Source organism: Pseudophaeobacter sp. 1A16562 (assembly GCF_041008785.1).
GTDB lineage: Bacteria > Pseudomonadota > Alphaproteobacteria > Rhodobacterales > Rhodobacteraceae > Phycobacter > Phycobacter gallaeciensis_A.
In genome coordinates, this window is sequence record NZ_JAXGFT010000006.1 from 57672 (window position 1) to 115342 (window position 57671).

The following is a 57671-nucleotide window of genomic DNA, read 5'->3' on the forward strand; positions in this document are numbered from 1 at the left end:
TCGGGCGCTGGCACCGGGATGGAACCGGTTCCAGGCCATGCCACCTTGGTTCGCGCCAGTGCCGAAACCGCTGCGCGCCTTGGCCGGTTCGAACCGCAACCGGCGCCTCTTGCGGCCCTGTCCAAGGGGCTGCGCGACCAGTTCGATCCGCGCGGGATCCTGAACCCTGGCCTGATGGGATAAGACATGCAGACTGAATTTACCGAAGACCAGCTGAAGGATCCCGGCATTCAGCGCTCGAACGAGATCCTGCGTTCCTGCGTGCATTGCGGATTTTGCACCGCGACCTGTCCGACCTATCAGGTTCTGGGGGATGAGCTCGACAGCCCGCGTGGGCGGATCTACCTGATCAAGGACATGCTGGAAAACAACCGCGTGCCGGATGAAAAGACGGTCAAGCATATCGACCGCTGCCTTTCCTGCCTGGCTTGCATGACCACCTGCCCGTCGGGCGTGCATTACATGCACCTGATTGACCACGCGCGCGCTTATATCGACAAGAATTACAAACGCCCCTTTACCGACCGGGCGCTGCGCTGGGTTCTGGCGCAGATTCTGCCCTATCCGGGCCGATTCCGCCTCGCGCTGTTCGGTGCGAAACTGGCGCGTCCCTTCAAAGGGCTGGTGCCCGATGCGCGGCTTCGGGCGATGCTGGACATGGCGCCCAAGGACATCCCGCCGGTCAGCCGCAACGATGATCCGCAAAGCTTCACCCCCGCAGAGCCGCGCAAGAAGCGCGTGGCGCTGATGACGGGCTGCGCGCAAAAGGCGCTCAACACCGATATCAACGATGCCACCATCCGCCTGCTGACCCGGCTGGGCTGCGAAGTGGTCGTGGCCAAGGGCGCGGGCTGCTGCGGGGCATTGACCCATCACATGGGCCGTGAGGACGAAAGCCACGCCACCGCGGCCAAGAACATCCGCGCCTGGTGTGCCGAGATCGACGGGCAGGGGCTGGATGCCATCGTCATCAACACCTCGGGATGTGGCACCACGTTGAAGGACTACGGCCATATGTTCCGCAATGATGCGCTGGCGGCGGATGCGGCGCGGGTATCGGAACGGGCAATGGATATTTCCGAGCTGCTGATGCAACTCGACCTGCCCGAAGGTGGCGACAAGGGGCTGACCGTTGCCTATCACGCGGCCTGCTCTCTGCAGCATGGCCAGCAGATCAAGACGCATCCCAAGACCCTGCTGAAACGCGCTGGTTTCAAGGTGGTGGAGCCTGCCGACAGTCATCTGTGCTGCGGGTCGGCCGGGACCTATAACCTGATGCAGCCCGAGATCTCGGGGCAGTTGAAAGAGCGGAAGGTGAAAACGCTGGAGGCAAAGAACCCCGACCTGATCGCCGCTGGCAATATCGGCTGCATGATGCAGATTGGGTCAGGCACCAAGTTGCCCATCGTACATACGGTTGAGTTATTGGACTGGGCCACGGGTGGTCCGAAACCGCCGGCGATGACCGATGGGAACGGGCATGCCGCCACGGCTGAGGATCAGGTGCCGATCCTGCGCTGATCCCACAGTGGTAAATTTTTTGCGGGGCCGGGCTGTATCAGCGCGGCCCTTGCCGTATTTTCGCCCCAACAGATTCCTATCCTGAAAGCAGGGTGAGCAGGGAGACATGCGTGCGGCATTGGGTTTTCGGGATTTTGGCGGCGCTGCTGCCCGCGTTTGTGGCGGCTGGTGACAGCCGACTTCAGCGGCTCGACACCACGGATGCGGGCCGCGCCTGGGAGGCGGTTGGCCGTCTCGATGTCAATGGCGAAGGCTTCTGCACAGGCTCGCTCATCGCGCCGGATCTGGTCCTGACAGCAGCACATTGTCTGTTTGATGGGCGGACCGGTCAGCGGATCGCCCCAGAGACGATCGAGTTTCTGGCCGGCTGGCGCAATGGCCGCGCCTCGGCCTATCGCTCGGTGCGCCGGGCGGTGATCCACCCCGATTATGTCTATGATGGCGAGGTATCGACCGGGCGGGTGCGCAAGGATATCGCGCTGTTGCAGCTGCAGCGCCCCATCCGCAACACCACCGTTATCCCGTTCGAGACCGACCGGCGCCCGCGCAGGGGGAGTCGGATTGGCGTGGTGTCTTATGCGCATGATCGCTCCGAAGTGCCCTCGCTGCAGGAGGTCTGCGCCGTCACCGCACAGCAGCAGGGGGTTCTTGTGATGTCCTGCGATGTGGATTTCGGCTCCTCTGGAGCGCCGGTGTTTTCCTTTGACGGGAAAACACCACGCATCGTCTCGGTGGTCTCGGCCAAGGCAGAGGTGAACGGCCAGCGGGTGTCGCTCGGCGCGGCGCTGGGCGAGGGGCTGGATCTGTTGCAGGCGCAGCTGACCGGCACCCATATCGGCAGCCGCATGCCGCCCGGTGTGGGCCGGGTTCAGGTCGGCGATGGCCGCCGTACCAGTGGCGCCAAATTCATCCGCCAGTAGGCCTCAGGCGGGGGCATATTTCCGCGCCCTGCCAACCTCTTGAAACCCGCGATGCAGTCCTTATCTCGATTGTGTCGGGTCGCCGCCAAGCGGGGCCCGATGGAAATGAACGCCCTGCCCCAGACGTGGGAGGGCAATGTACATATCGCTCAATGATGAGGATGACACATATGCGTACCTTTGATTTTGCACCGCTGCACCGTGCGACCGTGGGATTTGACCAGATCGCGGACCTGATGGACCGGGTTCTCAGCAACGATGTAAGCCAGCCCAGCTATCCCCCTTACAATATTGAAAAGACCGATGCCGACAGCTATCGCATTTCGATTGCGGTCGCCGGTTTCTCCGAAGCCGATCTCAGTGTTGAGGTGAAGGAACATGCCCTGGTCGTGTCGGCCCGCAAGGCCGAAGCGGATGAGGACCGGACCTTCCTGCACCGCGGCATCGCCACCCGCGCGTTCGAGCGCCGTTTCACACTGGCCGACCATGTGCGCGTCACCGGCGCCAGCCATGCGGATGGCATGCTGCATATCGACCTGCAGCGCGAAGTGCCCGAGGCCCTGAAACCGCGCCGGATCGAGATCAGCTCTGCCACACCGCAGCGCGCCGAACTGGAAGCGCAGAAGGTCAACTGATCCTTCCCCGCACAGGGTTCTCCCTGCTTTGAAACTCCCCGAGGTCGCCGTCCTACCCGTGGCGGCCTTCCTTCCCCCGTGTCCGGATGCCGGGCGCGGGGGCTTTTGCGTTTGGCGCGTCTCATAGTTAGGGCTGACCGGATGGTAGGGAGGGTCCTTTTCTGCTATCAGAAGCTGGAAAGGAGCCGCCATGCCCCCTGCCTCTCGCCCTGCCTCACGATCCGCAAATCGTCCGGACGAATTCGTTCTGGCCGCAACGCAGCTTTTTGCCACGCGGGGCTATCATGGCGCCTCGATTGCCAATATCGCCGATGAACTGGGACTAACGAAACAGGCACTGTTGCACCACTTCGGCAGCAAGGACGCGCTGTATGAGCGGGTGCTGGAAGGGGTAGCGGATCGCATGATGCTGATGCTGATGGAGGCGCAGGACCCTGATGCCACGCCGGAGCAGCGGCTTGAGATGTTTTTCGAAACCTATCTGAGCGAGGGGCTGCTCAATCCTGCCGACAGCCGCCTGATCCTGCGGGAGCTGCTGGATGACCGACAGGAAGGCCAGCCCGCCGAACGCTGGTTCCTGCGGCCCGTTTTGCAGGAACTGGTGGCCATGGTGCAGGATGCACCGGCCTGGCGCGCCGCGCCGCCCGCGGCCGCATTGGCAGCGGTTTGCGATCTTCTGGGGGCGATCAGCTATTTCGCCATGTCGCAGCCGGTTCTGCCTCGCCTTCCGGGGCAGGCAGGGGCGGTCGAGGCTTTTCGTGTGCAGATACGAAGAAGGGTCCGCGACCTTGCCGGTCACGGACCCCAGTCCTGATGTTCTGAACCTCTGTGGGTCGGATCAGACCGACATGCAGATGTACTTCATCTCCAGATAATCTTCGATGCCGTGATGGCTGCCTTCGCGCCCGAGGCCCGACTGCTTGACGCCGCCAAAGGGCGCGACCTCGGTCGAGATGATCCCGGTGTTGACGCCGACGATGCCGTATTCCAGCGCCTCGGCCACTTTGTAGACCCGGCTCAGATCCTTGGCGTAGAAATAGGAGGCGAGACCAAAGATGGTGTCATTGGCCATGGCGATGACCTCGTCCTCGTCATCGAATTTGAACAGCGGCGCCAGCGGGCCGAATGTTTCCTCGGTCGAAAACTGCATATCCGTGGTGGCGCCGGTCACGATGGTCGGCTGGAAGAAAGAGCCGCCCAGCTCGGACGGGTTGCCGCCCAGGATGATCTCGGCGCCCTTGGCCGTGGCGTCTGCCAGATGGGCTTCTACCTTTTCAACGGCTTTGTTGTTGATCAGAGGGCCGAACTGCACACCGTCCTCAAGGCCGTCACCGACCTTCATCTTGGCAACCGCCTCTTTCAGCTTGGCTGCGAATTCATCATAGACACCGGCCTGCACATAGATCCGGTTGGCGCAGACGCAGGTCTGGCCGTTGTTGCGGAACTTGCACATGATCGCGCCTTCGACAGCAGCGTCGAGATCGGCATCGTCAAAGACGATGAAGGGCGCATTGCCACCCAGCTCCATCGAGCATTTCATCACCTGATCCGCCGCCTGACGCAGCAGCAGACGGCCAACCGGGGTCGAGCCGGTGAAGGTCAATTTGCGCACCGCCGGGTTTTCACAGAATTCGAGGCCTGTTTCCGGCGCGTCCGAGGTGGTGACCACGTTGAACACACCCGCCGGAATGCCTGCGCGTTCCGCTAGAACCGCCAGCGCGGTGGCCGACAGGGGCGTCAGCTCGGCCGGGCGGGCGACAAAGGCACAGCCTGCGGCCAGCGCCGGACCGGCCTTGCGGGTAATCATCGCGTTGGGAAAGTTCCACGGCGTGATCGAGGCGGCAACCCCGATGGGCTGTTTCAGGACGGTGATCCGTTTGTCACGCTGGTGGCCGGGAATGGTCTCGCCATAGATCCGCTTTGCCTCCTCAGCAAAGAACTCGATGAAAGATGCGCCATAGGCAATCTCGCCCTTGGCTTCGGCCAGGGGTTTGCCCATTTCCGCGGTTAGGATGGTGCCCAAGTCGTCCTGGTTTTCCATCATCAGGTCAAACCACTTGCGCAAGACATTCGCGCGTTCCTTGCCGGTCCATTTGGCCCAGTCTTTCTGTGCGGCTTCGGCCTGGGCGATGGCACCTGCAACCTGCGCGCGGCTGAGATCGGCAACTTCAGCAACCACATCGCCACGCGCGGGGTTGGTGACATCAAAGGTGCCCTTGTCTCCGTCAACAAACTGGCCGCCCACATAGGCGCGGGTTTCCAGCAGGGTCGGGTCCTTCAAAAGGGACTTCAGCTCGGTGTTCTTGGTCAGCATTGGTGTCTCCCCGGATTATTTGCAGGCATGCAAATCAGCTGGTCATTCATATGTCCAGAACCTTCGATGAGTCCAGAATTTGATCATAAATCTGCCGGACGCTGGGCATAGGCTAAGCAGAAGGGCCGGATGCCGCCGCTTCAGTTAGCTGTTTGACATTGTCCCGCGCAGCCCGTCACTTTGGCAAAAACAACAAACCGGGGAGACTGCCATGGAACTGGACGACGCCTATGCCAACGGAGCCTATATCGCGGGGGCCGATGATTATCCGCCGCGCTGGGATGCCTCGGCCGAGGATTTCCGAAACAGCCTGCACGAGCGTGCCCAGATCGACATCCCCTATGGTCCAGGCGATCGAAACAAGTTCGACCTCTTCCTGCCAGAAGGTACGCCCAAGGGTGTCTTCATCTTCGTGCACGGCGGCTACTGGCTGAGGTTTGACAAAAGCACATGGTCGCATCTGGCGGTAGGTCCGCTGGCGCATGGCTGGGCCGTGGCAATGCCGTCCTACGACCTGTGCCCCGATGTCTCCATTGCCGATATCACCCGGCAGGTGGCCTCGGCGGTGGTACATATCGCCGAAGAAGTGGACGGCCCCATCGCCCTGGCCGGGCATTCTGCCGGGGGGCATCTGGTCGCCCGCATGCTGGACCGGGCGCTGCTGCCCGAGGATGTAGGGGCGCGCCTAAAAACAGTGATCCCAATTTCGCCGCTGTCGGATCTGCTGCCGCTGTTGCGAACCTCGATGAACAAGCAATTCAAGATGGATGCCGAGGCCGCCAAGGCCGAAAGCCCGGTCGAGATGCAGGACCGCTATGACGTACCGGTCACCGTCTGGGTCGGCGCCGAGGAACGCCCGGCATTTCTGGATCAGGCGCAGTGGCTGACCGATGCCTGGGCGACCGATCATGTGATTGCCTTTGGCAAGCATCATTTCAACGTCATCGATCCATTGGCGGATCCCGACAGCGACTTGGTGGCGCTGATCGTCAATTAGGCAGCCCTGCCGATCTGCGCCGCACCGGGACCAGGACCATGACAGGGCGGCGCAGAAAACACTTGCCAGCGCTCCGATTCCGCAGCATGTCTGGGATCAGGGCCGGGCGATGGCGTCGCCGCGTGGAGCCGATTCCACGGGACCCTGATCACATATACAATCTGTCCTGTACGCCGGGACCTTTCTTGTAAGCAAAGGAAGGATCCAGCATGACTGCACGTCCTGACATGTACCGTTTTCACAATGGCGAAAAGGCGCCGCTGCAATTCCCCGTGGCCGAGTATGAGGCGCGCATTGCGGGCCTGCGCAAGATCATGGGGCAGGCTGGCGTCACCGCAGCCGTCTTCACGTCGATGCATAATATCTCGTATTATTCGGGGTTTACCTACTGCGCCTTTGGCCGTCCCTACGGTCTTGTGGTGACCGCCGATGCCGCCGTCACGATCAGCGCAGGCATCGACGCGGGCCAGCCCTGGCGCCGCTCTTTCTGCGATAATATCACCTATACCGACTGGCAGCGCGACAATTTCTGGCGTGCGATCCTGTCGGTTTCTGGCCCCTGCGCAACGGTGGGCTACGAGAGCGATCATCTGACCCTGCTGCAAAAGGGCAAGCTCGAAGCCTTTCTGCAACCGGCTGAGATGATTGATCTTTACGAGCCGACCATGCGCCAGCGCATGCATAAATCCGCTGCCGAGATCGAGATGATCCGCGCCGGTGCTGCCGTGGCCGATGTGGGCGGCTATGCCATCCGCGATATGATCCGCGAAGGGGTGCGGGAGATCGACGTGGCGATGGCGGGGCGCGATGCGATGGAGCTTGAGATCGCCAAACGCTTTCCCGATGCAGAATACCGCGACACCTGGGTCTGGTTCCAGTCGGGCATCAACACTGATGGCGCCCATAACCCGGTGACTGCGCGCAAGCTGCAGCGCGGCGATATCCTGTCGCTCAACACCTTTCCGATGATCTCGGGCTATTACACCGCGCTAGAGCGGACCCTGTTCGTCGGAGAGGTCGACCCTGACAGCCTGAAAGTCTGGGAGGCCAATGTCGCCGCCCATGAATACGGGATCTCGCTGCTGAAATCCGGCGCCAGTTGCGCCGAAATCACCCATAAGATCAACGCCTTCTTCGAAGAACGCGATCTCCTGCAATACCGCACCTTTGGCTACGGGCACTCCTTTGGCGTCCTGTCCCACTACTACGGGCGCGAGGCCGGGCTGGAGCTGCGCGAGGATATCGACACGGTGCTGGAGCCGGGAATGGTCATTTCGATGGAGCCCATGCTGACCATCGCGGAAGGCAACCCCGGCGCGGGCGGCTACCGCGAACATGACATCCTGGTGATCACCGAGGATGGCAACGAGAACATCACCGGATACCCCTACGGTCCGGAGTTCAACGTGGTCGCGTAACGGGGGCCGAAAGGCTCAAGAGTCGGGGGGTGACATCCGGACACCCCCCGTACACAGGCTGTGCATCCCTCAGGCAGAGCGAGTATTTCACCGGTTGAGACAATGATGGCCTCCGATCGCGGCAAGCCCCGTCCAGAGCCGTGGGGGGGCGCCTCAGACTTTCTTGTCCATTTTGAGGGTGCCGTTCTCACTATACTCGGCCATGTTGCCACCGGCAGAATGTGCAATGGTTTCGCCGCGGTAGGTCATGTCAAATGAACGGATCCCGACCTGCCCATCTTTGATTTCAAAGATCGGCTCGTCGATCCCGAATGTTGCAGAGAGAATCTCGGATTCCACGACGAGACGCATTCTGCTGGCTTCCAAGTTATCTTGCGTCCGTGCTTCCTGCATCTTCATATGCGCATTGAACTCATCATACCCTTCAACGGGCTCGAAGTTCGTACCGGTGTACTCTCCGCCAACGGTTGGAACTCCATTGCCATAGGTATTGATGGCCTCGGCAAAGCGCTGCAACGCAGACAAAGTCCTGCTCGCGTACTGCAGAGCTTCCTCTTTGCTGGAAAAGTTGACCGGATTTGCGCCATCCGCCTGCACTGACTTGTAGGTTGAGACTGAACGCGAGTTGACCTGAAGGTTGAACCCGTTTTCATCGGCAAAACGTGCCTCCTGGACGGATACCTCCTTACCCGCCTTGAGTTTCTCAACGTCAACCCCGCCTATGGATCCGCCCAGGGACACGGCGATTTTGATCATCCGATCATAGCCTTCCGCGATTTGAGACGCTTGGGATATCTCAGATGTCTTCGCCTCGGCTCTTGCTTCATACCTCTCTTTAAGTTGTAGCAACGCGTCCGACGGCGGTGGTTGCTGGGCTTTCATAGCCTCTACATCGAAGAACTTTACGTTAATCAAATATGATGCTGGAAATTGCATGGTTGGTCTCCTTTCCGTCACTAGGATACTCGAGCGAACGTAAAGAGTGCATTGCGGCCATAGGCTGTTTTGCGGTTTCCAGATCAGCCAGGTATTTTTGTGGTGCTACACAATTTCCAGCCAAGGAAATGAACATATCAGGGAGGCTGGGGCAGGCAGGCCGCAGTCCAGGGGTTATGCGGCGTTTTTCTCGCCGTCCACTGCCGCATTGCAGGCAATCCGGCGCATGTCGTCCCGGGTCATCGGCTGACCGAAGTAAAAGCCCTGAACCGAGGTGCAGCTTTCTGCGCGCAGGAAGCTGAGTTCGTCTTCGACCTCGACCCCTTCGGCAAGAACCGGAATGTCGAGGGCAGCCCCGAGCAGCAGCGTGGAGCGCACGATGGCGGCACGCTGTGCGTCTTTATGCACGTCCTGAACGAAACTGCGGTCGATCTTGATCTTGTCGAATGGGAAGGTCTGCAACATCGACAGCGACGAATACCCGGTGCCGAAATCATCCATGGCGATGCGAATGCTCAGCTCTTTCAGCTTGTGCATCACCTTCAGCGTATGCGCCTGATCGTCGATGATGCTGGCCTCGGTGATTTCCAGTTCAAGGCGTTGCGGGTCAAGACCGGTTTCGAACAGGTTGTCCATCACGTCTTCGACAAACGAGGGCTGGACCAGCTGTTGCGGCGCCACGTTGACGGCAATGCTGTAGGGGTGATCCCATTGCGCCGCCTCGCGGCAGGCCTCCCGCAGCACCCAGGCGCCGATATCGCGCACCAGACCGGTTTCTTCGGCCACCGGGATGAATTCATCCGGGGACACCCGACCACGCGTCGGATGGTTCCAGCGCAAGAGCACTTCGAACCCCACCGGCGCCAGCGTTTCCAATGTGTTCTGGAGTTGATACACCAGTTCGAATTCATTGTTCTGCAGCGCCAGACGCAGGTCATGCACCAGCTGCGTCTTGTCCCGGCTACGGCGGTCCATTTCCTCGTCGAATTGGCAGATCGGCGTGTCTGCTTCTGACTTGGCCCGATACATCGCCACATCCGATTTATGCAGCAACTGGTTCGGATCACGCCCGTCTTCCAGCGTCGATGCAATCCCGATCGACGCCCCGACCCGCAACGAGACTTCCTCCAGGTCGATGGGCTCTACTATGGCGGCGTGCAGACGCTCTGCAAAGCTCTGCACCTCCTCGATGCGGCGGAACCCCAGTTTGATGGCGACAAATTCGTCACCGCCAACCCGCGCGATGTATTCGCCTTCGCCTTTTTGTTCATTCAAGCTCTGCGAAACCCGGCGCAACACTGCATCTCCTATCGCATGGCCATGCAGATCATTCACCTCCTTGAACAGATTGAGGTCGATCGTCAGCACCGCCGCCTTTGCTGTCTCATTTTCAGTTAGCTGCGTCTGCAGGGCATCCAGTTTGCGGGTCAGCCACATCCGGTTGGGCATGCCGGTCAGCGGATCATGCAGGGCCGCATGAGTGAGTTGAGAACGGGATTCCCCTTCGAGATTGACCTCAATACTCGCAGAAGCGATGGCGATCAGCAGAATGATCCCTGTCACTCCGAAGATCAGCATGGCCATGGCGGTATCCGAAATTGTCTCGGTCGGCACCTCAATTGAGGAATCCAGCCGGATCTCGATGGCGCTCATCCCGGTGAAATGCATAAGACAGATCGCCAGGACCATGGCCCCCGCTGGCCATAGCCGCCCGGCCACCCCGCCCAGGCGTTGGACAATCAAACCATAGCTGAGTGCGCCAACACCCGCGCCCAGAAGGACAGAGGCCACCAGATGCGGAAGGCTCCAGACAATCGTTCCGGGGAGCAAATAGGCGTTCATGCCAGTGTAATGCATCGCCGTCACGGTCAGCCCGAACACTGCCCCCGCTGCACAGGCCGCAATCCGGCTGCGGGCATAGGCCAGCCCAGCGTTTGCAGCCAGTGAACCGATGACGCCGACCAGAAGCGATACGCCAGTCAGCACCGGTTCATACCCATGCGCATAGCCCGGGTCATAGGACAGCATCGCGATAAAGTGGGTCGACCAGATCGTGGCCCCGGTGATCAAACCGGCAAGGGGCAGCTGAACCAGGCGGCGCATGCCCGTCCACTGGGTCAAACGGGTGGACATATGTGTGGAGAGAACCGAACCGATGACGCAAATAAAAGCAGCCACGGCAACCAGGCCATAAATATGCTCCTGGGTGATACAGTCCAACAGACGATACATGAACCAAGTCCTCGGGTCGTATATGAGATTCAGTCTCTTGTCCCGTTGAACGGTTAACAAAACAACCGTGATTCAGCTCGCCCCAGAGATAACATGAGTATCATTGTAATATTTAAAAAGTGATCATCCGCCATCCTGCCTTGGCGGGCTATGGTGGAAACGGCTCTCCGACCCCTCCCATTGCACGCTCCCTCGCAATCGGGCATAGGAGGGGGAACCCTCCTGTATTGTGCAGGCTGGGGCGGGCAGGGGGCTATGCAGTCCTGTGCCGCCCCAAGGATCCCTAACCGAGCCTTATAGACTGACCTCCGCCCCATGGACGATCTGCCCAAGAAGACCAAGAATGAATTCGCTCTGATCCAGCTTCTCCCCAACATCATGACGGTGGGGGCGATCTGTGCGGGGTTGTCGGCGATCCGGTTCGGGGTGCAGGGAAATTACGTGCTGGCGGTGCAGCTGATCCTGCTGGCAGCGCTGCTGGATGGTCTTGACGGGCGGTTGGCGCGGGCCTTGGGCAGCGACAGCAAGATGGGGGCCGAGCTGGATTCGCTCGCGGATTTCCTGAACTTCGGCGTCGCGGCGCCGCTGGTGATCTATTTCTGGGCCTTGCAGGATATGCGCAGCGCCGGGTGGATTTCGGTGCTGGTGTTCTCGGTCTGCTGCGTGGTGCGGCTGGCGCGGTTCAACGTGGCGGCGAAATCGGATGAGCCGGTCGTGGGCGAACGCCTTGGCTACTTCACCGGCATCCCTTCGCCTGCCGGGGCACTACTGGCGATGCTGCCGATGTTCGTCTCCTTCTCCTTCTCCGGCGGGCTGGTCGTTCCGGATCTGCTGATCTGCTTTCACATGGTTGTCATAGGTTTCCTTATGATCAGTCGCATCCCGACTTGGTCGCCCAAGGCGGTGAAGATCAGCCGGGAGAATGTGAAATATTTCCTGGTGGGCTGTGCCTTTGCCGGGGCGGCGGTTCTGACCTATGCTTGGACGACGCTGGTTGTGTTGTGCCTTGTTTACGTGGTTTTGGTGGTCTGGGGGCTGATCCGAAAGGTACCGGATTGAGCGGGTAACAAGAAAACGGGGAGGCACGGGATTGGAACTGAAGGCGGTTCAATCATCCTACGCGCGCTGGGCGCCAATTTATGACAGGACATTCGGGGCGGTTACCAATGCCGGGCGGCGCCGGGTCGTGAACTATATCAACCGGCGCGGCGGCAGCGTGCTGGAGGTTGGCGTTGGCACCGGGCTGTCGCTGCCACATTACGGCGCGGATCTGTGCGTCACTGGCATCGATTTCAGCAACGAAATGTTGGCAAAGGCGGAAACCCGCGTGGCCGAGATGGGGCTGGCCAATGTCGCCGGGTTGCGGCAGATGGATGCGCGCGATCTGGATTTTCCCGATGCCTCCTTTGACACGGTGGCGGCGATGCATGTGCTGTCGGTGGTGCCCGAGCCGCAAAAGGTGATGGCTGAAATCGCCCGGGTGCTGAAACCCGGCGGCGAGGTGGTGATCAGCAACCATTTCAAAAGCACCCAGGGCGTTCTCGCCTCGCTTGAGAAGATATCGGCCCCGTTTGCCAATGTGCTGGGCTGGCATTCCGATTTCGAGATCGGGACCATCCTTGGCGAAGAGACGCTCAGCCTCAAGGAGCAGGAAAGTCTGCCCCCCTTTGGGATGATGACCTTTCTGGTGCTGAAGAAAGCCCGCCAAAACTAAGCCAGTGCCCGAACTGCCTGCTTCGGATGGGCGGCGGGCGCCCCTGCGCCCTTGTGCGGTCGGCGGGATTGGCATCGCGGCAAAAACGCTTATGTTCGAAGGGGTAAGCCAGCGCATTGGCCGGGCTCTGCCGCAGGGCAGCGCCGCAGGGTTGGGCCGCGTTGGGGCTGGGGGCGGTGATGTTAGGCTTTTTGCGGCTGTTTTTCTTTCTGATGATCGGGCTCACGGTGGTTTACGGCGCCGTGTCGCTCTACTCGCGGGAAATGCGCCGGGCTAAACTGAAACGCCGCTGGGCCGAGAAGGGCTTGACCGGAGATCGCGCGACCTTCATCCAGCGGGGGTTGCGGCAGTATGACCATTCGTTCCGGCGTCGGCTGATCCTGCTTGTCTATGTGGTGCCGCTGGGATTGATTGCGACACTGATCTATATGGTCAATTTCAGATAGGAGGCCTTTATGGGCTACATCAAATGGGGATTTCTGATCACCGTCTGGCTGCTGTTCGGGGCCTTCCTGCACTATACGTTGCCGCAGTATGACGTGGTGCGGATCGTCAACACCTACGAGGAACGTCAGGAACTGAATGACTGGACGCGGATGTTCTGGTCGACGCCCGACACCCAGTCGACCGAGCAGAGCAACCGGGATGTGCAGTTCATTCAGGCGGTGCGTCCCGATGGCAGCGCGATCGTTTACCGGAACGAGGACACCGGTTGGAACTGGCCGCCCTATTTCAAATTCGACACCGCCAATCTGTATACCGAGGCCAATGACGCGATCTCAAACAAGGCCGCGCCGGAATGGGTGGCGGTGCTGCACTATGGTTGGCGCAACGAATTCCTGTCGGCCTTTCCCAATGCAGTGGGGATCAAGCCTGTTTCTGGGCCGGATGACAAACCTCTGAACTGGGTCAGCATCCTGATCCTAGTACTGATTGCGGCGCTATTCTGGGCCATCTACGTGCGCTGGCGCCGCTTCCGCCGCAACCGGCTCGACCCGATGATCGATGATGTGGAAGACAGCCTTTATGCCGCTGGCGACGCCATATCGGAGCGCCGCAGCAGGCTGCGCCGCTGGCTTGGTGGCGGCAACAAGTGACCCTGTCCGCCGCGCCGGGGGTGCGGGGTGGCCCTTCCGGTTGAGGTCGATTAATCGCTGAACAGATCTGGGTTCTGGCTGATCGCTTGAGCCTGCTCCGCCGTAATGCCAAACACCCTGGCCAGTTTGGCGACCTTGTCTTCTGCAGTGTCCGCCTCGTGCAGGGTAACGAAGGGATCAAACCCGGCATCCCGGATCCGGTCGGTTTCATGCAGGATATCATTGCGGATGGTCGGCAGGATCCGGTCTAGGGTCTGTTTCGGTGTCTGCACTCCGACAAGGCCAGATCGCTGGGCATGGGCAATCAGATATTCATCGGTGAAATCACAATCGAGGTGAAGCACCTGCGTCACTGAGCGGTCAGAGGCGAAGTCATTCATCAGCTCCAGCCCCGAGGGATCTATGCAGACGATCAGCCGGTTGCTGTCGTAATATTCAAACAGCATGCGCATCAGGGCGCGGCGGTGGCGAGTGCGTTTCCACAGCGAGGCTTCGATCCCGCCAAGATCGGGTAAGGGCGTGTCTTCCTCGTGGAAGAGATAGGCGATGGCCGGAACCTCGGTGCGCTCGTTGACTTGCCGGATCAGCCTCTTGGCCACGTGCCATTTCTTGCACACGACCATGGTCAATTCCCGCTCCCGCCCCAGGCTGCTCTCGGTTTCCCAGAACCGCGGTGCAAAGCGGCGTCCGTTGCGACCGCGCTGGGTAAGAAACTGGAACAGGCTGCGCCCCTCGTTCGAGATCTGGAACTCCACGCCCTCGGCCGCGTAGAGCCGCCCGAGACGGCGTTTCAGATCCTTGGCATCCGGGCTGATCTTGCGGGCAAAGAGGAAATCCTGGCTCAGCAGCAGATCGTAGTGATCGTTGTAGAAATTCACCGGCATTCCGTAATCGGTGAACATCAGAAATGTGAGCGTGCGGCACTGGATCTCATCGCCCGGGATCAGGTGGCGGACCAGCGTCTGGAAAAAGGTCTCATCCGGGATCCATGTGGTGCGGAAGAAGCGGACCACATCGCGCCGCTCCCGCACGAATTGCAGGATCGCCTCAACAGTGCGGCGGCGCAGGCACCACCACTGGCTGCCAATCTGGACCTGAATGTCCGAAGGCACCGCGCGGTGCAGACGGAGTTTCTTCTGAAGGTTATGACTCCATTCGAACAGAGCCTTGTTCTTGCGTTCGTTGAAGACATGCCGGTAGATCAACCGGTCTTCCTTCATGCCGGTCTTAATCCAGTCGCTTTCGAAGAAATCAAAGCTTTCGATGAAGTCGAAATCGTTCTGGTCCAGATAGTCATGCGCGTACTGGGCGGTCTTGATCGCCATGCAATCGCCCGAGAGCATGTAGAAATGGGTGGCCCGGGGGAAGTTGTCGGCGGCGGTGCGCATTGCCGCAAGGGTGGCACGGACCAGCGACCATTCCCCCCAGCCGCATTTGATGCGTCGCCGCGGAAAGCAGACGTTGGGATTGTCGTCGAGGGCCGCGCGGATCTCGGCGTAGTCCTGATCGCTGGCGCGGCCGTCGAAATGGATCACCATGTAATCGCCGACCGCCGTCAGCCGTTCAGCCTGCTGGATGATCGCCTCAGGGTCCTTATGGCAGAGCAGTATATATGCAATTTTTGCCATTCTGACGACGGTATGCCCCTGTTTTGCTGGATTGTCTTCTTGATAAAGCTCGGAGCTGTTTGAAGAAACAAGATTATTTGTCTTTTGGCCGCGATGTGGTCATTGTTGCCTCGAGTGGACAGGAACGGAGTTGGTTGCGGATGGGATTCCCAGGAACCTGGATGACCGAGAGCGAAAGCGTGATTTACCGGGTGGTGCCGAAATGCGCCTGTTCGACCATCGGTCAGATACTCTATTATTCCGATCACGGCAGGTTCTTTGATGGCGATATTCACGATTCAAAGGAAGGCCTGCACAAATGGGCGCAGGAGGCCAGTCAGGAGCCGATCAGCCGCAATGTGCTGGGCCAGCGCACCTATGCCTTCACCTGCGTGCGCAACCCCTATACCCGGGTGCTCAGCTCCTTCTTTGACAAGATCTGCGGCATCCAGCGCAACGGCAAGCGCTATCGTGGCAATCTGGTGCCACGGCTGGTCTATGATTACGGGATCGAGGTCGGCGGCGAGGATGGCCAGCAGGAGTTCGACCAGATCAAGAGCTTCCGGCGGTTCCTTTTATTCGTGCGCGATACCATCCGGTTCCGGCGGCCGATGGAGCCGGATATCCACTGGTCGGCGGCCTCGGGGCATGTGTCGACCTTTATCGTGAATGGCGGACGCTACAACAAGATCATCTGGACCGAGGCCTTCAACGACGGCATGAGCCAGGTTCTGGACGCCATCGAGACGCCGCATCCCGTGGACCTTGCGGCAATCCCGCGCTTCAACGAAAGCGAAGGCCATGGCCCCAAACGCGCGCATCCGGTCGAGGATTACTTCGACGATCTGTCGATGCATCTGATCTATGAGATCTACAAGCGCGATTTCGACTTGTTTAAATACGATTTTGAAAACCCCGCCAAAAAGATGCCCATCGGAGAGATCGATCTGGACGAGGTGCACGCCAAGCTGGGCGACTGATCGCGCTGCTTTTTACGCTGCGAAAGGGAAGGCTCCCGCCCATCGTCGGGCATTGAAAATGCCCATCCGCTGGTTGGGCGTGGCGCCGCTGGCGCGGCGCGAAGGGGTTTGCTGAGAAGCGGTTGAGGGGCAGGTCTGCCCTCAACGCGCCCTATCGATTTTCTTTGGGCTGGGCGCGTCAAGGGTGAACCGCGCGTGCCGCGCGGCGGCCGGGCCGCCCTTGACCCGGGCCGCAGATGCTGCGGTCGAAGGCCGGATAAGAAAAAGGCCCCTCAGCCGGGTTGGCGAGGGGCCTTCGTCATTCATTCAGAGGCGGTCACTCGTCGTCTGGCAGCGCGCGCACGGCGCCCTTGGCGGCGCTGGTGGTCAGCATCGCGTAAGCCTTGAGTGCAGTCGAGACCTTGCGCTTGCGCGGTTTCGCTGGTTTCCAGCCAGCGGCCTCTTGCGCGGCGCGGCGGCTGGCGAGTTCCTCGTCCGAGACGGCCAGATGGATCGAGCGGTTGGGGATGTCGATCTCGATGGTGTCGCCCATCTGCACGAGGCCGATGGCGCCGCCTTCGGCCGCTTCGGGGGAGACGTGACCGATGGAGAGACCCGAGGTGCCACCGGAGAAACGCCCGTCGGTCAGGAGGGCGCAGGCTTTGCCGAGACCCTTGGATTTGAGGTAGGAGGTCGGGTAGAGCATTTCCTGCATGCCCGGACCGCCGCGCGGGCCCTCATAGCGGATCACCACCACATCGCCTTCCTTGACCTTGCCGGTCAGGATGTCGCTGACGGCCTGATCCTGGCTTTCGCAGACATAGGCCGAGCCGGTGAATTTCAGGATGCTTTCATCGACGCCCGCGGTTTTCACGATGCAGCCATCGAGCGCGATATTGCCGAACAGCACCGCTAGGCCGCCGTCCTTGGAAAAGGCATGTTCGGCCGAGCGGATGACGCCGCCCACGCGGTCGGTGTCCAGTTCCTTGTAACGGTTGGACTGGCTGAACGCCTCGGTCGTGCGCACGCCGCCGGGGGCAGCCTTGAACAATTCCTCGGCCTCGGGGTTGTTGGCGACCTTGACGTCCCATTTGGCGATGGCTTCGCCCATGGTGCTGGAGTGTACGGTGGAACAGTCATCGTGCAACAGACCGGCGCGGCTGAGTTCTCCGAGGATCGAGAAGATGCCGCCAGCGCGGTGCACGTCTTCCATATGGACGTTCTCGATGTTGGGGGCCACCTTGCACAGGCACGGCACCTTGCGGCTGAGCCGGTCCATGTCGGACATGTCGAAATCCACCTTGCCTTCATTGGCAATGGCCAGGAGGTGCAGCACGGTGTTGGTGGAACCGCCCATGGCGATGTCGAGGCTCATGGCGTTTTCAAAGGCCTCGAAGGTGGCGATTTCGCGCGGCAGCAGGCCTTTTTCCTCGCCCACGTAGTGGCGTTTGGTGATGTCGACGATCTTGCGGCCCGCCTCCAGGAACAGGTTCTTGCGGTCGGCGTGGGTGGCAAGCGTGGAGCCGTTGCCGGGCAGGGCAAGACCCAGCGCCTCGGCCAGGCAGTTCATCGAGTTGGCGGTGAACATGCCCGAGCAGGAGCCGCAGGTGGGGCAGGCGTTTTCCTCGATATGCTGGACCTGTTCGTCGCTCAGTGTGTCGCTGGCGGCGGCAACCATGGCATCGACGAGGTCGATCTTCTTGGCATCCAGATCGGCGATGTCGATCTTGCCCGCTTCCATCGGGCCGCCGGAGACGAAGATCACCGGGATATTGAGACGCATGGCGGCCATCAGCATGCCCGGAGTGATCTTGTCGCAGTTGGAGATGCAGACCATGGCATCAGCGCAATGGGCGTTGACCATATATTCCACGCTATCCGCGATCACCTCGCGCGAAGGCAGCGAGTAGAGCATGCCATCATGGCCCATGGCGATACCGTCATCCACCGCGATGGTGTTGAATTCCTTGGCAACGCCGCCTGCGGCCTCGACCTCGCGGGCGACCATCTGGCCGAGATCCTTGAGGTGGACGTGACCGGGCACGAACTGGGTGAAGGAGTTGACGATGGCGATGATCGGCTTGCCGAAATCATCGTCTTTCATACCGGTTGCGCGCCAAAGGCCACGCGCGCCGGCCATGTTGCGTCCATGGGTGGAGGTTCTGGATCGGTACATTGGCATGTGGCTATTTCCCCTTTTTACCCTCAGGGACATGATTCGCGAAACAAACGCAATAACTGAGGGGCGATTTTGGTTATTTTGCTCCGATTTCCGGGGCGGTTGCGGAATGGGTTATGCGGGTTTTCTGAATGTCACCGACGGGCGGCTCAGCGTGAGGTGACAGACCAGGCCGATCAGCAGGGCCCAGAAGGGCGCGCCGATCCCGAGAAAGCTGATGCCCGATACCGTGCCCATAAAACACAGCAGTGCCGCCTCGCGCCCTTCGGTCGGGGTCAGCGCATGGGACAGCCCGTTGCCGATGGTCGACAAGAGCGCAAGGCCTGCAATGGTGGCGACCAGCGCGTGCGGCGCGATCAGGAACAGGGAAATCACGGCGGCGCCGCCCAGCCCCACGAAGCAATAGATCACCCCGGCGGCCACCACGGCGAGGTAGCGGGTGTCCGGATCCTCATCCGCTTCGGGTCCGGCGCAGATGGCAGCGGTGATGGCGGCAAGGTTGAAGGCATAGCCGCCAAAGGGCGCCAGGATCAGCGAGGCGATCCCGGTCACCGTCAGCGCGGCCGAAACCGGCGGAACGTAACCTGCGCTGCGCAGGGTCACCACGCCGGGCATGTTCTGGGAACACATGGTCACGATATAGAGCGGTAGTCCAAGGCCGATTAGCGCCGAAAGGGTGAATTCGGGCATCACCGCCTCGGGGGTGGCGAGGGTCAGGTTCAGCTGCTGCAGGTCTCCGAAGCTGCCGGTTGCGGCGGCCCAGATGACACCCGCCAGCAGAACCAGCGGGATCGTGTAGCGCGGTGCATAGACCTTGCCGATCAGAAAGACCGCGCCCATCACCGCGACCAGCCAGACGTCTTCTTCAAGCGAAGTGAACGCCTCCAGCCCAAAGCGGAACAGGATCCCGGCCAAAAGCGCATTGGCCAGCGTATCGGGGATCAGCCGCGCCAGCCTCTCGAACCAGCCAGTGAGGCCGGTGAGCGTCAGCAAGGCGGCGCAGAACAGAAAGGCGCCCGTGGCCTCGGGCAGGGTGGTCGCGCCACCGCCCACCGCCAGAAGGGCGGCGCCCGGAGTGGACCAGGCGGTCAGAACCGGCAGGCGGAACCACAGCGACAGGATCAGGCTGGTGATCCCCATGCCAAGCCCGAGCGCCAGAAGCCAGCTGTTGGCCTGCGCCTGGTTTGCCTCCAACGCCGCGATGGCCTGAAAGATGATCGCCACCGAACTGGTGTATCCGACCAGAACGGCGACGGCGCCTGCCGTGATATGAGAGAGTTTCAGCTGCGGCATCATGGGGATCCTGAATGGGGTTTTCCCGGGCGTCGGGCTCTTGTAGGGTCAGTTTGTGCGTTATAGCGCACATTATCTTCTGTGCGCTATAACGCACAAGGCTTTTTTGAAGAGATCGACAGACCGATGCCAACGCAGCCCGCGTCCCCGCCTGTAAGCCCCGCGTTCCCGCCGGTAAGTGAAGACAAGATTTCGCAGAATCTGAAGCAGATCCGGGCCGAGGCCGGTTTCAGCCTGTCGCGGGCAGCCGAGGTGACGGGAGTCTCCAAGGCGATGCTGGGGCAGATCGAACGAGGCGAATCCAGCCCGACCATCGCCACGCTCTGGAAGATCGCCAAGGGGTTTCACCTGCCGTTGACCGCCCTGATCGAGGATAGCAGTCAGCCCAAGGTTCTGGGCGAGAGCGTGTTCCGCACGGTGCAGTTTCCCGGCAGTATTGCGGTCAAGATCGTCTTTCCCTTTGATCCCAACCTCGGGGCCGAGACCTTTCACGTGCGCCTGCGGCCGGATCAGTGCCACCAGTCCCAGGCGCATGACGCGGGCGTGACCGAAGAGGTCTTTGTGCTCGAAGGGCCTGTGGAGGTGCTGAGCGATGGGGCTTGGGTGCGGCTCGACGTCGGGGAGGGGCTGCGTTTTGCGGCCGATCAGCCCCATGGGTACCGTGCCGGGCCGGACGGGGCGGCCTTTCTCAACATGCACCATTATCGCAGACCGGATCCGACTGGCTGACCAGGTCCTGCGCCCGCAAAGGTCACAATTCCGTAAGAGGGGACACGGCAGTGCTTGCCGAAGTCTCACCTTGCGACTAGGGCTGTGGCAGGGACTTAAAAGCCGATTGGGGGAGGCACCGATGGAAACGCTGCGCGGCAGCCTGTTGATGGTGCTGGCCATGGGGGCCTTTGGGCTGGAGGACATGTTCATCAAATCGGCAGCGCAGGCGCTGCCGGTCGGGCTGATTCTGGTTTTCTTCGGTCTTGGCGGTATGGTGCTGTTTGCACTGGTGGCGCGTGCGCAGGGACAGGCCTTGTGGCACCCGGCCTTTTGCACGCGCGTGATGCTGCTGCGTTCTCTGTCAGAGGTCGTTGGTCGTCTGTGTTTTACCCTGGCCCTTGCGCTGACGCCGCTGTCCTCGGCCTCGGCCATCCTGCAGGCGACGCCGCTGGTGGTCGCGGCGGGCGCGGTGGTGTTCTTTGGCGAAACGGTGGGCTGGCGGCGTTGGCTGGCGATTCTGGTCGGTTTCGCCGGGGTGCTGATCATCCTGCGCCCCGGGGTCAGCGGCTTTGAACCGGCCTCGCTGTTCGCGGTGGCCGGAACGCTGGGCTTTGCCGGGCGCGATCTGGCAACGCGGGCGGCGCATGTGTCGATGCACAACAGCCAGCTCGGTATGCTGGGTTTTGCCATGCTGGCAGTGGCCGGGGTCATCGCGCTGGGTTGGACCGGGCTTGATGGGCTGGGTGACGGGGCGCTGACCGATCCGGGCGTCTGGCTGGATGTGGCCTGCGCCACGGTGATCGGGGTGATCGCCTATGGGGCGCTGACCGGCGCCATGCGGCTGGGCGAAATCTCGGTCGTGGCGCCCTTCCGTTATACACGGCTGGTCTTTGCCATGGTGCTGGGCATCCTGGTCTTTGGCGAGCGGCCCGATACGCTGACGCTGATTGGCAGTGCGGTGATCGTGGCCAGTGGTGTCTTTACCCTGATCCGCAGCCGCAAGGCCTGAGTCATCTTGCGTCCGGTCCCGGGCGCGCTTACATCTGCCTGCCATGGCCAAGCAGAAATCAGACCCGAACTACAAAGTGATTGCCGAGAACCGCCGGGCGCGGTTCGATTACGCGATCGAGGAAGATCTCGAATGCGGGATCGTTCTTCAGGGGTCGGAGGTGAAATCTCTGCGCGCCGGGGGGGCCAATATCGCTGAATCCTATGCGACCGTCGACGACGGGGAGCTGTGGCTGGTGAACTCCTATATCGCGCCCTATGCGCAGGCCAAGGTGTTCAAGCACGAGGAGCGCCGCCGCCGTAAGCTGCTGGTGTCGCGCAAGGAGCTGGCACGCCTGTGGAATGCGACGCAGCGCAAGGGCATGACCCTGGTTCCGCTGGTGCTCTATTTCAACCATCGGGGCATGGCGAAGATGAAGATCGGCATCGCCAAGGGCAAGAAGAACCACGACAAGCGCGAGTCCCAGGCCAAACGCGACTGGTCGCGCCAGAAACAGCGGCTGCTGAAGGACGCGCGCTGACGCCAATAGCCTGAGCTGCCGGAACCATCCTTCGGGACGGGGACGAGGCAGGCCCGGCGGGCCGTTTGTCGCCACGGCACCACGTTTGGTGCATGTATCAGGGAAATATTGTACCGGAACAGCCGCTTCTCTTGCGACTCCGCGCGGTGGGCTGTACCCATGCGCCAGCGAACCTGAGGGGAGGCGTTTTTGATGGATGATCCGAAAACTCTTGTGTCAACCGACTGGCTGGCAGCCCATCTGAAGGATCCCGATCTCAGGATTCTGGACGGGTCATGGTATCTGCCCAATGAGAACCGCGATCCCAAGGCGGAATATGACGCGGCCCATATCCCCGGCGCGCGCTTCTTTGACATCGATGATATTTCGGACCACCGGTCGGAACTGCCCCATATGGTGCCACCGGTCGAGAAGTTCATGTCGCGCCTGCGCGCGATGGGCGTGGGCGACGGTCATCAGGTGGTGGTCTATGACGGCGCCGGTCTGAAATCGGCGGCCCGTGTCTGGTGGCTGTTCCGGTTGATGGGGCAGATGAATGTCGCGGTGCTGGATGGCGGTCTGCCGAAATGGCAGGCCGAAGGGCATCCGGTCGAAGACCTGCCGCCGATGATCCGCGACCGCCACATGACCGTGCGGGTGCAGAACCAGCTGGTTCGCGATGTGACGCAGGTCTCTGCGGCCGCCAAGCTGGGCGATCATGAAATCATCGACGCCCGCGCGGCCGAACGGTTCCGCGGCGAGGTGCCGGAACCGCGCGAGGGGCTGCGCTCGGGCCATATCCCCGGCTCGAAGAACGTGCCCTATGTGACCCTTTTGAACCCCGATGGCACCCTGAAAGACGCAAACGGCATTCGCGCCACCTTTGAAGGCGCGGGTGTCGACCTTGCGAAACCTGCCATCACCACCTGCGGCTCGGGTGTGACCGCCGCCGTTCTCAGCCTGGCACTGGAGCGCATCGGCAAGACCGATCATGCGCTTTATGATGGATCCTGGGCAGAATGGGGCGCCTTCCCGACCCTACCCGTTGCAACCGGAGAGAACTGATGTTCGAGACCCTGAAACCCCAGCCAGCGGACAAGATCCTGGCGCTGATGCAGATGTACCGCGAGGACCCGCGCGCGGATAAGATCGACCTTGGTGTCGGTGTCTACAAGAACGCTGAGGGCGTCACCCCGGTGATGCGCGCGATCAAGGCCGCCGAGCACAAGCTGTGGGAAGAAGAAACCACCAAGGCCTATACTGGCCTCGCGGGTGATCCCGGTTATGCCGATGTCATGATCAAACTGATCCTGGGTGATAGCGTGGCGCGTGGAAACATTGCCGCCGCCGCCACCCCCGGCGGTACCGGTGCCGTGCGCCAGGCGTTCGAGCTGATCAAGATGGCCAACCCCAAGGCACGCGTTTTTGTGTCGGACCCGACCTGGCCGAACCACATCTCGATCCTGAAATACGTTGGCATCGAGACCGTCACCTACCGCTATTTTGACCGCGAAACCCGCGGCGTGAACTTTGACGGGATGATCGAGGATCTGAAGGGGGCCGAGAAGGGCGACGTGGTGCTGCTGCACGGCTGCTGTCACAACCCCACCGGGGCCAACCTGAACACCACCCAGTGGCAGGAGGTGATCGACCTTCTGAACGCGCGCGGTCTGATCCCGATGATCGACATTGCCTATCAGGGCTTTGGCGACGGTCTGGAAGAAGACGCAGCGGGTGTGCGCATGGTGGCTGCCCAGGCGCCCGAATGCCTGATCGCGGCAAGCTGCTCCAAGAATTTCGGCATCTACCGCGAACGCACCGGTCTTCTGATGGCGGTTAGCCAGGACGGCAGCGCACAGGCGCTGAACCAGGGCACGCTGGCCTTCCTCAACCGGCAGAACTTCTCTTTCCCGCCGGATCACGGCGCGCGCCTGGTGACGATGATCCTGAACGACGACGCCCTGCGCGCCGATTGGGCATCCGAGCTGGAAGAGGTGCGCCTGGGCATGCTGGGTCTGCGTCAACAGCTGGCGGATGAGCTGCAGCGCCTGAGCGGCTCGGACCGCTTCGGCTTTATCGCGCAGCACCGGGGCATGTTCTCGCTGCTCGGGACCACGCCCGAGCTGGTCGAGAAGATGCGGGTCGACAATGGCATTTACATGGTCGGCGACAGCCGCATGAATATCGCGGGTCTCAACAAGACTACGGTGCCGCTGCTGGCCAAGGCGATCATCGACGCGGGCGTCTGAGCGCCCCGACAAACAATGATGAGAAGAGTCAAGCGCGCTCCCGAGTGGGGCGCGTTTTTTGTGTTACTGTCATGGGGCAGGGGCTCCCGCGCCCGCAGGTGCCTTGCCTTTGGCAAGCCTCCTTGGCGGCCTTGGGCGTGGCGCCGCTATCGCGGCGCAAGGGATTTCGCTGAGAAGCGGTTTAAGGGCAGGTCTGCCCTCAAACGCGCCCTGACCATTATGAACAGCAGCGCACCGCGCCTCAAGGGAACCTCGCGCCTTGCGCGAGGCCGCTGGTGCGGCCCTTGACCCGCGGTGCGCTTTGATGGGCGGGGCTTTGGTGACAGATGAGAGCAGCAGGCGCCGCGTCAGCGGCGCCGGGCCCAACCGCAAAGGGACAGTCTATGACTGTGCCGGAGCGGGCGGGAGTGTTCACTCGATGCTGGGGAAAGGGGACTAGGCAAAGAAAAACGCGGCCCCGAGAGGCCGCGTTCCTAGATCTGTGTCAGGAGGCTGGGTTTAGCCTGCCTTGAACTCCGGATAGGCTTCCATGCCCAGTTCCGCCATGTCGAGACCGTTGATCTCGTCTTCTTCGGTGACGCGGATGCCCATGGTGGCCTTCAGGATCAGCCAGACAATGCCGGAGACGATGAAGGTGAAGGCGCCGATGGCAACGAAGCCGGTGATCTGGGTCACGAAGGAGGTACCTTCGGTGTAGAAGGGAACCGCGAAGGTGCCCCAGAAGCCTGCGACCAGGTGCACCGGGATGGCGCCGACGACGTCGTCGATCTTCAGCTTGTCCAGCATCGGCACAACGAAGACCACGATCACACCACCGACGGCACCGATCCAGAGCGCGCCGAACAGCGAGGGATCAAGCGGACCCGCGGTGATCGACACCAGACCGGCCAGGGCGCCGTTCAGGGTCATGGTGAGGTCGGGCTTCTTGAACATGACCTGGGTCAGCAGCAGGGCAGCGACAGCACCAGCGGCGGCAGCCATGTTGGTGTTGGCGAAGATGCGCGACACGTCGGTCACATCACCCACGGTGCCCATCGCCAGCTGCGAGCCGCCGTTGAAACCGAACCAGCCGAGCCACAGGATGAAGGTGCCCAGGGTCGCCAGGGCCAGGTTGGAGCCGGGCATCGGGATGGTTTTGCCGTCTTTGTACTTGCCGATACGCGGGCCGAGGATCAGCGCGCCTGCGAGGGCTGCGAAACCACCTGCTGCGTGCACCAGGGTCGAGCCGGCGAAGTCGGAGAAGCCCATTTCGGACAGGAAGCCGCCGCCCCACTGCCAAGAGGCTTCGATCGGGTAGATCACGCCGGTCAGGATTGCGACGAAGATCAGGAAGGGCCACAGCTTGATACGCTCGGCCAGGGTGCCGGAGACGATCGAGGCGGTGGTGGCACAGAACATCAGCTGGAAGAAGAAGTCGGAGCCAACCGATGCATAGTCGAGCGAGGCATCCGCTGCCGCCAGACCAACCGGTTCAAGCGAGGTGATGGAGAACCAGGGGCCCATCACGCCCGAGATCACCCAGTCGCCGGGGTACATTAGGTTGAAACCGATCAGCCAGTACATGATGGCCGCGATCGAGAACAGCGCGATGTTCTTGGTCAGCTGCATGGTCACGTTCTTGGAACGCACCAGGCCTGCTTCGAGCATGGCAAAGCCTGCAGCCATCCAGAACACCAGGAAGCCGCCGATCAGGAACAGCAGGGTGGTAAAGATATAGGGGTTGATGTCGGGGGTTTCTGCTGCCGCGTCCTGCGCCAGTGCCAGGCCCGGAAGGGCGGCAAAGGCCGTGGCGGCAAGAGAGAGTTTCAGTTTACGCATCTGTATTTTCCTCCGAAATGGACGCTTAAAGCGCCTCGAGGTTGGTTTCGCCGGTGCGCACCCGCACGGCCTGTGCCACATCCAGGACAAAGATCTTCCCATCGCCGATCTTGCCGGTGCGGGCGGTGGACGAAATGGTGTCGACCACCTGATCCGCCAGCTCCCCTGGCACCACGATTTCCAGTTTGACCTTAGGGACGAAGTTCACTTCGTATTCCGCACCACGGTAGATTTCCGTGTGGCCCGCCTGGGCTCCAAAGCCTTTGATTTCCGTCACCATCAGACCTGAAACGCCGATTCCGGTCAGCGCTTCGCGGACCTCCTCGAGTTTGAAGGGTTTGATGGCTGCTATGATCATTTTCATCTCGACACCCTATTTCTGGACCACTTAGGCCGCTCCATTCGCACCTGCAGCAAAGCGGCCACCCCGAGTCGGGGGAACCGGAAGAGCCTGTTTGCAGGGCGGAATGGCGGCCTCGGGCCTAATTATTTTGCTTAAAAAGTGGTCAATGCCTGCATTTTGAGCGTTTTGAGGAGGGAGTTTCCGGCAAAACTGCCCCTCTACAAAGCAGTGGGATCGGTTTATTGTCGCCAAAACGGGCAAACCGGGCAGGACACTGGCAGGATACTGACATGGCACAAGGATCAGGGCGCAAGCCGCTGGTGGCGGATAAACGCTATCCCAAAAGCAGATCCGGCAAAGGGGCAAAGCCCGCGCGCCGGGGCGCACGAAAAGGCAGCTCTGGTGGTGGGATCTTTGGGTTTCTCTTCGGGCGCCGAAAACCTGCCGCAGCGCCCAAGAAGGCTGCGCCGCGGAAAAAGGCAGCAGCGACGCGCAAACCAGCCCCCAAACGCAAACGCGGGCTGATCGGGACCCTGCTGGCACCGTTTCGATGGCTGCTGCGTCTGGTCTGGGGCTTTACCTGGCGCGTTGGGCTGATCTGCACTGGCATCGTCGCCCTGGCGGTCGGCTATCAATACATGAAGCTGCCCGAGGTGACGCAGCTGCTGGATGGGCGGGCGCGTGGCTCGGTCACCCTGCTGGATGCCAAGGGAGAGGTCTTTGCCTGGCGCGGGGATCAGTTTGGCGGCGTCGTCACCACACAGACCGTGTCGAAACACCTGAAGAACGCGGTGGTCGCCACCGAGGACAAGCGGTTCTACCGTCATTTCGGCGTCTCGCCGCGCGGGATTGCCAGCGCGGTGCGCATCAACCTGAGCGAAGGGCGCGGTCCACTGTCCGGACATGGCGGCTCGACCATCACCCAGCAGACGGCGAAGCTGCTATGCCTTGGCGAGGTCTATGACCCCGAGGTCTGGGAAAGCGAACGCGCCTATGAGGCCGATTGCCGTCAGGGCTCCCTTTGGCGCAAGGCGACCGAGGCGGTCTACGCCATGGCGATGGAGGCCAAATACACCAAGGACGAGATTCTCTCGATCTATATGAACCGGGCCTATATGGGCGGCGGCGCCTATGGCGCCGAGGCGGCGGCGCAGCGCTATTTCGGAAAATCCGCGAACCAGCTGAACGCGGCCGAGGGTGCGATGATCGCCGGTCTTCTGACCGCGCCGTCTTCGCTGGCGCCGACCAATAATCTCAAACGCTCGCAGGACCGCGCCGCCACCGTGCTGCGCCTGATGAACGAACAGGGCTATCTGACAGCCAAGGAAACCCAATACGCGCAAAGCCACCCCGCAGAGCTCAGTGAAGCTGCCGAGGCGCGGGCCGGGGGATATTTCGCCGATTGGGTGATGGATACGATCCCCAGCTATTTCGGCGATCAGACCACCGAGGACGTCGTGATCCGCACCACATTGGACCAGCGCCTGCAGAAAGCCGTGGAAGGCGCGGTGGATCATGTTTTTGAGAACAAGGTGCGCGAAGGGTCAAAGGCTCAGGCCGCCATTGTGGTGATGAGCGCCGATGGCGCCGTGCGCGCCATGGTGGGCGGGCGCAAGACGCGGGTGTCCGGCGTCTTCAACCGCGCCACCCAGGCGAAACGGCAGACCGGCTCCGCTTTCAAACCCTTTGTCTATGCCACGGCGCTGGAGCTGGGATACTCGCCGCTCGACCGAGTGCTGGATGCGCCTTATTGCATGGATATTCCGGGATCGGGCGAATGGTGCCCACAGAATTATACCCGCAAATACTACGGCGAAATCACCCTGACTCAGGCGCTGCGGGATTCGCTGAATATTCCTGCGGTGAAGATTTCCGAAGCGGTGGGCCGCGATCTGGTGCGCCGGGTGGCTGGCGATTTTGGCATCGACAACGAGATGGCTGAAGGTCCGGCGCTGGCGCTTGGCGCTTCGGAAAGCACGCTTCTGGACATGACCGGCGCCTATGCCGGGATCCTCAACGGCGGCTCTTCGGTGACGCCCTATGGGGTGACCTCGCTGAGCCTTGTGGAAGACAGTGAACCGCTGATGGGCTCCAGCGGTGGTATGGGAGAGCGGGTGATCCGCACCAAGGCGGCGCAGCAACTGGTCTGGATGATGGAAAAGGTGATCGCCGAAGGCACCGGACGGCGGGCGCAGATCCCCGGCTGGCAGGCGGCTGGCAAATCCGGCACCACCCAGGCGGCGCGGGATGCCTGGTTCATCGGCTTCACGGCGGATTACGTCGCCGGGGTCTGGATGGGCTATGACGACAACACGCCGCTGACCGGTGTGACCGGAGGCGGGCTACCGGCCGAGATCTGGCACGAGGCGATGGTGCGGGTGCACGAGGGCCTGGAGCCGAAACCGCTGCCGATGCAGGCGCCGGATCCATTGCCCACGCCGCAACCCTCAGACAGGGATCAGCGTCGCGGCCCCCGGATTGGTCAGGAGTTAGGCCGCGCGGTGGATGGCATCCTGAGGGATATCTTCGGCAACTGAGTTGGCGCCCCTGGCAGGCTGGCGGGAAGAGGTCGCGGCGACTCGTGCAGCCGCAATGCGCGACCACAGGCAAGGCAAAACAGTGGATCATAGTGAAAAGGGGCAGGGAGCGGCTTCCGCCCGCTGTTGCTGCCCTGCCGGGCCGCCACAGCCGTTGGGCCGTGCGCCGCGCTTTGCGCGGCGCGGGCAGGGATCAGCTGAGGCGTTTCAGCTCTGAAATCATCTTGTCGATATCGCCGCGGTTGCGGTCGAGAATGGCGCCGATCTCGGTCCGTTCGGTCAGCAGAAGGTTTACGCCCTCAATATACATATTGAAGAACAGATCCTTGCCGGAGCGGTTGGAGACCAGGAAGGTCACTTCGAACGGCGCCTGCCCCTTGAGATAGGCGGTGGTGCTTACCTCGAACCATTTCTTGACGCGCTTCACACCGGTCACCTCGAGACGACCGCCGATGAATTCACGGAACCGCTGCCCATACTTGCGCGAGATATAGCCCTGAAAGGCGTCAGAGAAGGCCCGTTTCTGCGCTGCCGAGGCGCGGCGAGCGTCGACGCCCATCGCATAGGCGGCAATATAAGAGGTGTCGCTGTACTGGCCAAAGATCCGCTCGAAATCGCGGTACATGGCATTTTCGGACTTGCCCGAGGCAATGACGCGATTGATGTCAGTGACAAGATTGTCGATCAACCGGCTGGCCGAGTTTTCGTTCAAAGCCCAGAGCGCACTGGGCGCGGTGATGGTTGCAGCGCCAGCTGCGGCGAGAAACATACGGCGGTTCATCGTTCAAAACCCTTCGGTATCCAGTTCAAACGGATCGATCTCTGTGATCTCACTGCTTTCGCCCAGCTCAAAACGGCGGTTCTGAAGGTAGATCAGACGGGCCTGCGCATAGCTGTCGGCGCTTTCGTAGAGAATCGAATCCACGGTATCAGAATATCTTCCACGGTCTCCAAGCCGACGCACGATCTCTGCGTAGACACCGATGTTGTCGGCTGGATTATGCTCAGCAAAGGAAATGGGATTGGTGAAAAAATCAACGGCGATGCCCACCGCGTCACGGGTTGTTGAAGGACCGTAAACCGGCAGTTCCACATAGGCGCCTTCGCCAACGCCCCAGACGTGCAGCGTTTCACCGAAATTGGTGTCGACCGGCGGAATGTCAAAGGCACTGGCCGGATCGCCGAGGCCGCCGACGCCGACGATGGTGTTGATGGCAAACCGCGCCAGTGCGATGCCGGATTCCTTCAGGTTACCCTGAAGCAGTGCGTTGACCGCTTGGCCCGGCATCGAGAGGTTCTCAGCAAAATGTGAAAAGCTCGTGACCATGGGGTCAGGGACGATCGCGACATAGCCTTTGGAGGCCGGACGGAAGGCCACGCGGTCAAGGCCAAGGTTGAACCGATGCACCGCCCGGTTCGTATTTTCATAGGGATCGAAGATTTCGCCCGCAGCTTTTGCCGCCGGATCCTGTGTCGCGCAGCCAGCCAAAAGCAGAGCTGATACAAGCAGGGCAGAGAGCGTTGCAAATGATCGCGTAAAAAAAGTCATCGGGTCTGGGTTTCCCTTGGTCCAAATTTGGAGCACACCGTGCGCACTTATTGGGAATCCTTCTGCTTCCCACCCTTTGAAGGCCTTGATTGTGAAACTGTGGCAGAATTGGAACAGGTTTTCTGCGGGCAGCTCGCTGCCCTGCTTTAGTATGAACAGGCGCGCTTGAACAGGTATTGGAACCAGAGATGAAGGAAAAAAATATAAAACCGGGATTTGATGAGCTTCGGTATGTGCGTCGCCGCAACCGTGGGCTTTTCTGGTCTACCGGAGTCTTCAGCTTTTTCGTGAACATGCTGATGCTGACCGGCCCGCTTTATATGATGCAGGTCTATGACCGGGTCCTGGGCAGCCGCTCAGAAGCAACCCTGGTGGCCCTGTCGCTCCTGGTGGTGTTCCTTTACGGCATGATGGGGCTTTTGGATTACGCCCGTGGCCGGATCCTGGCCCGGGCCGGAGCCCGGTTCCAGGCGGCGCTGGACCAGCGGGTGTTCGATGCCATGATCCGCCGCTCGGCGGTTGCACGCGATCCGGTGGCGCAGACCGGGCTCGGTGATCTGGAATCCATCCAGCGGCTGATTTCCTCGCCGGTTCTGGGCGCCGCTTTCGACCTGCCGTGGACGCCGGTGTTTCTGGCCGGGATTGCCCTCTTTCACCCCTATCTGGGGCTGCTGGCCCTGACCGGTGGCGCGGTGCTGATCGGGATTGCTCTTCTCAACCAGCTGCTGAGCCGTACGCCGCTGCAAAAAGCCAATATGTCCGGCCACAAGGCCAACCTGATGTCCGAGGAAATCCGCACCGAGGCGGAGATGATCCAGTCCATGGGGATGCGCGGCGCCGCCTTCCAGCGCTGGCAGAAGGCGCGCACGTCGGCGCTGAAGGACAATATCGCGGCCAATGACACCGGCGGCGGCTTCACCACCCTCACCAAGACGCTGCGGCTGTTTCTGCAATCGGCCATGCTGGGGCTGGGCGCCTATCTGGTGCTGCAGGGCGAGATGACCCCCGGGGCGATGATCGCCGGGTCGATCCTGATGGGCCGGGCGCTGGCCCCGATCGAGCTGGGTCTCGGTCAGTGGCCCATGGTGCAGCGCGCGATGAAAGGTTGGAGCAACCTCGGCGAACTTCTGGCCAAGGTACCGCCGGAACAGGAGCGCACCGCTCTGCCGCAACCCAAGGCGCTGCTCGAGGTGCAGGGGCTGGCGGTGGTGCCGCCCGGTGACAACAAAGCGCAGCTGCGCAACGTGTCGTTCCGGGTGCAACCGGGACAGGCCATCGGCGTGATCGGCCCGTCGGGATCGGGTAAATCCACCCTGGCCAAGGCGCTGACCGGCGCTTGGCGCCCGGCAGCGGGCACGGTGCGGCTGGACGGGGCCTCCATCGATCAATATGCGCCGGACGTTCTGGGCCGCCACATCGGGTATCTGCCGCAGCGGGTACAGCTGTTTGACGGCACCATCGCCCAGAACATTGCCCGGCTGTCTCAGGAGCCGGATGCCGAAAAGGTTGTCGCTGCGGCCAAGAAGGCTGCCGCGCATGATATGATCGTCAAGCTACCTGACGGCTATGACACAGCGGTTTCTTCCGGTGGGGGGCGTCTGTCCGGCGGTCAGATGCAGCGGGTTGCCCTGGCTCGTGCACTTTATGATGATCCGGTTTTCGTCATTCTGGACGAGCCCAATTCGAACCTCGACAATGACGGATCGGTGGCGCTCAATCAGGCGATCAAACAGCTCAAGGCCGAAGGAAAATCGGTGATGATCATGGCCCACCGTCCAGCGGCCATTCAGGAATGCGATCTGCTGCTGGTGATCGACCAGGGCGTACAGACCGCCTTTGGTCCCAAGGACAAGGTACTGCAGGAAATGGTCGCAAACCATCAGACGATCCGCAAGGCACGGGCCCCCGGAGGTGTACAATGAGCGTAGAAAAAGACTGGTCCGCCCGGCGTCCGCTGGCCATCGGGCTTCTTGGACTACTGATCCTGGTCGGTGGGTTTGGAACCTGGGCGGTGATGTCCTCGATTGCGGGCGCAGTTGTGGCGACCGGCCGGATTGAGGTGGATCGTAACCGTCAGGTGGTTCAGCATCTGGATGGAGGCATCGTTTCGGAAATCCTGGTTGACGAAGGCGATACCGTTGCCGCCGGTGAAACGCTGCTGCGTCTTGATGCGGCCGAACTGCACTCGCGGCTGGTGATCACCGAAGGCCAGCTGTTCGAGATGATGGCCCGCCGTGGGCGGCTTGAGGCCGAGCGCGACGAGGCGGAGGAAATCACGTTTGACGCCGAACTGGTGGCTCTGGCCCCCGAGCGGCCCGAGGTGCGCGACCTTATGGAGGGGCAGCAGCGTCTGTTTCTGGCCCGCCGGGATTCCACTGCCCGCGAGATTGAGCAACTGGAGAAACGTCGCGCCCAGATCAACGATCAGATCGTCGGCATCAAGGCGCAGCAGGATTCCATGCGGGTTCAGCTGGAGCTGATCGGCGAGGAACTGAAGAACCAGCAGACCCTTCTGGAGCGCGGGCTGGCGCAGGCTGGCACGGTTCTGAACCTGCGCCGCACCGAGGCGAACCTCAGCGGCTCTCTGGGGGAGCTCCTGGCCAATCAGGCCCAGGCCGAAGGCCGTATCACCGAAATCGATATCCAGATCCTGACGCTTGGCTCGCGCCAGCGCGAAGAGGCGATCACCCGGCTACGTGATCTGCGCTATCAGGAACTTGAGCTGGCCGAAACCCGCCGCTCGGTTCTGGAGCGGCTGAATCGGCTCGATATCACCGCGCCGGTCTCGGGCGTTGTCTATGGTATGCAGGTCCACACGCCGCGTTCGGTGATCCGCCCGGCAGAACCGGTGCTGTATCTGGTGCCGCAAGACCGGCCGCTGGTGATCGCGGTGCAGGTGGTACCGACGGATATCGATCAGATCTTTGTCGGTCAGTCGGTGACGCTGCGCTTCTCGGCGCTGGATCAGCGCCAGACTCCGGAACTCTTTGGCAAGGTGACGCAGGTCTCTGCTGACGCTTTTGAGGACGAAGGTACGCGGGTCTCTTACTACCGCGCCGAGATCGAGTTGAACGAAGGCGAGCTGGAAAGACTGCCTGCGGATACCGCCCTGATCCCAGGCATGCCGGTGGAAAGCTATATCCGCACCAAGGATCATTCGCCCATGGCCTATCTGCTGAAGCCGCTGAGCGATTATTTCGTCAAGGCCTTCCGCGAAACCTGATCACGCGGGCCGCCGACAGGGCGTTTTGCTCTTTTCGGCGGCCTGCTTCGGCGCTAGCGTCGCCTCCAAACAGTGATCTGGAGGACAGCCGTCATGAGCATCGAAGCCAAACTTGCAGAACTGGGCGTTACCTTGCCCGAAGCCCCGGCACCGGCGGCAAACTACGTGCCCTACGTGGTGTCTGGGGACATGGTTTATGTCTCCGGTCAGATTTCGGCGGATGAAAGCGGGCTGATTACCGGCACCCTTGGCGATGACATGGAGGTCGAGGCCGGTCAGGCGGCGGCAAAACGCTGCGCCATCGCGCTTCTGGCACAGTTGAAGGCGGCTTGCGGCGGTGATCTGGAGCGTCTGGTGCGGGTCGTGAAACTGGGCGCTTTTGTCAATTCCACCGCCGATTTCACCCAGCAGCCGCAGGTGGTGAACGGTGCCTCCGATTTCCTGGTGGCGGCGCTTGGCGATGCCGGTCGGCACGCGCGCTCCGCCGTCAGCAGCCCCTCTCTGCCGCTGGGCGTTGCTGTTGAAATCGACGCGGTGTTCCAGATCAAATGAGGCCCGCGCTGCCCGCCCCGTTCCTGAAGCTGCCGGTGGCGCATCGCGCGCTGCACAATCTGGCGGCGGGGCGACCTGAAAACAGCCGCGCGGCGATCCGCGCGGCCATCGCGGCGGGCTATGCGATCGAGATCGATCTGCAACTCTCTGCCGACGGCCAGCCGATGGTGTTTCACGATGACACGCTTGAGCGCCTGACCGAAGAGACCGGCCCGGTCCGGGCCCGCACGGCAGAGGCGCTGCGCCAGATCCCACTCAGCGGCGGCGATGGCGAATGCATACCAGATTTCGCCGAAGTGCTGCAGCTGGTGGCCGGGCAGGCGCCGCTGCTGATCGAGATCAAGGATCAGGACGGTCATATGGGCGCGAACGTGGGCGCGCTGGAGCAGGCCGCCGTGGCGGCCTTGCAGGGCTATGAGGGGCCGGTGGCACTGATGTCTTTCAACCCGCATTCCGTGGCCGAACTGGCGCGTCTGGCGCCTCATATCGCGCGCGGCATCGTCACCAGCGCCTATGTGCCCGAAGAATGGCCTGAACTGCCCCGCGCGGTCTGCAACGATCTGCGCAATATCCCGGATTTTGACCGGGCAGAGGCCTGTTTCATCAGCCACGAAGCCAGCGATCTGGCCCGGCCCCGGGTGCAGGCGCTGCGCGATGCTGGGGTTCCGGTGCTGTGCTGGACCATAACCTCGCTTGCCGAAGAGGCGGAGGCGCGCAGCTATGCTGACAATGTGACCTTTGAGAATTATCTTTCCCCGCTGCCGTCTTGATCCGCCCCGGACAGGGGCCAGATACTGATGAGCAAAGGAGGCCGCATGGATCAGGCACGGATCGAAATTCAGGTTCTGGAGTCCCTGTCGCAGATCGCTGCCGGGGACTGGGACGCCTGCGCCTGCCCCGAGGCCGCGGATGGTGGGCGCCCGCTCGATCCCTTTACCACCCATAGGTTTCTGCTGGCCTTGGAGCAAAGCGGATCGGTCGGGCGCGGCACTGGCTGGCAGCCGCAGTATCTGACCGCCTATCAGGACGGGCAGCTGATCGCCTGCGCGCCGCTTTATGCCAAATCGCACAGCCAGGGCGAATATATCTTCGATCACAACTGGGCCCATGCCTATGCGCAGGCGGGCGGGCGTTATTATCCCAAGCTGCAGATCGCGGCGCCCTTTACCCCCGCAACCGGTCGCCGCCTGCTGGTGCGCCCAGGCGCCGAGGGGATCGGCCATTCGGCGCTGGTGCAGGGCGCGGTGCAGCTGGCGGCGGACAATCACGTCTCTTCGCTGCATGTGACCTTTTGCACCGAGGAGGAAGCGCAGATCGGTTCCGAGATCGGATTGATGAGCCGCGCCACTCAGCAATACCACTGGCTGAACGACGACTATGCCGATTTCGACGATTTCCTTGCGGCGCTGTCGTCGCGCAAGCGCAAGACACTGCGCAAGGAACGGCGGCAGGCGCAGGCGTTTGGCGGTGAGATCGCCTGTTACACTGGCGCTGATCTGCGCCCCGAGCACTGGGATGCCTTCTGGGAGTTCTATCAGGACACCGGCAGCCGTAAATGGGGCTCTCCCTACCTCAGCCGCGCCTTCTTCGATATCGCGCATGAGGTCATGGCGGATGACATGCTGCTGGTGCTGGCCGAACGGGACGGGCGCCCGGTTGCCGGGGCGCTGAACTTCATCGGTCGCGAGACGCTCTATGGCCGCTACTGGGGCTGCATCGAGCATCACCCGTTCCTGCATTTCGAACTGTGCTATTATCAGGCGATTGAACAGGCCATCGCGATGGGGCTGAAGCGGGTCGAGGCCGGCGCGCAGGGTGAGCACAAGCTGGCGCGCGGTTATTTGCCGACGCAGACGCACAGCCTGCATTGGATTGGTGATCCCGGGTTCGCAGATGCGGTACAACGCTATCTGGAGGCCGAGCGGGCCGCGGTCGAGGAAGAGATCGAGATCCTCACCGATTATGGTCCGTTCCGAAAGGCACAAGTGGAGGAACAGGAATGACCGAGAAACTCTCCGAGGCCACCCGTGGCCCGCTGCTGGATCCGCTGTTCGCTGCGGGCTGGAGCATGGTGGAAGGGCGCGATGCCATCACCAAGGTCTATCTGTTCGCAGGTTTTGACGAGGCCTTTGGCTGGATGACCCGCGCGGCGATCTGGGCCGAGAAATGGAACCATCACCCGGAGTGGCGCAATATCTACAATCGGGTCTGGGTGGTGCTGACCACCCATGACGTGGGCGGCCTCAGCGCGCAGGATGCCAAACTGGCACGCAAGATGGATGCTCTGTTTGGCCGGGTTGAGTAGGCGCGCGGCCAACCCAGCCTGCAGGTAAAAAGCTCGCAAAAGAAAGGCATACCCCCGGCTGCCTGGCAGCCGGGGGGTACTTCTAGGTCTGGAAACAGGTTGGAAAAGGGCGGGCGCGCTTAGTGGGCTTCGGCCCAGTTGTCGCCGGTCCCGGCATCGACGGTCAGTTTCACATCCAGATGCACCGCCGGATCTGCGGCGCTTTCCATCACCCGGCGGGCGGTTTCGGTGGTTTCCTCCACCGCCGACTCGGGCACCTCGAAGATCAATTCGTCGTGCACCTGCAACAGCATCTTGGCGGGCAGGTGGGCGATGGCATCCGGCATCCGGACCATGGCGCGGCGGATCACGTCGGCGGCGGTGCCCTGAATGGGCGCGTTGATCGCGGCCCGTTTGGCAAAACCGGCGCGCGGTCCCTTGGCGTTGATCTCGGGCGTGTGGATCTTGCGCCCGAACAGGGTCTGCACGTGGCCGTGCTCCTTGGCGAACTCCACGGTGCTGTCCATGTATTTTCGGATACCGGGGAAACGTTCGAAATAGCGGTCGATGAAGCCCTGCGCCTCTGCCCGTGGGATGCGCAGGTTGCGCGCCAGGCCAAATCCCGAGATGCCGTAGATGACGCCAAAGTTGATCGCCTTGGCCTTACGGCGGATGTCGGGCGTCATCTCGTCTAGCGGCACGTCAAAGACCTCGGAGGCGGTCATGGCGTGAATGTCCAGCCCATCGGCAAAGGCCTGTTTCAGCGTGCCGATATCGGCCACATGGGCGAGGATACGAAGCTCGATCTGGCTGTAGTCGAGGGATAGGAGCTTGTTGCCGGTCTCCGCCACGAATGCCTCGCGGATACGGCGGCCTTCCTCGGAGCGGACGGGGATGTTCTGCAGGTTCGGATCGGCCGAGGCGAGGCGTCCGGTGTTGGCGCCGGTCTGCACGTAGGATGTATGCACGCGGCCCGTTTCCGGGTTGATGTGATCCTGCAGCGCATCGGTGTAGGTCGATTTCAGTTTCGACAATTGCCGCCAGTCCAGCACCCGCGCGGGCAGTTCATGTTCGGTGGCGAGTTCTTCCAGGATATCGGCGCCGGTGGCATAGGCGCCGGTCTTGCCTTTCTTGCCGCCTTCGATGCCCATCTTGTCGAACAGGATCTCGCCCAGCTGTTTCGGGCTGCCGACGTTGAAGCTTTCACCGGCGAGGGTGTGGATCTCATCCTCCAGCGCCGCCATTTTCTGGGCAAAGGCGTTGGACATGCGGCTCAGCGTGTCGCGGTCCACCTTGATGCCGTGACGTTCCATCCGGGCCAGCACCGGCGACAGGGGGCGTTCCAGCGTTTCATAAACGGTGGTGACCTTTTCGCGGTGTAGCTGCGGCTTGAACGTCTTCCACAGGCGCAGGGTGATATCGGCGTCCTCGGCTGCGTAAGGCACGGCATCGGCAATCGGCACCCGGTCGAATGTGATCGCGGATTTGCCGGTGCCCAAGAGAGGCTTGATCGGGATCGGCGTGTGATCGAGGTACCGTTCCGAAAGCGTGTCCATTCCATGGCCATGCTCGCCCCCGTGCAGGGAGTATGACAGCAGCATGGTGTCATCATAGGGCGCCACGGTGATGCCATCCGCAAAGCCCGCTCCGCGTTGGCGGGCCATGATCTTGGCATCGTATTTCATGTTCTGGCCGATCTTGATGATCGCGGGATCCTCAAGCACCGGTTTCAGCATGGCAAGCGCCGTGTCGAAATCCATCTGGCCCTCGGCCAAGGCATCCGATCCAAAAAGATCGTCGCTGCCTGCCTCGGCCTTGTGGGTGAGCGGGATATAGCAGGCTTCGCCCGGCTCCACACACAGGGATACACCAACCAGATCGGCGGTCATTTCATTGAGGCCGGTGGTCTCGGTGTCAAAGGCAACCCAGCCGCGGCCCCGGATCCGGTTGATCCAGACCTGCAGTGCCTCGGCATCGCGCACGCATTCGTATTTTTCGGCGTCGAAAGGCACGGCCTCTGCCGGATCGTCCTCTGTCGCGGTAGCAGCGGGGGCCGTGGGCTCGGGGATCACCGGCGCTTCGCGGCCCATCTGCTTGGCCATCCGGGCGCTGAGGGTGCGAAATTCCATCTCGGTCAGGAAATTCAGTACCGTATCCGGATCGGGTTCGCGCAGTTCCAGATCATCAAGCGAAAAGTCGAGCGTCATGTCGCAGTCCAGCTGCACCAGCTTTTTCGACAGTTCGATCTGGTCGCGTTTCTCGATCAAGGTCTGGCGGCGCTTGGGCTGTTTGATTTCTTCGGCGCGGTCCAGCAGCTCATCAAGGCTGCCGAATTCATTGATCAGCAGCGCGGCGGTCTTGATCCCGATGCCCGGCGCGCCGGGGACGTTATCGACGCTGTCACCGGCCAGTGCCTGCACATCGACCACCCGGTCGGGGCCGACGCCGAATTTTTCCATCACGCCGTCGCTGTCGATCCGCTTGTTCTTCATCGCGTCCAGCATTTCGACGCCGCCGCCGACCAGCTGCATCAGGTCCTTGTCCGAGGAAATGATGGTGCAGCGCCCGCCCGCATCGCGCGCCTGATGGGCCAGGGTGGCGATGATGTCGTCGGCTTCGAAACCTTCGATCTCCTTGCAAGCGATATTGAAGGCACGGGTGGCGTCGCGGGTCAGCGGGAACTGCGGACGCAGGTCTTCGGGCGCAGGCGGGCGGTTGGCCTTGTAAAGATCATAAAGATCGTTGCGGAAGGTCTTGCCTGAGTGATCGAAGATGACTGCCACATGGGTGGGCGCATCGGGGCCGGTATTGGTCTCGATGTATTTCACCAGCATGTTGCAAAAGCCAGCAACTGCGCCGATCGGCAGCCCGTCCGATTTGCGCGTCAGTGGCGGCAGCGCGTGGTAGGCCCGGAAAATGAAGGCCGAGCCGTCGATCAGGTGAAGATGGCAGCCTTTGCCGAATTGCGTACCGCTCATGACTGTCGCGCTCCTTCCCGGGAAACTGTTCGTGTTCTGTTTTCGGGTTATCGGTGATCCGATGGCCAAGGGCAATTGGAGTTTCCGCAAAGCCGGGCAATCAGCAGGATTGCGGGGCATGGGTAAGGACGGCCCGCTTCCCTTTTGCCGGGGAGGGGCGGGGGCTGTCCGGCCTATCGGCCTGACGAGGTGCCAAGACTGGCGGCACGAAAACCGGGCATCAGGCCGACTGTAAACAGTCTGTTTCCACCCTGTGTCGGCGGTTTTTCTCCGGCATTTTAAGTTTCTGGTGTATCAAGCGTCAATCGCGCGTGCCCGAGGTGGGAGCCTGGGGGGATGCTGAATTTGGAAAAATCTGTTCCACCAACCTTGCGTTTGAGTGAAGGAGAACCGGATGCCGGATTATGCAAAGGTCTTCAATTATGAAGCAGAAGGGCTGTCCTACACGGTCTCCCTTTATGAGGAAAATGGCGAATTCTTTGCCGATATTTCGGTCGTCGAAGGGGCGATGGATGTGAATGCCGTCTATTTTGGCGACGACGACTTTTCGGGTGACAGCGCCTCGCTGGATGGTCCGCTCAACATGAACGGGACCCGGCTTGAAGGCGATAAGATCCAGTGGGACGATGCTGCCGCGCTGAGCGATCCGGGTCTTGGTCCGGAGGGGGAAGACAAGGAAACCTATCTGTCGGATGGCGATACGCTGACGGTCTCTCTGGATGTCGATAGCCTTGAGGATATTGATATTTTCGGTATTCGGGCCACCTCGACAACCACTGATGCGGGATCGATCAAGGGCGTTTCCACGGACCACGAAGAGCCGGAGGTGCCCGAGGAGCCGGAAGACCCTACCTACAGCAAGATCTTCTTTGGTGAGGAGTTCTCTGACACGGGCGCGCCCTTGGGCGGTACCTATATTCTGGACGAAGAACCCGATCCGAACCCCTATAACAACATCGCACTGCCCGAGGGCACCGAGCCGACCTTTGAAAACTACCTGTCCTACTTCGATACGGACGAGGTCTATGGCGAAGTAACCTCAATCGAATCCATCATCTTCTATGGCGATGGCGCGGATGGGGAACCTGAGGAACTGTTCCGAATCGATGCACCCGAAGGCGGCTTTCAGGATGCTGATGAGGTGCTGATGGCCTATGATGACGCGCTTGAGGGCTTCTCGGCCTCTGGCGATGAGTCCGGTCAGGAGCTCATGGCGGCGCTGAGCCTTGAGCCGGATGCAGAGAGTGACGCGGGCGCGGGCGAAGAGGCGGCTATGGACGAGGACGAACTCGACATGGTCTGAGGCCACGGGCCAGATAGCCGATAATTCCGAGCTGACTGGCCCAAATGACGATAGAATATAGAAAAGGCGCCTCCGGTCTCCCGTGGGCGCCTTTCGTCGTCTCAGGCATGCTGATCTGCCGGAAAAGGCGGGATCAGTTGGCTTTACCTTCGAAATCCTTGTGGATGTACTTGCAGTCGCAATAGGGGCATTCGACCCAGCCGGTATCCTCGGGGATCTGCAGGTAGACCCGCGGATGTCCGAGCGCGCCTTCGCCGCCGTCGCAGGCGACACGGTAGCTGTCAACGATCTTGGTTTCAGGCGCTTCGATGGTCATCGGCTGGCGATCCTCTTGCTGATGGGTTAGGGGCTTTATGTGACAGGACAGCCGAGGGAGCAAGAGCCGCGATGACTGATGATGCAATCCGGATCGAAAGCTTGCGCAAAACCTACAAGGGGGCCAAGGGCCAGCCCGAGAAACACGCGCTGAAGGGCATCGATCTGACGGTGCCGCGCGGATCGGTCTTTGGCTTGCTCGGGCCGAACGGGGCCGGCAAGTCCACCCTGATCAACATCCTTGCGGGGCTGGTGGTAAAAACCAGCGGCAAGGTGACGATCTGGGGCTTTGATCAGGACGAAAACCCGCGCCAGAGCCGCGCCTCGATCGGGGTGATGCCGCAGGAGCTGAACCTTGATCCCTTCTTCACCCCGCGTGGAGCGCTGGAGGTGCAGGCGGGTCTTTATGGCGTGCCGAAATCCGAACGCTACAGCGATGAGATCCTGCGCATGATCGGGCTGGAGGACAAGGCCGAAGCCTATGCCCGGACCCTGTCGGGCGGCATGCGGCGGCGGCTTTTGCTAGGCAAGGCGCTGGTGCACCGCCCCAATATCCTTGTGCTCGATGAACCCACCGCCGGGGTGGATATCGAGCTGCGTCAGATGCTGTGGGAAAACGTGCGCAAGCTGAACCAGCAGGGCATGACCATCATCCTCACCACCCATTATCTGGAAGAGGCCGAAGAGATGTGCGACGAGATCGCCATCATCAACCAGGGCGAAGTGGTGGCGCGCGACAGCACCGCGAATCTGCTGGGCCGTCTCGATGCCCGCGCCATGGTGGTGCATCCGGCCGCTCCGGTGAGCGATCTGCCAAAAGGCGAAGGCATCGAGTCCGAGCTGCGCGGGGATGGCGCTGTGGTGCTGCGCTATCACAGCCAGAAGACCAGCGCCGAGGATGTGCTGGCTGCCGTGCGCGCGGCCGGGATCTCGATTCGCGATGTGAAGACCGAAGAGGCAGATCTGGAGGATGTCTTCCTCGCGCTTACGAAATCTGCCTGAGGGGCACCCCGATGCGTATCCGCCCGTTTGAACCCCGCGATGCTGGCGATTGGGGCCGCATCTTTCATGCCGCCGTGCACGGGATCGGCGCGCGGGATTATTCCCCGGCGCAATGCGTGGCCTGGAGCCCGGAGGAAGCGCCGACCGATGTGATCCGGCAGCGCGCGAAGGATGGGCGACAGATCTGGGTCGCAGCGGATCAGGATGACGTGGCGCAGGGGTTCATCGAGCTGGAGCCGGATGGCCATATCGACTGTTTCTACATCGCGCCGGATCATGCGGGCACAGGCCTAGGCGCGTTGCTCTATGCTCGGCTTGAGGAGGAGGCCTTCGCACAGGGCCTGTCCGGACTTTACGTCGAGGCCAGCGAGGCCGCCCGCCGGTTCTTCCTGCGGCAAGGATTCACCGATGAGGGGCGCCGCGATTTCCTGCGCCGGGGCGTGGCCATGCATAACTATGCCATGGGGAAAGCGCTGTAGGCGCCAACCTGTTCGTCCGGCCGTCAGGCCGGGCAGCGCCCAACCCTCCCCCAGGGAGGGCGCGTTGCACCCACCCTGGGTCGGGCGCTGGCCTACTTGCATTCACTCTCGATCAATTCGCGCCTGATAGCAGTTGTTGCGAGCCGATCGGATGTGGATATAGGCGATGCGGGGATCGGCGAAGATCTCCTCGGCCTGTCCCATCATGCGCTCCGCCTCCACCACCGCGCCGGTGCCATAGACGATACGGTCATCCTGTCCGTAACCCTTGATCAGATAATCGGGAGAGCCTTGCAGCACCTCGGGCATCGCGTCCCCTTCGTGGCGGGAGCATTCCTCTGCACAAAGAAAAATCGGCCCGACCTCGGCATAGGGCTGCGGGGTGGGAAAGGGACGGTGGGCAAGGATCAGCATCCCGGCGCCTTCGGGGATGTAGCGCAGGCAGTGGCGGCAGGGATTTCCGGCTCCGCCTGATGTGCTACGTTCCGGTGTCTGGCCGTTTGCATCAAGGCCTCCGGCCTGCAGGGCGCGGGCGGTGTCGGTTGTAAGGGCGGTGATTGTCAGCATGTCTGTCTCCTGTTCTGACGCGACATTGCCCGCAGTGTCAGGGCGGTGGCGACCCGGATCCTGCGCATCCGGCTGATGGTGAAAGCAGGCAGAGGCTCCCGCCCGTTTCAAAACCGGCAGGGCCGGATTTTCCCCGGTTGGGCGTGGCGCGGATCCCCCTTCGGGCGGGATCCGCGGGGCGGCACCTTGTGGCGGAATGGGTGACTCGAAATAAGAACAAAACGTGAATATATACTGGAGGCATGTCTGTTGAATTCGCGATTCTGTCCAACTTCACCTTTCTCACCGGGGCGTCGCACCCGGAGGAGTACGTGGAGCGTGCGGTGGCGCTGGGGATGGAGGCGCTGGCCATTGCGGACGAGAATTCGGTGGCGGGGATCGTGCGCGCGCACAGCCATTGCCGCGATATTGCCCGGCGTGTGGCAGAGCGACAGGCCTGGGACCGGGACAATACGCCCATCGGGCCGCCCCGGCCTGCGGATGTGTCACCCGCGCCGTCCTTTCCGATTTATGCGGTGCCACGGCTGATCCCGGCAGCGCGGCTGGTGTTCGCCGATGCGCCGCCGCTGATCGCCTTGCCAGAGGACCGCATGGGCTGGGGGAGCCTGTGCCGACTGATCTCGGCTGGGCGGTTGCGGGCCGAAAAAGGCGCCTGTCATCTGGAATTGGCCGACCTTCTGGAGCAGGGCGAGCGGCTGCACCTGCTGCTCCTGCCACCGGCGGAACACCTGCCGGGCGGCGCGGGCGGATGGGCGCCGCATATAAAGGCGCTGACGCGCCGCTTTGCCGGGCGGATGCACCTGATGATGGCACCTGCTTATGATGGGCGGGATGGGCGTCGCTTTGCCCGGCTGGAGGAACAGGCAAACACGCTGAACCTACCCACGATTGCCAGCGCCGCCCCGCGCATGCACCACGGATCGCGCCGCCGCCTTGCGGACGTGCTCAGCGCCATTCGCCTGCGCTGCCGGGTCGAGGATCTGGGCCGCGCCGCCCTTGCCAATGGCGAACAGCGCCTGCGTGCACCGCATGAGATGCAGCGGATCTTTCGCGGGCATGAGGGGGCGCGGACCCGGGCGCAGGATCTCGCAGCGCGGCTCACGTTCTCGCTGGATGAGCTGCGTTATGACTATCCGGATGAGGGGCTGGAGGGTGAAACCCCGTCCGCGCGTCTGCGCCGCCTGGCAGAAGAGGGGCTGATCTGGCGCTATCCCGCAGGCGCGCCGCCAAAGGTGCGCGACATGCTGGAGCATGAACTGACGCTGATCGCCCGTCTGAAATACGAGCCTTATTTCCTGACCGTGCGCGACATCGTCGATTTCGCGCGTTCGCGCGGGATCCTGTGTCAGGGGCGCGGCTCGGCTGCGAATTCGGTGGTGTGTTATTGCCTGGACGTCACTTCGGTTAGCCCGGAAACCGGCACCATGGTGTTTGAGCGCTTTGTTTCCGAGGCCCGCGATGAGCCGCCCGACATCGATGTGGATTTTGAGCATGAGCGCCGCGAGGAGGTGATCCAGTGGATCTATGACCGCTATGGTCGCCACCGGGCGGGGCTCTGCGCGACGGTAATCCATTACCGGGGCAAGCGCGCCATCCGCGAGGTGGGCCGCGCCATGGGGCTGAGCGAGGATACCATTGCCGCCATGTCCTCGCAGCTGTGGGGCAGTTTTGACCGCAGCGGCGGCGGCGATGCCCGCCTGCGCGAGATCGGGCTGGATCCCGACGCGCCCCGCCTGCGCCAGACGCTGGATCTGGTGGGGCAGATCATCGGCTTTCCGCGGCACCTTAGCCAACATGTCGGCGGATTCATCATCACCGCGGGTCGGCTGGACGAGTTGGTGCCGATCGAGAACGCTACCATGGAGGGGCGCACGGTCATTTGCTGGGATAAGGACGATATCGACGCGTTGGGCATTCTCAAGGTCGATGTCCTGAGCCTTGGCATGCTGACCTGCATCCGCAAGGCCTTTGACCTGATGCGGCAGCATCACCGGCTGGATTACGCGCTGGCGACGCTGCCGCCCGAGGATCCGGCGGTCTATGACATGCTGTGCCGGGCTGACAGTATCGGCGTTTTTCAGGTCGAAAGCCGAGCGCAGATGAATTTCCTGCCGCGCATGCGACCGCGCAATTTTTATGATCTGGTGATCGAGGTGGCGATCATCCGCCCCGGCCCCATTCAGGGCGATATGGTGCATCCCTATATCCGCCGCCGCAATGGCGAGGAGCCGGTGGAGTTCCCCTCTGATGCGCTGGGTGAGGTGCTGGGCAAGACCATGGGCGTGCCGCTGTTTCAGGAGCAGGCGATGCAGATCGCCATGGTGGGGGCGGGCTTCACCCCCGAACAGGCGGACCGGCTGCGCCGCTCGCTGGCGACCTTCAACAAGCACGGAAATGTGTCGGAATTCCGCAGTCTGTTCCTGCGCGGCATGGCGTGCAATGGCTATGATGCGGAGTTCTCCGAACGCTGTTTCTCTCAGATCGAAGGCTTTGGCGCCTATGGGTTCCCCGAAAGCCACGCTGCCAGTTTCGCGCTTTTGGTCTATGCCTCGGCCTGGATCAAATGCCACCATCCGGGGATCTTTGCCTGCGCGCTTTTGAATTCGCAGCCGATGGGGTTTTATGCGCCCGCGCAGATCGTGCGGGACGCCCGCGCCCATGGGGTGGAGGTGCGCCCCATCTGCATCAACGCCAGCTACTGGGACAACGTGATGGAGCCGGACGGGCAGGGCGGGCTGGCGCTACGCCTTGGCTTCCGACAGATCAAGGGGCTCAGCGATGAGGATGTCAGCTGGCTGACAGCGGCGCGCGGCAATGGCTATACCGAGGTGCAGGACGTCTGGCGTAAGGCGGGCCTGCCGCCGCCGGTGATCGAACGACTGGCCGAGGCCGATGCCTTTGCCGTGCTGGGGGTGTCGCGTCGTGAGGCGCTGTGGCAGGCCAAGGCGATTACCGCCAAGAAACCCCTGCCGCTGTTCGAGCGCGAGCTGGAAGGCGAATCCATCGAGGAGCCTGCTGCCCACCTGCTGCAGATGACCCTGGGCGAAGAGGTGGTGGAGGATTACGTCGCCCTGCGCCTGTCCTTGCGTGCCCATCCGGTTGCGCTGCTGCGGCATCTGCTGACGCCAGAGGGGTGAGTGGCGCAGAACAAGGATCGCGCCCGACCCTGGGTGGGTGCAAAGCGCCCTCCCATGGGGGAGGGTCGGGCGCGGTCCGGCGTTGCCGGACCAGAACGGCCTGTTGTGACGTCCTCTACCTGCGCCCATTGCCACATCTGGCGCTAACGGCGGTTTCGCATTTCGCGCCAAGCCTGTAGAAGGCCTCTCAACGCTGACACAGCCCGACCATGGCGGAGATGAACCGATGAGCAGACCCAAACCCGTTGTCCCCAAACCTGTCGTACTCTGTATTCTTGATGGCTGGGGCGCCGGGGAGCCGGGGGTGGCGAATGCGCCCTATCTGGCCAAGACGCCGACCTTTGATGCGATCATGGAAAAAGGCCCCACTGCGCGGCTGATCACCCATGGGCCGGATGTGGGTCTGCCTTCGGGGCAGATGGGCAATTCCGAGGTCGGCCACACCAATATCGGCGCCGGCCGGGTGGTGGCGATGGATCTCGGCCAGATCGACCTTGCGATCGAGGACGGCTCTTTCTTTGACAATGCCGCCCTGCAGGAGTTTATCGCCAAGCTGAAGAAAACCGGCGGCGCCGCGCATCTGATGGGGCTGGTCTCGGACGGGGGCGTGCACGGGCATATCACCCATATCCTGGCGGCGATCAAAGCGATCCGCGACGCAGGCGTGCCGGTCTGGCTTCATGCCGTCACGGATGGCCGTGACGTGGCCCCGAAATCCGCCTTTGGCTATTTCGAGGAACTGAAGGAAAAGATGCCCGAAGGCGCGCGCGTGGCAACGGTCACGGGGCGCTATTATGCCATGGACCGAGACAACCGCTGGGAGCGGGTCAAGGAAGCCTATGATGCGATGGTTAAGGGCGAGGGGCGCAGCGTGCGCGATGCTCATGACGCGGTGGACCATGGTTATAACCAGTCGGAAACCGATGAATTCATCAGCGCCAGCGTGGTGGCTGGCTTTGACGGGATCAAGGATGGCGACGGCTTCTTCTGCCTCAACTTCCGCGCCGACCGCGCGCGAGAGATCCTGCGCGCTATCGGCGAGCCGGGCTTTGCCGACTTCGACACCGGGCCGCGCCCCGATCTGGCAGGGCTGCTGGGGATGGTGGAATATTCCGAAGGGCATAACGCCTATATGACCACCTGCTATCCCAAGGCGCCCATCGTCAACACGCTGGGGGAATGGGTTGCGAAACAGGGTCTCACCCAGTTCCGCCTGGCTGAGACCGAGAAATACCCGCATGTGACCTTCTTCCTCAATGGCGGCAAGGAAGAGCCGGAGGTGGGCGAGGACCGTTACATGCCGAAATCGCCCAAGGTCGCGACCTATGACCTGCAGCCCGAAATGTCGGCGCCTGAGGTGACCGAGAAATTCGTCGAGGCGATCGAGAAGGGCTATGACCTGATCGTCACCAATTACGCCAACCCCGATATGGTCGGCCACACCGGCGATATTCCGGCGGCGATCAAGGCCTGCGAGGCGGTGGATCAGGGGCTGGCCAAGGTCGTCGCGGCGCTGGAAAAGGCGGGCGGCGCCATGCTGGTGACTGCGGACCACGGCAATTGCGAAGTGATGATTGACCCGGAAACCGGCGGCGCCCACACTGCCCATACCACCAATCTGGTGCCGCTGGCGCTGGTCGGCGGCCCCGAAGGCGCCAAGCTGCGCAACGGACGGCTGGCGGATCTGGCGCCGACGCTGCTGGAGCTGATGGGCCTGTCGAAACCGGATGAGATGACCGGAGAGAGCCTGCTTGCATGATTGACCGAGCCCTTCGCCTGATCCCGGGGCTGGCCCTGTGCCTGCTGATGGCGGCGCCTTTGCGCGCCGAGACGGCAGCTGCCCGCGCCGCGCGGGAGGCCGCTGCCCAGCTGGAAGCGGCCACGCTGCGGATGGAGCAGGCCGATGGCGCCCGCGACCGGGTCAAGGCGCTGAGCGAGACGATCCACGCCTATGAGGCCGGTCTGGCTGCCATGCGGGACGGGCTGCGCGGTGTGGCACGGCGGGAAACCCAGCTCACTGCGCAATTGCAGTCGCGCGAAGGCGAGATTGCCGAGCTGCTGGGGGTCATCCAGACAATTGAAACCTCCTCACCGCCGGTGCTGATGCTGCATCCTTCGGGGCCTTTGGGCGCGGCGCGCTCGGCGATGATGCTGGCCGAGGTTGCACCGGGGCTCAATGCGCGGGCCGAGGCGCTGCGCGCGGATCTGGAAGAGGTGCAGACTCTGCGCCTGTTGCAGCAGGCGGCGGCGGGCAAGCTGGAAGAGGGGCTGAGCGGCATCCAGCAGGCGCGCACCGCGCTTTCGACCGCGATTGCCGACCGCACCGATCTGCCACGGCGGTTTACCGAGGATCCGATGCGCACGGCGGTGCTGATCTCCTCGACCGAGACACTGTCCGGCTTTGCCAGCGGGCTGTCGGAAATTGCCGACGGTGCGGTGATCGAAAGCCGCGCCGACATCAGCGATCTGCGCGGCGATCTGCCGCTGCCGGTCGAAGGGCTGGTGCTGCGCGGCTATGGCGACCGCGATGCCGCCGGGATTGCCCGGCCGGGCCTGCTGGTTGCGGCCCGTCCGCGGGCGCTGGTGACCAGTCCAACGGCGGCGACGATCCGCTATCGCGGGCCACTGCTGGATCTGGGCAACGTGGTGATTCTGGAACCGCAGCCGGACACGCTGTTTATCCTGTCAGGGCTGGCAGAGGTCTATGGCACTGCCGGTCAGGTCATTCCCGAAGGCACCCCGGTGGGTTTGATGGGCGGTCAGACCCCGCAGGCTGGTGCGATTTTGTCACTAAGCGGTGAAGGGGGTGGAACTGACCGCACAGAAACGCTCTATATAGAAGTCAGAATGGACAACAGTCCGGTGGACCCGGAAACGTGGTTCCGCACCGGAAAAGGTGGATGAAGGTTTCATGAAAAAATTTGCGATGGCCGCATTTGGCGGCACGCTGGCAGGGATCGTTGCAACAACCTATGTCGCAGGCCCGCTGCTGGCGCAGGAAAGCGCCCGCGAGACAACGGTCTATGAACAGCTGGACCTGTTCGGTGACATCTTTGAACGGATCCGCTCCCAATATGTCGAAGAGGTCGACGAGAAAGAGCTGATCGAAGCTGCCATTGGCGGCATGCTCTCCTCGCTGGATCCGCACTCCAGCTACCTGTCGCCCGACGACGCCGCCAATATGCAGGTGCAGACGCGCGGTGAATTCGGCGGTCTCGGCATCGAGGTCACCCAGGAAGAGGGCTTCGTCAAGGTTGTCTCGCCCATCGACGGCACCCCCGCCGATGAGGCCGGGATCGAAGCAGGCGATTTCATCACCCATGTGGATGGCGAAAGCGTCCTCGGCCTGTCGCTGGACGAAGCGGTGGAAATGATGCGCGGCCCGGTCGGCTCCGAGATCATCATCACAGTGGTGCGCGAAGGTGAGGCGGAACCCTTTGACGTGTCGATCATCCGCGACACCATCAAACTGACCGCCGTGCGTGCCCGCACCGAAGGCGACACTGTCGTGATGCGGATCACCACCTTCAACCGTCAGACCACGCCGAACCTGGAATCCGGTCTGAAAGAGCAGATCGAAGCCGCCGGTGGCATCGACAACGTGAATGGCATCGTTCTGGATCTGCGCAACAACCCGGGCGGCCTTCTGACCGAGGCGATCCAGGTGGCCGACAGCTTCCTTGAAACCGGAGAGATCGTATCGACCCGTGGCCGCAACCCGGAAGATGGCGAACGCTTCAACGCGACGCCCGGCGATCTTTCGGGTGGCAAGCCGATCGTGGTACTGATCAACGGCGGCTCTGCCTCTGCCTCGGAAATCGTTGCAGGTGCCTTGCAGGATCACCGCCGCGCCATTGTGGTGGGTACCAAATCCTTCGGTAAAGGCTCGGTTCAGACCGTGATGCCGCTGCGGGGCGATGGCGCCATGCGCCTGACCACTGCGCGCTATTACACGCCGTCGGGCCGGTCGATCCAGGCGTTGGGCGTCAGCCCCGACATCGTGGTCGAGCAGCCTCGCCGTCGTGTTGGCGAGGAAGAAGAGGAAAGCTCGGTTGCAAACCGCTCCCGCTCCGAAGCGGACCTGCGCGGGCGTCTCAACAACGACAGCCTGACCGAGGATGAAATCCGTCAGATCGAAGAAGATCGCGCCAAGGCCGAAAAGGCCGCCGAGCTGCGCGAACAGGATTATCAGCTGGCCTATGCCATCGACATCCTGAAAGGTCTGTCGGCGCTGGGTCCGAACGACTGATCCTTAATCCACCTGATTGTCCAAAGGCCGCTCCATTCGGGGCGGCCTTTTTCAATGGTTCTGTTATGCAGGCGTAGGCCCCTGAGACCGGATGTCTGGTTTCGGGGGCTGAACCCGTCCGCTGTCAGGGCGTCACTTCAAATCGGTGAAGATCTGCGAAGTAACACCAGCCTCAAGCAGGGCCGCCCTGATCTCATCGATTGCATTGATGTCGGCTGAACTGACGATGACCACGTCATTGACCACCAGCGAATAGAGCGGCGCGTCGGGCGCAAGGTTTGCCAGATATTTTTCTGCCGCCAGCTGAGACTTCGGCCCCCATTTGCCATCGTAGGCCACGCCAATCGTGTATTGCGCGTCCATGGTTATTTCCTTGCTCACGGGTTTGCCGTCGTTCAGATCCAGCAAGACCTTCTGAAGCTGCGCGTCATCGGTGATGCGGTCCGGAATGAATACGTTGGTGCAGGTCTCGACTTCTCTGTATCTGGTGACGGTGTTCTTGCTGGTTTCATTGGCGATGGCGCCGCCAACAATCGCACCGACGGCAGCGCCGGCATTCTTGTCGGTCACCACCTTGCCGATCACGCCGCCAACAATCGCCCCGCCAATGACCTTTTCGGGACTGCCGCCTTTGACGGTCTCCTGATACGGCACCATCTGGGTTTCGCATCTTGTTTCGTATGAACCGGCAAATGCCTGGGATGCCATCAGAACAGCTGTCGCTGCTGTCGCCAAAAGTTTCATGTCACTTTCCTCCTTATGCAGGCAAGCATGGTCTTGCCTCTGCATCTTATGACCATCAGCCGTTCACCGTCTGGCCAGGCACAGGCTTTGCCGGGGATCCAGTCGGTATTCCCGAACTCCCTATAAAATAAGTGTGCGCTCAACTGTTATTCAATATCATGGGCAGATTCTCCGTGTGCCTAGGCCCGAGGTGCGCGATGCCGGAGAGAGGCCGGTATCCTCCGTTTCCTTGCACTTGATGAGAAGAGATGCCCGGAAACCGGCGGCAACTGGCACCGGTCTGCGTTAGGGTAGGGCATGATGTTCGACCTGCCTGATTCCGAAACGCTTTATGCGGCGCTGCTGGCGCGTGATGAAACCTATGAGGGGCGCGCCTATGTGGGCGTGACCTCGACCGGGATCTTCTGCCGCCTCAGCTGCCCGGCGCGTAAACCAAAGCGTGAGAACTGCCAGTTCCACGCCACACCCGGCGCCTGTATCGAGGCCGGGTTCCGTCCCTGCAAACGCTGCACGCCGCTGGCGGCGGCAGCCGGGGAGGATCCGATGGTTCAGAAGCTTCTGGCGGCGCTGGAGGAGCGCCCCGCCTATCGTTGGCGCGAAGCGGATGTGGCGCGCATGGGGTTTGATCCCTCTACCGTGCGGCGCAGTTTCCGGCGCCATTTCGGGATGACCTTCCTGGAAATGGCCCGCCAGCGGCGCCTGCGCGAAGGGTTTACCACGCTCAAGGCCGGAGAGCCGGTGATTGCCGCCCAGATCGAAGCGGGGTTCGAGTCCCCTTCAGCCTTTCGCGTGGCCTTTGCCCGGCTGACCGGGCTGGCGCCGGGCAGCTTCCGGCAGGACGCGCTGCTGCTGGCGGATTGGATCGACACGCCGCTGGGCGCGATGATCGCGGTCAGCTGTCCGCACCGGTTGCATCTGCTGGAATTTGCCGACCGCAAGGCGCTGCCGCGGGAAATGGCCCGGCTGCAATCCACGCAACCCGGCGGCATCGGCTTTGGACGGCCTGCGCCCACCCAGCAGGTCGCTGAAGAACTGCAGCGCTATTTCAGCGGTGACAGCGCCCGGTTTGAAACGCCGATTGCGTTGCATGGAAGCGCCTTTCAGCGCGAGGTCTGGGATTACCTGCGGGCCATTCCGGCAGGAGAGACCCGCAGCTATTCCCAGATTGCGCAGGAGCTTGGCCGCCCTTCGTCCAGCCGCGCGGTAGCGCGGGCCAATGGCAGCAACCAGCTGGCGCTGGTGGTGCCCTGTCACCGGGTGCTTTCGGCGGATGGCAACTTGACTGGCTATGGCGGCGGATTGTGGCGCAAACAGCGGCTCATTGAAATCGAAGCCGACCTTGGAAAGCGTGCACGGCCTCAGGCGGTTTCCACGCAGTGACGCCGAAAGGCGCGTTTCAGCATATCAAGCTCGGCCCGGAGCAGCTCCACTTCGCAGCGCATATCCTCGGCTGCCACATCACCGCCGATCAGGGTGAAATGCGCCAGCGTCTGGTCCGCCGCCGCGTCGGTGATGACAAAACTGTGCACCCCATCGGCGATGGCTTCGGTAGGTACGGTGATGACCAGCTCCCATTCGCCGTCGCGGCTGCCTTCGCTAAGTGCGACCTGTTCAACCGGCTGATCCAGATACAGAACCCGGATGTTCGGCGGTGTTCCCGTGACGGGGGCGTTGCTGATCCGGCCTTCCCATTTGCCATTGCGAAAGCGGATCTTGGTGACGGTCAGGTCGCTCATGTCACGGGTCCTCACAGGTTGGCGCGGCGGTGGCGCGCAAAAGTCAGGTCGCGCAAGACCACCTGGTTCATGTCCGGTGCCTCGAAAATCAGGTCCAGCCAGATATTCTCGATGCGCTTTTCGTTGAGGTTGGAATAGGCAAGATCGTACTCGACCGTCACCTTGCGGTCGCCCAGCGGCAGTTCCCGCACGATCTGTTCGGTGTTGGGGCCATGGCTGATGTTGAGCCGGGCAAAGATTTCCAGCGGCTTCTCGGTTTCGATGATGCTGTCGACCCGGATCAGATGCTGCCGGGTCAGCCCGCTGCCCGCGTCCTTGGGCAGGGCGATCACCAGTGACAGGAAGGAACCATCGAAACTGAACACATCCATACGCAGGCCAAAGGGCGCGAGGTCCTCTTCACGGGTGTTACGCAGCTGGCGCAGGGTCAGCTCGGAATAGCTGCAATCGTGGAACATCTGCACATCCTCGCCCAGCTTGGCCTTGGACGGGACCGAGGACAGACCAGCGACCGGCAGCGGCCCGCGCCAGGGTTCGGGGCGCCAGGACCAATCGGTGCCATGCGGGCGCGCAAAGGAGGAGGAGCCGATCTGGGGCAGGGCGAGACGTCCGTCCGCAACATGGATCAGCTGGTCCAGCTCGGTCTTGAGTTGTCGCGCCTCTGTGCGTTGGCGGCGCAATTCGGTCAGGGGGGCGCTGCCAGCTCCTGCAACGATCCGGCGCCAACGGCGCAAGGCGCGGCGGTGCAGCAGTTTGTCCAGGATCCTGCTCATGACTTTGGTTGCCCTGCCTTTATCGTTGCCGTGGTGGTATTGCGGTTTGTGCCTGCGCCAATCTAGCCCTGCAACATCAGTCAAATAAACCGGCAATCCGCCTTCTTAGGGAGAGTTTTCCGCCACTGTCACCTTCGGGCGCGCCTGCATGACTGGCCCGGGCATCAGGGCGGGCGAGGGGACGCAATGCGCCTGAGGCGGTGCGGTGGGGGCTGCGATTTGCCGGGGCGCGTTGTACGACTTCCTCGGGGGCGGGTTCTGGTCGCGATGCTTCCCGTGTCAGCTCCGCCATCTGCTCCAGCAGCGCGGCGCCGCGCTCGGTCAGCAGGGGGCTTTTTGCCGGGGCATAAAGCGCCAGCACGATCACGTGACCCTCCAGCACCATGGCGCCGCGCCAATGTTCGGGGCTGGCTCCGGCGGCGCTGTGTCCCGGCATATCCAATTTAACCAGGGGCAACGGGCCATTCTCGCGGCGGGCGACGATATGGGCGCCGGGCGTGCTGGCTACCAGATCGGAGACCGATGGCACTCTGCCTTTGGCCGAAAGTTCTCCAAAAGTGGCGGTGATAACGCCCGCGTTGCGACTGCCAAAGAAACCGGGCCCGCCCAGCAGGTCACAGCGCGGTAGCAGGGCAAACCCGTCTGCCGCATCGCGCCGCAGCATCTTGGGGTCAAAGCAATAGCCGCGCGGTGCCGTAAGCACCACCTCGGCGCCCTGCATGCGGACCTCTGTCAGCCTGGAAGGCGTACCTGTGCCACCGGGCGCCGCAAAGGAAAATCCGCCGCCGGGCACCTGGCCGCAAGCGCTGAGCAGGGCGCAGAGACCTAGCGCAGCAATGCCCAGACGGGGCTGCGGGCGCCGCTGCGCGCAGGGCATACTGTCCCGCCGCGCAGAGCACATTGTCCTGATCGTGCCCGTGACAGCCGTCATGATTGCTTTGTCGCGCAGATCCCCTGCTCCCCCCGGCATCAGATTATCGTTATCCTGCGTTTACAAAAGGGATAAAGGCCTGAAACACTTACGACAAGAGTGAACACCCGCCCGAGGGGTACCTTGCCAAGGCGCAGCCAGATGCATAGTTACGCAGGATTCTTTCAGACCGGCACAGGCCCGGCCGTGGCACAGGTATCACGATGAAACGTCCGACGCCCATGAGGGCGGGCAGCGGGCCGCTTAAGCGCCCGCAGGATCTGCCCGCGACTCTCTTTTCTTTTATTTGGGCGTATTCGCGCCGTCAGCAGCTGGTCTTGCTGGCGCTGACGGTCCTGACCTTTCCGTTTCTCTACGCCTCGCTGGAGCTGCCCAAGCGGATCATCAACGACGCCATCGGGGCCGAAACGCCTGTCATCATGGTCTGGGGTCAAGATATCGCTCAGGTGGAATACCTGCTGATCCTGTGCTTTGGCTTCCTTGCAGCGGTGGTGATCGGCGGCATGATGAAGATGCGGCTCAACACGCTGAAGGGGATCGTGGCCGAACGCCTGCTGCGGCGGCTGCGCTACACGCTGATCAACCGGATGCTGCGGTTCCCGAAACCCTATTTCCGCACCACCAGCCAGGGTGAGCTGGTGTCGATGATCACTTCCGAAAGCGAACCCATGGGCGGGTTGATGGGGGATGCGGTGGCGCAGCCGGTGTTCCAGCTGGGGCAGATGCTGACCATCGTGGCCTTCCTGTTTATGCAAAGTGTTTGGTTCGGGCTGGTCTCGATCGCGCTGATCCCGCTGCAGGCCTGGCTGATCCCGATGTTGCAGCGGCAGATCAACCTGTTGAACAAGGACCGCATCCAGGAGGTGCGGATGCTGGCCTCGGAAATCGGAGAAACCGCCGCCGGGATGAGCGATCTGCGCGCCAATGGCGGCTGGCGTTACCGGATGGCGCAAGTGTCGGACCGGCTGGGGCGTCTGTTCGAGATCCGCCGCCGGATCTACACCAAAAAATACTTCATGAAGTTCCTCAACAACCTGATCGGCCATATGACACCCTTCGTGTTTTATTCGGCCGGCGGGGTGCTGGCGATCCGGGGCGATATCACGGTGGGCGCGCTGGTGGCGGCGCTGGCCGCTTACAAGGATCTGTCGGCCCCGTGGAAGGAACTGCTGACCTATTACAATCAGGTGCAGGACATGAGTCTGCGCTGGAAAATCATGCTGGAGCGGTTCGCGCCGCGCGGCATGATCGATGCCGAGCTGATCGAAGGCGAGCCGAGCGAGATCCCGCATCTGCGCGGCGATATCGAGTTGCGCAATGTCTCGGTGCGCGATGCCGACGGGACGGTGGTCCTGCAGGATATTTCGCTGACCATTCCGGCGGGCGCCCGCGTTGCGGTCAAAAGCACCAGTGACGCAGAGCGTGCGGCGTTCGGCCAGTTGCTGGTCCGTGAAACCTTGCCGTCGCAGGGCAGCATTCAGGTCTCGGGGCACCGGCTCGACAGCCTGCATCAGGGGGTGATCGCGGCCCGGATCGGCTATGCCTATTCGCATCCCTATCTGTTTTCTGGATCACTTGGCGACAACGTGCTGATGCCGCTGCGCAGCCGCCCGGGCAAGATCAGCCGGGATCAGGCCACTCTTCGCAAACAGGTCGAATCCAAGCGCGCAGGCAACAGTGGCGATCTTCTGGAGGCGGATTGGGTCAATCCCGAATTGGCGGGGCTGGGATCCGAAGGCGATGTGCGCGATTGGTGGTTCCAACTGATCGAGGCAATGGGCATCGACGAGCAGTTGTTCCAGCGCACCCTGCACGCGCGGTTCCAGGATGGCACCCACCCGGCGCTGGTGCAGCATATCATCCGCCTGCGCCCGCTGATCCGTGAACGGCTGGAGGCCGAAGGTCTGGATGATGCCGTCCACCATTTCGATCCCGAGCGATTCAACCCTGCCATGCCACTGGCGGGCAACCTTTTGTTTGCGGCGCCGTCGCGCGACATCCCGGTCGAAGAATTGCTGGCACCGGACGGGCTGTTGCTGCGACTGGTACGCGAGCAAGGGCTGACCGGGGAAACCATGGGGATCGGTCTTGGCGTGGTGGAAACCCTGATCAAGACCTTTGGACGCGAAGATATCGATCATCCGCTGTTCCAGCGGCTTGGCCTTGAAGAAGATCTCTATCGCCGGATTTGCAGCGCTGCCGAACGCTATGCCGCGCAGGGGGCTGATGATCTGCCCGAGGCAGAGCAGGCGCTGCTGATGACGGTGCCGTTCCTTTTGACCGAAGAGCAGATCGGCAGCGGGCTACCGGCCGGGTTCAAGGAACGTATCCTGAAAATCCGCCAGAGTCATGCGGCGCAGTTGATCGCCCAGACCGGCGGCTTGTTCCGACCTCTGGATCCGAATTCCTACTTTCCGCGGCTGACGGTTCTTGAAAATGCTCTCTTCGGCAAGATCTCGCTGCGGGCTGGGGCGCGGGCAGCGCAGGTTGAATCGCTGGTGGCCGAGGTGCTGGATACCCACGGGCTGCGCAAACGGCTGGCGTTGATCCTTTACGATCTGCCGACCGGACTGGGCGGATCGCTGCTGGAGCCGGTGTTTCAGGAACGGGCCGCCTTTACCCGCGCCGCGATCAAACGGCCGGACATTCTGATCCTGGATAAGGTGCTGGCCAGCCACACGGCGGAAAACCGGCTGCGTACACGCGAAAAGCTGCGCGATCTGATGCCGCAGACCACGATGATCTTCATGGAAGACACCATCCAGCATCCGGAGCGCTACGATCTTTATGTCGAAATCCGCGATGGCCGGATCGACGGGGTCGAGCGGCGCCCACTGGGCAGCCCGGAAGGCGCCGCCGCG

50 protein-coding genes (2 of these 50 cut by a window edge) are annotated in these 57671 nt (G+C 62.0%); 33 read left to right on the forward strand and 17 right to left on the reverse strand.

Features of this window, described 5'->3' with window-relative positions:
* The 5 genes from SM764_RS10065 to SM764_RS10085 all read left to right on the forward strand — a co-directional run.
* A protein-coding gene (locus SM764_RS10065) for an FAD-binding protein (protein WP_369001798.1) crosses the window boundary here: on the forward strand, nt 1-183 show its 3' portion. 939 nt of this gene lie to the left of the window's left edge; the window shows 183 of its 1122 coding nt (coding positions 940-1122); its start codon lies beyond the left edge, outside the window; it ends in the stop codon at nt 181-183.
* A gap of 3 nt (nt 184-186) precedes the next feature.
* Nucleotides 187-1521, forward strand: coding sequence for a glycolate oxidase subunit GlcF (gene glcF, locus SM764_RS10070; protein WP_369001698.1), 1335 nt, complete (start codon nt 187-189; stop codon nt 1519-1521).
* 110 nt (nt 1522-1631) lie between these two features.
* Nucleotides 1632-2441, forward strand: coding sequence for a trypsin-like serine peptidase (locus SM764_RS10075; protein ID WP_369001699.1), 810 nt, complete (start codon nt 1632-1634; stop codon nt 2439-2441).
* 170 nt (nt 2442-2611) lie between these two features.
* On the forward strand, nt 2612-3076 hold the full coding sequence (locus SM764_RS10080) for an Hsp20 family protein (RefSeq protein ID WP_065271688.1): 465 nt from the start codon (nt 2612-2614) through the stop codon (nt 3074-3076).
* Nucleotides 3077-3266: 190 nt separating this feature from the next.
* A complete protein-coding gene (locus SM764_RS10085) occupies nt 3267-3890 on the forward strand; it encodes a TetR/AcrR family transcriptional regulator (protein WP_369001700.1) in 624 nt (207 codons plus the stop codon).
* Nucleotides 3891-3914: 24 nt separating this feature from the next.
* On the opposite strand, the gene SM764_RS10090 is transcribed toward SM764_RS10085, so the two are convergent.
* A complete protein-coding gene (locus SM764_RS10090; RefSeq protein ID WP_369001701.1) occupies nt 3915-5390 on the reverse strand; it encodes an NAD-dependent succinate-semialdehyde dehydrogenase in 1476 nt (491 codons plus the stop codon).
* A gap of 211 nt (nt 5391-5601) precedes the next feature.
* On the opposite strand from SM764_RS10090, the gene SM764_RS10095 reads away from it, so the two are divergent.
* Nucleotides 5602-6387 (forward strand): alpha/beta hydrolase, encoded by a 786-nt coding sequence (locus tag SM764_RS10095; protein ID WP_369001702.1) that lies wholly within the window; start codon nt 5602-5604, stop codon nt 6385-6387.
* A gap of 209 nt (nt 6388-6596) precedes the next feature.
* Complete coding sequence (locus tag SM764_RS10100; protein ID WP_369001703.1) at nt 6597-7805, forward strand: aminopeptidase P family protein; 1209 nt, start codon at nt 6597-6599, stop codon at nt 7803-7805.
* 153 nt (nt 7806-7958) lie between these two features.
* On the opposite strand, the gene SM764_RS10105 is transcribed toward SM764_RS10100, so the two are convergent.
* Nucleotides 7959-8741, reverse strand: coding sequence for a hypothetical protein (locus tag SM764_RS10105; protein WP_369001704.1), 783 nt, complete (start codon nt 8739-8741; stop codon nt 7959-7961).
* 174 nt (nt 8742-8915) lie between these two features.
* Nucleotides 8916-10973, reverse strand: a complete 2058-nt coding sequence (locus tag SM764_RS10110; protein WP_369001705.1) for a putative bifunctional diguanylate cyclase/phosphodiesterase — start codon at nt 10971-10973, stop codon at nt 8916-8918.
* Between the two features lie 315 nt (nt 10974-11288).
* Between SM764_RS10110 and pssA the strand changes: the two genes are divergently transcribed.
* The 4 genes from pssA to SM764_RS10130 all read left to right on the forward strand — a co-directional run bounded on the left by pssA (nt 11289) and on the right by SM764_RS10130 (nt 13784).
* The gene (pssA, locus tag SM764_RS10115; protein WP_065271682.1) at nt 11289-12032 is read left to right on the forward strand and encodes a CDP-diacylglycerol--serine O-phosphatidyltransferase; all 744 of its coding nucleotides are present in this window, start codon (nt 11289-11291) and stop codon (nt 12030-12032) included.
* Nucleotides 12033-12063: 31 nt separating this feature from the next.
* A complete protein-coding gene (locus tag SM764_RS10120) occupies nt 12064-12687 on the forward strand; it encodes a class I SAM-dependent methyltransferase (protein ID WP_369001706.1) in 624 nt (207 codons plus the stop codon).
* Nucleotides 12688-12866: 179 nt separating this feature from the next.
* On the forward strand, nt 12867-13133 hold the full coding sequence (locus SM764_RS10125; RefSeq protein ID WP_369001707.1) for a hypothetical protein: 267 nt from the start codon (nt 12867-12869) through the stop codon (nt 13131-13133).
* Nucleotides 13134-13142: 9 nt separating this feature from the next.
* The gene (locus tag SM764_RS10130) at nt 13143-13784 is read left to right on the forward strand and encodes a DUF1523 family protein (protein WP_368948476.1); all 642 of its coding nucleotides are present in this window, start codon (nt 13143-13145) and stop codon (nt 13782-13784) included.
* A 50-nt stretch (nt 13785-13834) separates the two neighbouring features.
* Here the strand turns inward: SM764_RS10130 and SM764_RS10135 are convergent, their stop codons facing one another.
* Nucleotides 13835-15412, reverse strand: coding sequence for a DUF5928 domain-containing protein (locus SM764_RS10135; protein WP_369001708.1), 1578 nt, complete (start codon nt 15410-15412; stop codon nt 13835-13837).
* A gap of 140 nt (nt 15413-15552) precedes the next feature.
* Between SM764_RS10135 and SM764_RS10140 the strand changes: the two genes are divergently transcribed.
* Nucleotides 15553-16371: a sulfotransferase family protein gene (locus SM764_RS10140; protein WP_369001709.1), complete on the forward strand. Its 819-nt coding sequence runs from the start codon at nt 15553-15555 to the stop codon at nt 16369-16371.
* A gap of 316 nt (nt 16372-16687) precedes the next feature.
* Here the strand turns inward: SM764_RS10140 and ilvD are convergent, their stop codons facing one another.
* A complete protein-coding gene (gene ilvD, locus SM764_RS10145) occupies nt 16688-18532 on the reverse strand; it encodes a dihydroxy-acid dehydratase (RefSeq protein WP_369001710.1) in 1845 nt (614 codons plus the stop codon).
* A 111-nt stretch (nt 18533-18643) separates the two neighbouring features.
* On the reverse strand, nt 18644-19825 hold the full coding sequence (locus tag SM764_RS10150; protein WP_369001711.1) for a benzoate/H(+) symporter BenE family transporter: 1182 nt from the start codon (nt 19823-19825) through the stop codon (nt 18644-18646).
* Between the two features lie 123 nt (nt 19826-19948).
* Between SM764_RS10150 and SM764_RS10155 the strand changes: the two genes are divergently transcribed.
* The 5 genes from SM764_RS10155 (at nt 19949) to SM764_RS10175 (ending at nt 24290) form a co-directional block, all read left to right on the forward strand.
* The gene (locus SM764_RS10155; RefSeq protein WP_369001712.1) at nt 19949-20551 is read left to right on the forward strand and encodes a helix-turn-helix domain-containing protein; all 603 of its coding nucleotides are present in this window, start codon (nt 19949-19951) and stop codon (nt 20549-20551) included.
* Nucleotides 20552-20672: 121 nt separating this feature from the next.
* On the forward strand, nt 20673-21542 hold the full coding sequence (locus SM764_RS10160; RefSeq protein ID WP_369001713.1) for a DMT family transporter: 870 nt from the start codon (nt 20673-20675) through the stop codon (nt 21540-21542).
* Nucleotides 21543-21585: 43 nt separating this feature from the next.
* On the forward strand, nt 21586-22062 hold the full coding sequence (gene smpB, locus SM764_RS10165) for an SsrA-binding protein SmpB (protein ID WP_369001714.1): 477 nt from the start codon (nt 21586-21588) through the stop codon (nt 22060-22062).
* Between the two features lie 192 nt (nt 22063-22254).
* Nucleotides 22255-23106 (forward strand): 3-mercaptopyruvate sulfurtransferase, encoded by an 852-nt coding sequence (sseA, locus tag SM764_RS10170; RefSeq protein ID WP_065271672.1) that lies wholly within the window; start codon nt 22255-22257, stop codon nt 23104-23106.
* Entirely contained in the window at nt 23106-24290 is a 1185-nt protein-coding gene (locus tag SM764_RS10175) for an amino acid aminotransferase (protein ID WP_369001715.1), read from the forward strand. Before sseA ends, SM764_RS10175 begins: the two co-directional genes overlap by 1 nt.
* Nucleotides 24291-24788: 498 nt before the next feature.
* On the opposite strand, the gene amt is transcribed toward SM764_RS10175, so the two are convergent.
* Nucleotides 24789-26108 carry an ammonium transporter gene (gene amt / locus SM764_RS10180; RefSeq protein WP_065271669.1) on the reverse strand — a complete coding sequence of 440 codons (1320 nt, stop codon included), beginning with the start codon at nt 26106-26108 and terminating at the stop codon, nt 24789-24791.
* Nucleotides 26109-26133: 25 nt separating this feature from the next.
* Complete coding sequence (locus SM764_RS10185) at nt 26134-26472, reverse strand: P-II family nitrogen regulator (RefSeq protein WP_065271668.1); 339 nt, start codon at nt 26470-26472, stop codon at nt 26134-26136.
* A gap of 269 nt (nt 26473-26741) precedes the next feature.
* Here SM764_RS10185 and SM764_RS10190 point away from each other — a divergent pair, with 269 nt between their 5' ends.
* On the forward strand, nt 26742-28988 hold the full coding sequence (locus SM764_RS10190) for a transglycosylase domain-containing protein (RefSeq protein WP_368948468.1): 2247 nt from the start codon (nt 26742-26744) through the stop codon (nt 28986-28988).
* Nucleotides 28989-29181: 193 nt separating this feature from the next.
* Here the strand turns inward: SM764_RS10190 and SM764_RS10195 are convergent, their stop codons facing one another.
* On the reverse strand, nt 29182-29769 hold the full coding sequence (locus SM764_RS10195; RefSeq protein WP_065271666.1) for an MlaC/ttg2D family ABC transporter substrate-binding protein: 588 nt from the start codon (nt 29767-29769) through the stop codon (nt 29182-29184).
* A 3-nt stretch (nt 29770-29772) separates the two neighbouring features.
* The gene (locus tag SM764_RS10200) at nt 29773-30537 is read right to left on the reverse strand and encodes an MlaA family lipoprotein (RefSeq protein ID WP_065271665.1); all 765 of its coding nucleotides are present in this window, start codon (nt 30535-30537) and stop codon (nt 29773-29775) included.
* A 188-nt stretch (nt 30538-30725) separates the two neighbouring features.
* Here SM764_RS10200 and SM764_RS10205 point away from each other — a divergent pair, with 188 nt between their 5' ends.
* The 6 genes from SM764_RS10205 (at nt 30726) to SM764_RS10230 (ending at nt 36617) form a co-directional block, all read left to right on the forward strand.
* Nucleotides 30726-32459 (forward strand): type I secretion system permease/ATPase, encoded by a 1734-nt coding sequence (locus SM764_RS10205; protein WP_369001717.1) that lies wholly within the window; start codon nt 30726-30728, stop codon nt 32457-32459.
* Entirely contained in the window at nt 32456-33760 is a 1305-nt protein-coding gene (locus tag SM764_RS10210) for an HlyD family type I secretion periplasmic adaptor subunit (RefSeq protein ID WP_369001718.1), read from the forward strand. Before SM764_RS10205 ends, SM764_RS10210 begins: the two co-directional genes overlap by 4 nt.
* Nucleotides 33761-33853: 93 nt before the next feature.
* Nucleotides 33854-34312 carry a RidA family protein gene (locus tag SM764_RS10215; protein WP_369001719.1) on the forward strand — a complete coding sequence of 153 codons (459 nt, stop codon included), beginning with the start codon at nt 33854-33856 and terminating at the stop codon, nt 34310-34312.
* The gene (locus SM764_RS10220; protein WP_369001720.1) at nt 34309-35082 is read left to right on the forward strand and encodes a glycerophosphodiester phosphodiesterase family protein; all 774 of its coding nucleotides are present in this window, start codon (nt 34309-34311) and stop codon (nt 35080-35082) included. Before SM764_RS10215 ends, SM764_RS10220 begins: the two co-directional genes overlap by 4 nt.
* A gap of 45 nt (nt 35083-35127) precedes the next feature.
* Entirely contained in the window at nt 35128-36315 is a 1188-nt protein-coding gene (locus SM764_RS10225; protein ID WP_369001799.1) for a GNAT family N-acetyltransferase, read from the forward strand.
* Complete coding sequence (locus SM764_RS10230; protein ID WP_274830390.1) at nt 36312-36617, forward strand: 4a-hydroxytetrahydrobiopterin dehydratase; 306 nt, start codon at nt 36312-36314, stop codon at nt 36615-36617. The genes SM764_RS10225 and SM764_RS10230 overlap by 4 nt, the downstream gene beginning before the upstream one ends.
* Before the next feature lie 119 nt (nt 36618-36736).
* Here SM764_RS10230 and polA read toward each other — a convergent pair whose 3' ends face one another.
* On the reverse strand, nt 36737-39574 hold the full coding sequence (gene polA, locus SM764_RS10235) for a DNA polymerase I (protein ID WP_369001721.1): 2838 nt from the start codon (nt 39572-39574) through the stop codon (nt 36737-36739).
* 394 nt (nt 39575-39968) lie between these two features.
* Between polA and SM764_RS10240 the strand changes: the two genes are divergently transcribed.
* On the forward strand, nt 39969-40877 hold the full coding sequence (locus SM764_RS10240) for a hypothetical protein (RefSeq protein WP_369001722.1): 909 nt from the start codon (nt 39969-39971) through the stop codon (nt 40875-40877).
* Nucleotides 40878-41010: 133 nt separating this feature from the next.
* Here SM764_RS10240 and SM764_RS10245 read toward each other — a convergent pair whose 3' ends face one another.
* Nucleotides 41011-41193 (reverse strand): zinc-finger domain-containing protein, encoded by a 183-nt coding sequence (locus SM764_RS10245; protein WP_065271657.1) that lies wholly within the window; start codon nt 41191-41193, stop codon nt 41011-41013.
* A gap of 71 nt (nt 41194-41264) precedes the next feature.
* Here SM764_RS10245 and SM764_RS10250 point away from each other — a divergent pair, with 71 nt between their 5' ends.
* The gene (locus SM764_RS10250) at nt 41265-42194 is read left to right on the forward strand and encodes an ATP-binding cassette domain-containing protein (RefSeq protein ID WP_369001723.1); all 930 of its coding nucleotides are present in this window, start codon (nt 41265-41267) and stop codon (nt 42192-42194) included.
* 11 nt (nt 42195-42205) lie between these two features.
* On the forward strand, nt 42206-42673 hold the full coding sequence (locus tag SM764_RS10255) for a GNAT family N-acetyltransferase (RefSeq protein ID WP_369001724.1): 468 nt from the start codon (nt 42206-42208) through the stop codon (nt 42671-42673).
* Nucleotides 42674-42775: 102 nt separating this feature from the next.
* On the opposite strand, the gene SM764_RS10260 is transcribed toward SM764_RS10255, so the two are convergent.
* On the reverse strand, nt 42776-43240 hold the full coding sequence (locus SM764_RS10260) for a DUF1203 domain-containing protein (protein WP_274830386.1): 465 nt from the start codon (nt 43238-43240) through the stop codon (nt 42776-42778).
* 242 nt (nt 43241-43482) lie between these two features.
* On the opposite strand from SM764_RS10260, the gene SM764_RS10265 reads away from it, so the two are divergent.
* The 4 genes from SM764_RS10265 (at nt 43483) to SM764_RS10280 (ending at nt 50626) form a co-directional block, all read left to right on the forward strand.
* The gene (locus SM764_RS10265) at nt 43483-46377 is read left to right on the forward strand and encodes an error-prone DNA polymerase (RefSeq protein ID WP_369001725.1); all 2895 of its coding nucleotides are present in this window, start codon (nt 43483-43485) and stop codon (nt 46375-46377) included.
* Between the two features lie 226 nt (nt 46378-46603).
* Nucleotides 46604-48136 (forward strand): 2,3-bisphosphoglycerate-independent phosphoglycerate mutase, encoded by a 1533-nt coding sequence (gpmI, locus tag SM764_RS10270; protein WP_369001726.1) that lies wholly within the window; start codon nt 46604-46606, stop codon nt 48134-48136.
* Complete coding sequence (locus SM764_RS10275) at nt 48133-49281, forward strand: murein hydrolase activator EnvC family protein (protein WP_368998108.1); 1149 nt, start codon at nt 48133-48135, stop codon at nt 49279-49281. Before gpmI ends, SM764_RS10275 begins: the two co-directional genes overlap by 4 nt.
* A gap of 7 nt (nt 49282-49288) precedes the next feature.
* Nucleotides 49289-50626 carry a S41 family peptidase gene (locus tag SM764_RS10280; protein WP_065273605.1) on the forward strand — a complete coding sequence of 446 codons (1338 nt, stop codon included), beginning with the start codon at nt 49289-49291 and terminating at the stop codon, nt 50624-50626.
* Nucleotides 50627-50758: 132 nt separating this feature from the next.
* Here SM764_RS10280 and SM764_RS10285 read toward each other — a convergent pair whose 3' ends face one another.
* Complete coding sequence (locus SM764_RS10285; protein WP_368948459.1) at nt 50759-51370, reverse strand: glycine zipper 2TM domain-containing protein; 612 nt, start codon at nt 51368-51370, stop codon at nt 50759-50761.
* Nucleotides 51371-51667: 297 nt separating this feature from the next.
* Here SM764_RS10285 and SM764_RS10290 point away from each other — a divergent pair, with 297 nt between their 5' ends.
* Nucleotides 51668-52750: a bifunctional transcriptional activator/DNA repair enzyme AdaA gene (locus SM764_RS10290; RefSeq protein WP_368948458.1), complete on the forward strand. Its 1083-nt coding sequence runs from the start codon at nt 51668-51670 to the stop codon at nt 52748-52750.
* On the opposite strand, the gene SM764_RS10295 is transcribed toward SM764_RS10290, so the two are convergent.
* The 3 genes from SM764_RS10295 to SM764_RS10305 form a co-directional block, all read right to left on the reverse strand.
* Entirely contained in the window at nt 52729-53106 is a 378-nt protein-coding gene (locus SM764_RS10295) for a hypothetical protein (RefSeq protein ID WP_369001727.1), read from the reverse strand. The two genes, SM764_RS10290 and SM764_RS10295, sit on opposite strands and share 22 nt — an antisense overlap.
* Nucleotides 53107-53117: 11 nt before the next feature.
* Nucleotides 53118-53879, reverse strand: a complete 762-nt coding sequence (locus tag SM764_RS10300) for a DUF6478 family protein (protein WP_368948456.1) — start codon at nt 53877-53879, stop codon at nt 53118-53120.
* 76 nt (nt 53880-53955) lie between these two features.
* Nucleotides 53956-54756 (reverse strand): hypothetical protein, encoded by an 801-nt coding sequence (locus SM764_RS10305; protein WP_369001728.1) that lies wholly within the window; start codon nt 54754-54756, stop codon nt 53956-53958.
* Nucleotides 54757-55031: 275 nt separating this feature from the next.
* On the opposite strand from SM764_RS10305, the gene SM764_RS10310 reads away from it, so the two are divergent.
* A protein-coding gene (locus SM764_RS10310) for an ABC transporter transmembrane domain-containing protein (protein ID WP_369001800.1) crosses the window boundary here: on the forward strand, nt 55032-57671 show its 5' portion. It continues 507 nt past the right edge of the window; only the first 2640 of its 3147 coding nucleotides appear in the window; it begins with the start codon at nt 55032-55034; the stop codon falls past the right edge of the window.

Excerpts from the sequence above, each read along its gene's own strand:
- glcF (WP_369001698.1), top strand. The coding sequence starts at position 187 with ATGCAGACTGAATTTACCGAAGACCAGCTGAAGGATCCCGGCATTCAG.
- SM764_RS10080 (WP_065271688.1), top strand. The coding sequence starts at position 2,612 with ATGCGTACCTTTGATTTTGCACCGCTGCACCGTGCGACCGTGGGATTT.
- SM764_RS10085 (WP_369001700.1), top strand. The coding sequence starts at position 3,267 with ATGCCCCCTGCCTCTCGCCCTGCCTCACGATCCGCAAATCGTCCGGAC.
- SM764_RS10090 (WP_369001701.1), bottom strand. The coding sequence starts at position 5,390 with ATGCTGACCAAGAACACCGAGCTGAAGTCCCTTTTGAAGGACCCGACC.
- SM764_RS10095 (WP_369001702.1), top strand. The coding sequence starts at position 5,602 with ATGGAACTGGACGACGCCTATGCCAACGGAGCCTATATCGCGGGGGCC.
- SM764_RS10100 (WP_369001703.1), top strand. The coding sequence starts at position 6,597 with ATGACTGCACGTCCTGACATGTACCGTTTTCACAATGGCGAAAAGGCG.
- SM764_RS10105 (WP_369001704.1), bottom strand. The coding sequence starts at position 8,741 with ATGCAATTTCCAGCATCATATTTGATTAACGTAAAGTTCTTCGATGTA.
- SM764_RS10110 (WP_369001705.1), bottom strand. The coding sequence starts at position 10,973 with ATGTATCGTCTGTTGGACTGTATCACCCAGGAGCATATTTATGGCCTG.
- pssA (WP_065271682.1), top strand. The coding sequence starts at position 11,289 with ATGGACGATCTGCCCAAGAAGACCAAGAATGAATTCGCTCTGATCCAG.
- SM764_RS10125 (WP_369001707.1), top strand. The coding sequence starts at position 12,867 with ATGTTAGGCTTTTTGCGGCTGTTTTTCTTTCTGATGATCGGGCTCACG.
- SM764_RS10130 (WP_368948476.1), top strand. The coding sequence starts at position 13,143 with ATGGGCTACATCAAATGGGGATTTCTGATCACCGTCTGGCTGCTGTTC.
- SM764_RS10135 (WP_369001708.1), bottom strand. The coding sequence starts at position 15,412 with ATGGCAAAAATTGCATATATACTGCTCTGCCATAAGGACCCTGAGGCG.
- SM764_RS10140 (WP_369001709.1), top strand. The coding sequence starts at position 15,553 with ATGGGATTCCCAGGAACCTGGATGACCGAGAGCGAAAGCGTGATTTAC.
- ilvD (WP_369001710.1), bottom strand. The coding sequence starts at position 18,532 with ATGCCAATGTACCGATCCAGAACCTCCACCCATGGACGCAACATGGCC.
- SM764_RS10150 (WP_369001711.1), bottom strand. The coding sequence starts at position 19,825 with ATGATGCCGCAGCTGAAACTCTCTCATATCACGGCAGGCGCCGTCGCC.
- SM764_RS10155 (WP_369001712.1), top strand. The coding sequence starts at position 19,949 with ATGCCAACGCAGCCCGCGTCCCCGCCTGTAAGCCCCGCGTTCCCGCCG.
- SM764_RS10160 (WP_369001713.1), top strand. The coding sequence starts at position 20,673 with ATGGAAACGCTGCGCGGCAGCCTGTTGATGGTGCTGGCCATGGGGGCC.
- smpB (WP_369001714.1), top strand. The coding sequence starts at position 21,586 with ATGGCCAAGCAGAAATCAGACCCGAACTACAAAGTGATTGCCGAGAAC.
- sseA (WP_065271672.1), top strand. The coding sequence starts at position 22,255 with ATGGATGATCCGAAAACTCTTGTGTCAACCGACTGGCTGGCAGCCCAT.
- SM764_RS10175 (WP_369001715.1), top strand. The coding sequence starts at position 23,106 with ATGTTCGAGACCCTGAAACCCCAGCCAGCGGACAAGATCCTGGCGCTG.
- amt (WP_065271669.1), bottom strand. The coding sequence starts at position 26,108 with ATGCGTAAACTGAAACTCTCTCTTGCCGCCACGGCCTTTGCCGCCCTT.
- SM764_RS10185 (WP_065271668.1), bottom strand. The coding sequence starts at position 26,472 with ATGAAAATGATCATAGCAGCCATCAAACCCTTCAAACTCGAGGAGGTC.
- SM764_RS10190 (WP_368948468.1), top strand. The coding sequence starts at position 26,742 with ATGGCACAAGGATCAGGGCGCAAGCCGCTGGTGGCGGATAAACGCTAT.
- SM764_RS10195 (WP_065271666.1), bottom strand. The coding sequence starts at position 29,769 with ATGAACCGCCGTATGTTTCTCGCCGCAGCTGGCGCTGCAACCATCACC.
- SM764_RS10200 (WP_065271665.1), bottom strand. The coding sequence starts at position 30,537 with ATGACTTTTTTTACGCGATCATTTGCAACGCTCTCTGCCCTGCTTGTA.
- SM764_RS10205 (WP_369001717.1), top strand. The coding sequence starts at position 30,726 with ATGAAGGAAAAAAATATAAAACCGGGATTTGATGAGCTTCGGTATGTG.
- SM764_RS10210 (WP_369001718.1), top strand. The coding sequence starts at position 32,456 with ATGAGCGTAGAAAAAGACTGGTCCGCCCGGCGTCCGCTGGCCATCGGG.
- SM764_RS10215 (WP_369001719.1), top strand. The coding sequence starts at position 33,854 with ATGAGCATCGAAGCCAAACTTGCAGAACTGGGCGTTACCTTGCCCGAA.
- SM764_RS10220 (WP_369001720.1), top strand. The coding sequence starts at position 34,309 with ATGAGGCCCGCGCTGCCCGCCCCGTTCCTGAAGCTGCCGGTGGCGCAT.
- SM764_RS10225 (WP_369001799.1), top strand. The coding sequence starts at position 35,128 with ATGGATCAGGCACGGATCGAAATTCAGGTTCTGGAGTCCCTGTCGCAG.
- SM764_RS10230 (WP_274830390.1), top strand. The coding sequence starts at position 36,312 with ATGACCGAGAAACTCTCCGAGGCCACCCGTGGCCCGCTGCTGGATCCG.
- polA (WP_369001721.1), bottom strand. The coding sequence starts at position 39,574 with ATGAGCGGTACGCAATTCGGCAAAGGCTGCCATCTTCACCTGATCGAC.
- SM764_RS10240 (WP_369001722.1), top strand. The coding sequence starts at position 39,969 with ATGCCGGATTATGCAAAGGTCTTCAATTATGAAGCAGAAGGGCTGTCC.
- SM764_RS10245 (WP_065271657.1), bottom strand. The coding sequence starts at position 41,193 with ATGACCATCGAAGCGCCTGAAACCAAGATCGTTGACAGCTACCGTGTC.
- SM764_RS10250 (WP_369001723.1), top strand. The coding sequence starts at position 41,265 with ATGACTGATGATGCAATCCGGATCGAAAGCTTGCGCAAAACCTACAAG.
- SM764_RS10255 (WP_369001724.1), top strand. The coding sequence starts at position 42,206 with ATGCGTATCCGCCCGTTTGAACCCCGCGATGCTGGCGATTGGGGCCGC.
- SM764_RS10260 (WP_274830386.1), bottom strand. The coding sequence starts at position 43,240 with ATGCTGACAATCACCGCCCTTACAACCGACACCGCCCGCGCCCTGCAG.
- SM764_RS10265 (WP_369001725.1), top strand. The coding sequence starts at position 43,483 with ATGTCTGTTGAATTCGCGATTCTGTCCAACTTCACCTTTCTCACCGGG.
- gpmI (WP_369001726.1), top strand. The coding sequence starts at position 46,604 with ATGAGCAGACCCAAACCCGTTGTCCCCAAACCTGTCGTACTCTGTATT.
- SM764_RS10275 (WP_368998108.1), top strand. The coding sequence starts at position 48,133 with ATGATTGACCGAGCCCTTCGCCTGATCCCGGGGCTGGCCCTGTGCCTG.
- SM764_RS10280 (WP_065273605.1), top strand. The coding sequence starts at position 49,289 with ATGAAAAAATTTGCGATGGCCGCATTTGGCGGCACGCTGGCAGGGATC.
- SM764_RS10285 (WP_368948459.1), bottom strand. The coding sequence starts at position 51,370 with ATGAAACTTTTGGCGACAGCAGCGACAGCTGTTCTGATGGCATCCCAG.
- SM764_RS10290 (WP_368948458.1), top strand. The coding sequence starts at position 51,668 with ATGATGTTCGACCTGCCTGATTCCGAAACGCTTTATGCGGCGCTGCTG.
- SM764_RS10295 (WP_369001727.1), bottom strand. The coding sequence starts at position 53,106 with ATGAGCGACCTGACCGTCACCAAGATCCGCTTTCGCAATGGCAAATGG.
- SM764_RS10300 (WP_368948456.1), bottom strand. The coding sequence starts at position 53,879 with ATGAGCAGGATCCTGGACAAACTGCTGCACCGCCGCGCCTTGCGCCGT.
- SM764_RS10305 (WP_369001728.1), bottom strand. The coding sequence starts at position 54,756 with ATGCCCTGCGCGCAGCGGCGCCCGCAGCCCCGTCTGGGCATTGCTGCG.